General features: G+C 69.9%; 51 protein-coding genes and 1 tRNA gene (1 of these 52 running past the window's edge). 19 read left to right on the plus strand and 33 right to left on the minus strand.

The features are described from left to right. Window positions 1-297: 297 nt before the first annotated feature. The 18 genes from tyrS to infC form a co-directional block, all read right to left on the minus strand. Window positions 298-1,566, minus strand: a complete 1,269-nt coding sequence (tyrS, locus tag RC2_RS14325) for a tyrosine--tRNA ligase (protein ID WP_072681557.1) — start codon at window positions 1,564-1,566, stop codon at window positions 298-300. Continuing rightward, complete coding sequence (locus RC2_RS14330) at window positions 1,563-2,195, minus strand: DNA-3-methyladenine glycosylase (RefSeq protein ID WP_068152936.1); 633 nt, start codon at window positions 2,193-2,195, stop codon at window positions 1,563-1,565. Before RC2_RS14330 ends, tyrS begins: the two co-directional genes overlap by 4 nt. A gap of 47 nt (window positions 2,196-2,242) precedes the next feature. Beyond that, complete coding sequence (locus RC2_RS14335; protein ID WP_068152939.1) at window positions 2,243-2,464, minus strand: Trm112 family protein; 222 nt, start codon at window positions 2,462-2,464, stop codon at window positions 2,243-2,245. A 34-nt stretch (window positions 2,465-2,498) separates the two neighbouring features. Then, on the minus strand, window positions 2,499-5,480 hold the full coding sequence (locus tag RC2_RS14340; protein WP_068152985.1) for an AMP-binding protein: 2,982 nt from the start codon (window positions 5,478-5,480) through the stop codon (window positions 2,499-2,501). Window positions 5,481-5,602: 122 nt separating this feature from the next. Continuing rightward, complete coding sequence (argH, locus tag RC2_RS14345; RefSeq protein ID WP_068152941.1) at window positions 5,603-7,045, minus strand: argininosuccinate lyase; 1,443 nt, start codon at window positions 7,043-7,045, stop codon at window positions 5,603-5,605. Then, on the minus strand, window positions 7,042-8,268 hold the full coding sequence (locus RC2_RS14350; RefSeq protein ID WP_068152943.1) for an argininosuccinate synthase: 1,227 nt from the start codon (window positions 8,266-8,268) through the stop codon (window positions 7,042-7,044). The genes argH and RC2_RS14350 overlap by 4 nt, the downstream gene beginning before the upstream one ends. Window positions 8,269-8,325: 57 nt before the next feature. Then, window positions 8,326-8,850, minus strand: a complete 525-nt coding sequence (locus RC2_RS14355; protein WP_068152946.1) for an arginine repressor — start codon at window positions 8,848-8,850, stop codon at window positions 8,326-8,328. Next, the gene (argF, locus tag RC2_RS14360; RefSeq protein ID WP_068152949.1) at window positions 8,847-9,776 is read right to left on the minus strand and encodes an ornithine carbamoyltransferase; all 930 of its coding nucleotides are present in this window, start codon (window positions 9,774-9,776) and stop codon (window positions 8,847-8,849) included. The genes RC2_RS14355 and argF overlap by 4 nt, the downstream gene beginning before the upstream one ends. Continuing rightward, window positions 9,773-10,981, minus strand: coding sequence for an acetylornithine transaminase (locus RC2_RS14365; RefSeq protein WP_068152952.1), 1,209 nt, complete (start codon window positions 10,979-10,981; stop codon window positions 9,773-9,775). Before RC2_RS14365 ends, argF begins: the two co-directional genes overlap by 4 nt. Then, a complete protein-coding gene (gene argB / locus RC2_RS14370; protein ID WP_068152954.1) occupies window positions 10,978-11,874 on the minus strand; it encodes an acetylglutamate kinase in 897 nt (298 codons plus the stop codon). The genes RC2_RS14365 and argB overlap by 4 nt, the downstream gene beginning before the upstream one ends. Before the next feature lie 29 nt (window positions 11,875-11,903). Then, window positions 11,904-13,112: a bifunctional glutamate N-acetyltransferase/amino-acid acetyltransferase ArgJ gene (gene argJ, locus RC2_RS14375; RefSeq protein WP_068152957.1), complete on the minus strand. Its 1,209-nt coding sequence runs from the start codon at window positions 13,110-13,112 to the stop codon at window positions 11,904-11,906. Then, entirely contained in the window at window positions 13,109-14,152 is a 1,044-nt protein-coding gene (argC, locus tag RC2_RS14380; RefSeq protein WP_068152960.1) for an N-acetyl-gamma-glutamyl-phosphate reductase, read from the minus strand. Before argC ends, argJ begins: the two co-directional genes overlap by 4 nt. A gap of 45 nt (window positions 14,153-14,197) precedes the next feature. Beyond that, complete coding sequence (gene pheT / locus RC2_RS14385; protein WP_068152964.1) at window positions 14,198-16,720, minus strand: phenylalanine--tRNA ligase subunit beta; 2,523 nt, start codon at window positions 16,718-16,720, stop codon at window positions 14,198-14,200. A gap of 62 nt (window positions 16,721-16,782) precedes the next feature. Further along, window positions 16,783-17,808, minus strand: a complete 1,026-nt coding sequence (gene pheS, locus RC2_RS14390) for a phenylalanine--tRNA ligase subunit alpha (RefSeq protein WP_068152988.1) — start codon at window positions 17,806-17,808, stop codon at window positions 16,783-16,785. A gap of 179 nt (window positions 17,809-17,987) precedes the next feature. After that, complete coding sequence (locus RC2_RS14395; protein ID WP_245811129.1) at window positions 17,988-18,758, minus strand: TrmH family RNA methyltransferase; 771 nt, start codon at window positions 18,756-18,758, stop codon at window positions 17,988-17,990. 62 nt (window positions 18,759-18,820) lie between these two features. Continuing rightward, entirely contained in the window at window positions 18,821-19,207 is a 387-nt protein-coding gene (gene rplT, locus RC2_RS14400) for a 50S ribosomal protein L20 (RefSeq protein ID WP_068152966.1), read from the minus strand. A gap of 51 nt (window positions 19,208-19,258) precedes the next feature. Further along, window positions 19,259-19,453, minus strand: a complete 195-nt coding sequence (rpmI, locus tag RC2_RS14405; protein WP_068101631.1) for a 50S ribosomal protein L35 — start codon at window positions 19,451-19,453, stop codon at window positions 19,259-19,261. A 71-nt stretch (window positions 19,454-19,524) separates the two neighbouring features. Continuing rightward, window positions 19,525-20,172, minus strand: coding sequence for a translation initiation factor IF-3 (infC, locus tag RC2_RS14410; protein WP_068105734.1), 648 nt, complete (start codon window positions 20,170-20,172; stop codon window positions 19,525-19,527). A 386-nt stretch (window positions 20,173-20,558) separates the two neighbouring features. Here infC and RC2_RS14415 point away from each other — a divergent pair, with 386 nt between their 5' ends. After that, entirely contained in the window at window positions 20,559-20,948 is a 390-nt protein-coding gene (locus RC2_RS14415; RefSeq protein ID WP_222678693.1) for a DUF1844 domain-containing protein, read from the plus strand. A gap of 19 nt (window positions 20,949-20,967) precedes the next feature. Here the strand turns inward: RC2_RS14415 and uvrA are convergent, their stop codons facing one another. Then, entirely contained in the window at window positions 20,968-23,883 is a 2,916-nt protein-coding gene (uvrA, locus tag RC2_RS14420; RefSeq protein ID WP_068152970.1) for an excinuclease ABC subunit UvrA, read from the minus strand. Window positions 23,884-24,083: 200 nt separating this feature from the next. On the opposite strand from uvrA, the gene RC2_RS14425 reads away from it, so the two are divergent. The 3 genes from RC2_RS14425 to RC2_RS14435 all read left to right on the plus strand — a co-directional run bounded on the left by RC2_RS14425 (window position 24,084) and on the right by RC2_RS14435 (window position 28,398). Beyond that, window positions 24,084-24,770: an MBL fold metallo-hydrolase gene (locus RC2_RS14425; RefSeq protein WP_068152975.1), complete on the plus strand. Its 687-nt coding sequence runs from the start codon at window positions 24,084-24,086 to the stop codon at window positions 24,768-24,770. Window positions 24,771-24,923: 153 nt separating this feature from the next. Then, window positions 24,924-25,958 carry a DoxX family membrane protein gene (locus RC2_RS14430; RefSeq protein ID WP_072681559.1) on the plus strand — a complete coding sequence of 345 codons (1,035 nt, stop codon included), beginning with the start codon at window positions 24,924-24,926 and terminating at the stop codon, window positions 25,956-25,958. Between the two features lie 187 nt (window positions 25,959-26,145). Then, a complete protein-coding gene (locus RC2_RS14435; protein WP_072681590.1) occupies window positions 26,146-28,398 on the plus strand; it encodes a HelD family protein in 2,253 nt (750 codons plus the stop codon). Between the two features lie 96 nt (window positions 28,399-28,494). Here RC2_RS14435 and RC2_RS14440 read toward each other — a convergent pair whose 3' ends face one another. Beyond that, window positions 28,495-28,947, minus strand: a complete 453-nt coding sequence (locus RC2_RS14440) for a universal stress protein (protein ID WP_068101644.1) — start codon at window positions 28,945-28,947, stop codon at window positions 28,495-28,497. A gap of 226 nt (window positions 28,948-29,173) precedes the next feature. Here RC2_RS14440 and RC2_RS14445 point away from each other — a divergent pair, with 226 nt between their 5' ends. Then, window positions 29,174-32,080: an alpha/beta fold hydrolase gene (locus RC2_RS14445; protein ID WP_068152739.1), complete on the plus strand. Its 2,907-nt coding sequence runs from the start codon at window positions 29,174-29,176 to the stop codon at window positions 32,078-32,080. Then, window positions 32,077-32,976, plus strand: a complete 900-nt coding sequence (locus tag RC2_RS14450) for an ABC transporter permease (RefSeq protein WP_068152741.1) — start codon at window positions 32,077-32,079, stop codon at window positions 32,974-32,976. The genes RC2_RS14445 and RC2_RS14450 overlap by 4 nt, the downstream gene beginning before the upstream one ends. Window positions 32,977-33,002: 26 nt before the next feature. Here RC2_RS14450 and uvrB read toward each other — a convergent pair whose 3' ends face one another. Further along, the gene (gene uvrB, locus RC2_RS14455; protein ID WP_068152744.1) at window positions 33,003-35,165 is read right to left on the minus strand and encodes an excinuclease ABC subunit UvrB; all 2,163 of its coding nucleotides are present in this window, start codon (window positions 35,163-35,165) and stop codon (window positions 33,003-33,005) included. 92 nt (window positions 35,166-35,257) lie between these two features. Between uvrB and RC2_RS14460 the strand changes: the two genes are divergently transcribed. Beyond that, on the plus strand, window positions 35,258-36,781 hold the full coding sequence (locus tag RC2_RS14460; RefSeq protein ID WP_068152748.1) for an ATP-dependent DNA ligase: 1,524 nt from the start codon (window positions 35,258-35,260) through the stop codon (window positions 36,779-36,781). A 25-nt stretch (window positions 36,782-36,806) separates the two neighbouring features. Next, window positions 36,807-37,328: a ribonuclease FAU-1 family protein gene (locus RC2_RS14465; protein WP_068152749.1), complete on the plus strand. Its 522-nt coding sequence runs from the start codon at window positions 36,807-36,809 to the stop codon at window positions 37,326-37,328. A 3-nt stretch (window positions 37,329-37,331) separates the two neighbouring features. Here the strand turns inward: RC2_RS14465 and coaE are convergent, their stop codons facing one another. Next, the gene (gene coaE, locus RC2_RS14470; protein WP_068152753.1) at window positions 37,332-38,549 is read right to left on the minus strand and encodes a dephospho-CoA kinase; all 1,218 of its coding nucleotides are present in this window, start codon (window positions 38,547-38,549) and stop codon (window positions 37,332-37,334) included. A 197-nt stretch (window positions 38,550-38,746) separates the two neighbouring features. Here coaE and RC2_RS18720 point away from each other — a divergent pair, with 197 nt between their 5' ends. Further along, the gene (locus RC2_RS18720) at window positions 38,747-38,971 is read left to right on the plus strand and encodes a hypothetical protein (RefSeq protein WP_139277412.1); all 225 of its coding nucleotides are present in this window, start codon (window positions 38,747-38,749) and stop codon (window positions 38,969-38,971) included. A gap of 172 nt (window positions 38,972-39,143) precedes the next feature. Here RC2_RS18720 and rpsA read toward each other — a convergent pair whose 3' ends face one another. Continuing rightward, window positions 39,144-40,616 carry a 30S ribosomal protein S1 gene (gene rpsA, locus RC2_RS14475; protein ID WP_068152752.1) on the minus strand — a complete coding sequence of 491 codons (1,473 nt, stop codon included), beginning with the start codon at window positions 40,614-40,616 and terminating at the stop codon, window positions 39,144-39,146. Between the two features lie 234 nt (window positions 40,617-40,850). Here rpsA and RC2_RS14480 point away from each other — a divergent pair, with 234 nt between their 5' ends. Continuing rightward, window positions 40,851-41,738, plus strand: coding sequence for a class I SAM-dependent methyltransferase (locus RC2_RS14480; RefSeq protein WP_072681592.1), 888 nt, complete (start codon window positions 40,851-40,853; stop codon window positions 41,736-41,738). 3 nt (window positions 41,739-41,741) lie between these two features. Here the strand turns inward: RC2_RS14480 and RC2_RS14485 are convergent, their stop codons facing one another. After that, window positions 41,742-42,845 carry an isocitrate/isopropylmalate dehydrogenase family protein gene (locus tag RC2_RS14485; protein ID WP_068153268.1) on the minus strand — a complete coding sequence of 368 codons (1,104 nt, stop codon included), beginning with the start codon at window positions 42,843-42,845 and terminating at the stop codon, window positions 41,742-41,744. 20 nt (window positions 42,846-42,865) lie between these two features. Between RC2_RS14485 and RC2_RS14490 the strand changes: the two genes are divergently transcribed. Further along, window positions 42,866-43,408: a 2'-5' RNA ligase family protein gene (locus tag RC2_RS14490; RefSeq protein ID WP_068153264.1), complete on the plus strand. Its 543-nt coding sequence runs from the start codon at window positions 42,866-42,868 to the stop codon at window positions 43,406-43,408. Here RC2_RS14490 and RC2_RS19315 read toward each other — a convergent pair. Further along, on the minus strand, window positions 43,396-43,521 hold the full coding sequence (locus RC2_RS19315; protein ID WP_281250878.1) for a hypothetical protein: 126 nt from the start codon (window positions 43,519-43,521) through the stop codon (window positions 43,396-43,398). The two genes, RC2_RS14490 and RC2_RS19315, sit on opposite strands and share 13 nt — an antisense overlap. An 82-nt stretch (window positions 43,522-43,603) precedes the next feature. On the opposite strand from RC2_RS19315, the gene RC2_RS14495 reads away from it, so the two are divergent. After that, entirely contained in the window at window positions 43,604-44,602 is a 999-nt protein-coding gene (locus RC2_RS14495) for a GlxA family transcriptional regulator (protein WP_068153261.1), read from the plus strand. Window positions 44,603-44,699: 97 nt separating this feature from the next. Continuing rightward, on the plus strand, window positions 44,700-45,071 hold the full coding sequence (gene trxA / locus RC2_RS14500; RefSeq protein WP_068153258.1) for a thioredoxin: 372 nt from the start codon (window positions 44,700-44,702) through the stop codon (window positions 45,069-45,071). A gap of 136 nt (window positions 45,072-45,207) precedes the next feature. On the opposite strand, the gene polA is transcribed toward trxA, so the two are convergent. After that, window positions 45,208-47,946, minus strand: coding sequence for a DNA polymerase I (gene polA / locus RC2_RS14505; RefSeq protein WP_068153256.1), 2,739 nt, complete (start codon window positions 47,944-47,946; stop codon window positions 45,208-45,210). 245 nt (window positions 47,947-48,191) lie between these two features. Here polA and RC2_RS14510 point away from each other — a divergent pair, with 245 nt between their 5' ends. Genes RC2_RS14510 through RC2_RS14525 form a run of 4 tightly spaced genes read left to right on the plus strand, consistent with a single transcriptional unit; the run spans window position 48,192 to window position 52,344 of the window. Continuing rightward, window positions 48,192-49,538: a branched-chain amino acid ABC transporter permease gene (locus RC2_RS14510; protein ID WP_072681594.1), complete on the plus strand. Its 1,347-nt coding sequence runs from the start codon at window positions 48,192-48,194 to the stop codon at window positions 49,536-49,538. Window position 49,539: 1 nt separating this feature from the next. Further along, entirely contained in the window at window positions 49,540-50,532 is a 993-nt protein-coding gene (locus tag RC2_RS14515) for a branched-chain amino acid ABC transporter permease (protein WP_068152548.1), read from the plus strand. Next, window positions 50,522-51,538, plus strand: a complete 1,017-nt coding sequence (locus RC2_RS14520; RefSeq protein WP_068152549.1) for an ABC transporter ATP-binding protein — start codon at window positions 50,522-50,524, stop codon at window positions 51,536-51,538. The genes RC2_RS14515 and RC2_RS14520 overlap by 11 nt, the downstream gene beginning before the upstream one ends. Further along, window positions 51,535-52,344, plus strand: coding sequence for an ABC transporter ATP-binding protein (locus RC2_RS14525; protein ID WP_068152553.1), 810 nt, complete (start codon window positions 51,535-51,537; stop codon window positions 52,342-52,344). The genes RC2_RS14520 and RC2_RS14525 overlap by 4 nt, the downstream gene beginning before the upstream one ends. A gap of 77 nt (window positions 52,345-52,421) precedes the next feature. Here the strand turns inward: RC2_RS14525 and RC2_RS14530 are convergent, their stop codons facing one another. Next, on the minus strand, window positions 52,422-53,759 hold the full coding sequence (locus tag RC2_RS14530) for an ABC transporter substrate-binding protein (RefSeq protein WP_068152556.1): 1,338 nt from the start codon (window positions 53,757-53,759) through the stop codon (window positions 52,422-52,424). A 194-nt stretch (window positions 53,760-53,953) separates the two neighbouring features. Beyond that, window positions 53,954-54,556, minus strand: a complete 603-nt coding sequence (locus tag RC2_RS14535) for an ANTAR domain-containing response regulator (protein ID WP_068152559.1) — start codon at window positions 54,554-54,556, stop codon at window positions 53,954-53,956. A 121-nt stretch (window positions 54,557-54,677) separates the two neighbouring features. Between RC2_RS14535 and RC2_RS14540 the strand changes: the two genes are divergently transcribed. Next, window positions 54,678-54,754 (plus strand) — tRNA-Leu (locus tag RC2_RS14540). A 10-nt stretch (window positions 54,755-54,764) separates the two neighbouring features. Here RC2_RS14540 and RC2_RS14545 read toward each other — a convergent pair. From RC2_RS14545 to RC2_RS14555, 3 genes are read right to left on the minus strand one after another with little or no spacing between them, the layout of a single operon-like run. Next, window positions 54,765-55,148, minus strand: a complete 384-nt coding sequence (locus RC2_RS14545) for a hypothetical protein (RefSeq protein WP_068152561.1) — start codon at window positions 55,146-55,148, stop codon at window positions 54,765-54,767. Beyond that, the gene (locus RC2_RS14550; RefSeq protein ID WP_082895735.1) at window positions 55,145-55,591 is read right to left on the minus strand and encodes an ImmA/IrrE family metallo-endopeptidase; all 447 of its coding nucleotides are present in this window, start codon (window positions 55,589-55,591) and stop codon (window positions 55,145-55,147) included. The genes RC2_RS14545 and RC2_RS14550 overlap by 4 nt, the downstream gene beginning before the upstream one ends. Window positions 55,592-55,631: 40 nt before the next feature. After that, window positions 55,632-56,057 carry a helix-turn-helix domain-containing protein gene (locus RC2_RS14555; protein ID WP_068152564.1) on the minus strand — a complete coding sequence of 142 codons (426 nt, stop codon included), beginning with the start codon at window positions 56,055-56,057 and terminating at the stop codon, window positions 55,632-55,634. A 132-nt stretch (window positions 56,058-56,189) separates the two neighbouring features. Between RC2_RS14555 and RC2_RS14560 the strand changes: the two genes are divergently transcribed. After that, window positions 56,190-56,450: a helix-turn-helix domain-containing protein gene (locus RC2_RS14560; protein ID WP_068152566.1), complete on the plus strand. Its 261-nt coding sequence runs from the start codon at window positions 56,190-56,192 to the stop codon at window positions 56,448-56,450. On the opposite strand, the gene RC2_RS14565 is transcribed toward RC2_RS14560, so the two are convergent. Continuing rightward, window positions 56,425-57,294 carry an acyl-CoA thioesterase gene (locus tag RC2_RS14565; protein WP_068152631.1) on the minus strand — a complete coding sequence of 290 codons (870 nt, stop codon included), beginning with the start codon at window positions 57,292-57,294 and terminating at the stop codon, window positions 56,425-56,427. The genes RC2_RS14560 and RC2_RS14565 overlap by 26 nt on opposite strands. A 45-nt stretch (window positions 57,295-57,339) precedes the next feature. Beyond that, window positions 57,340-57,671, minus strand: partial view of a pyruvate kinase gene (gene pyk, locus RC2_RS14570; RefSeq protein WP_068152569.1) — the 3' portion only. Its footprint extends 1,087 nt past the window's final position; 332 of the gene's 1,419 nt are visible here — the last part of the coding sequence; its start codon lies beyond the right edge, outside the window; the stop codon is at window positions 57,340-57,342.

A 57,671-nucleotide genomic window follows, 5' to 3' on the forward strand; every position in this document is an offset into this window, starting at 1 on the left:
AACGTGAACCGGATCCGGGGCAACCGTTCCAGACTAACCGTAGTCTCGTCGGAGGGTCAAGGACCCTCGTTCCGGACTCGATCAGGGTGTCAGAACCGGCTCGGCGGCGGCCTGTCGGCTCGCACTCCGTGTCCGTCTCGCTCTGACTCGACAAAAGTTACGCGCCGGATAACGGCGCGTCAAATCCGCTGGTCGACACACCGCCGGCGCCGGGTCGTCGCAGGTCGGGGGCCCCGGCTCCGGTGCACGCAGGCACCCGGCACCGACTCCCCGATCTGTGACCCCGGCCACCGCGGGTCACGTGGCGCGGCGCACCCCCGCCATGTTCTTCTTTCCCCGGCGGAGCACGAGCCACTCGCCGTGCAGGAAGTCGGTCGCCTCGGGTCGCCAGTCCTCGTCGGCGATCTTCCGGTTGTTCACCGACGCACCACCCTCCTTGAGGACCCGACGGGCGGCACCCTTGCTCTCGCACAGTCCGGACGAGACCAGTAGGTCGACGATCGTGGGCTGCTCCCCCGCCTCGACCTCGACCACCCCGGCCTCGCGGAGCGCCGCGCCGAGTGTCCCCGGATCGAGGTCGTCGAGGTCGCCGCGGCCGAAGAGCGCGCGGCTGGCCAACTCGACCGCAGCGGTGTTCTCTGCACCGTGCACCAGCGTCGTCATCTCGGCGGCCAGGCGTCGCTGGGCTTCCCGCGCCTGCGGTCGTTCGGCCGTCGCGGTCTCGAGTTCGGCCAGCTCGTCGCGGTCCAGGAACGTGAACCACCGCAGGTACCGCATCACGTCGGCGTCGGCGGTGTTCACGAAGTACTGGTACCAGGCGTACGGCGACGTCATCTCCGGGTCGAGCCAGAGGCTGCCGCCGCCGGTGGACTTACCGAACTTCGTCCCGTCGGCGGCCGTGACCAGGGGCACCGTCATCGCGTGGACGGCCGCCCCGTCCACGCGGCGATTCAGGTCCACGCCCGCGACGATGTTCCCCCATTGATCGGAGCCCCCCACCTGGAGCACACAGCCCAACTCCCGGCGCAGATGCAGGAAGTCGTTGGCCTGGAGCAGCATGTAGCTGAACTCGGTGTAGGACATCCCGTCCGACTCGAGGCGCTTCTTCACCGTCTCGCGCGCGAGCATGACGTTCACCGAGAAGTGCTTGCCGAGGTCGCGCAGGAAGTCGATCGCCGTGAGCTTGCCGGTCCACTCCAGGTTGTTCGCCACGATCGCGTCGGCGGGCGAGCCGGTGTCGAGGTCGACGAACCTCGACAGCTGCCCCCGGATGCGATCGGCCCACTCCGCGACGGTGTCGGCCGCGTTCATCGTCCGCTCCCCGACGTCCCGCGGATCGCCGATCAACCCGGTGGCACCGCCGGCGAGAACCACCGGCCGGTGTCCGGCGCGCTGGAAGCGAGCGAGGACGAGCAGCGGCACGAGATGCCCGGCGTGCAGGCTCGGTCCGGTCGGATCGAAGCCCGCGTACAGCGTGATGGGTTCGCGCGTCGCCTCGGTCAATGCCTCGATGTCGGTCGACTGGGCGATCAGCCCACGCCAGGACAGTTCCTCGATGATGCTCACGGGCGTCGATCCTTCCGTATCGGCGTCGCGTCGACCACATCCGCTCCGCTGGGCGCGCGCGGACTCCGCCGGTACGCGGACACCGCCGGATCGCCCGGGATCCAGAAGCGCCACGGGACGTCGGCGGCCGCGCTGACACCGACCCGCGGACCGTCGACGGAGGCCACGGGCTCACCGAGGTCGAACCGCACCGGGGAGTCGGGCGAGGACAGATCCAGACCGTTGTGCTCGAGGGTCAGGCCGAGGGCGGAGCCGAGATTCCCCGGCCCTCGTGCCCGCCCGGGTCCGCGAGCCGACCCGCGCCGCACCGCCACCGTGCCGTCACCGTCGACCACCTCCGCGGCACGAAGAAGCACGGCCCCGGCGACACCGTCGGACGCACACACGATGTTCGCGCACCGATGCATCCCGTAGCTGAGGTAGACGTACAGGCGCCCGGCCGGACCGAACATCACCGAGTTGCGCGGCGTGGGTCCGCGGAAGGAGTGCGCCGCCGGATCCGGCCACGGTCCGGCCGGGTCACCCCCGTACGCCTCGACTTCCACGATGCGCACGGCGACGTCACCGTGGCGGAGGACGCCGCCGAGAATGCGGCGGGCGGCGGTGACCGGATCGGATCGGCCGAGCACGAACGCAAGGTCGGTGCTCGACGCATCGTCCCGATCGGCCTCCGAGGTCAGACCACGGCCTCCGGCTCGACGGCGCGCGCGAGGATGTCCGCGTGCCGAGCGTCGTCGGCATCGCGGGAGTCGTCGACGAGCAGCACCGGGATGCCGTTCTCGATCGGGTAGATGCGGCGCAGCCGCGGGTTGTAGAGCAGCTCGTCCTGGATCAGGAGCAGCGGACCCTTGTCCTGCGGACACGCCAGAATGCTGTGCAGGCGGGCGTCGACACTCATCGGAACTCCTGTGGTTTCGGGGATCGCTGCCACCCTACGATCCTGCACGCCCGACGGACGAGCCGCCCGCCGTCGAGTAGCGGTCCGCCGCGACCGATTTGGTCAGGCGGCGGTACTCCCCCGATCCGTCCGCGTACCAGGTGCGGGGGCCCGGTGTCGGCATTCCCGCCGCGCGCAGGGCCTCGTCGACGGGCCGGAACGCGGCGCTCACCGGAATCTCGGCCACCACGTGGACGAGGTCCGGCCGGTGCGACGCGGGCAGAGCGGCCAGTGCCTCGCCGACGGCCCGCGCGCCGAGACTCGCTCCCGGACGCAGCGTCACCGCGCAGACCGCCCACTGCTCGCCGGGGTCACCCACGCCGTACGTCACGGCGAGGTCGACCTGGTCGAGACCGGACACCGCGTCGACCACGGGCTGGGGGAAGACAGGACCGTGCGCGGTCAGCACCACCGATCTCTTGTTGCCGAGCAGCCAGAAGTCACCGCCCTCGTCCCGGCGGAACATGAGCTCGGTGGGGGTCCAGACGTCGCCCGCCTCGAACACTCCGCGCATGTAGGAGCCGCTGACGTCGTCGAGCCCGGGGCGCCCCAACAGGACGCCGGGCTCGTCGTCCGCGCATTCGCGGACGAACCCGTGGTCGTCGGTGACGAATCGCGCGGTGACGGGGTCGTAGGCCGCCAGAGCCACCCGTCCACTGCCCGGCAGGGGACGGCCCTTCGACCCGATCTTGATGCCCGCGACGTTGGCCAACACCACATCGCCCTCGGTGGAGGCGTAGAACTCGAGAACTCGTGCAGGAGCCAGGCGATCGACCGTGCGTCGCCACAGGCCCACCGGCATACCGGACCCGATGAACAACCTGATCGGATGCAACCGCGGCTCGGGGAGGTCGGGGTGATCCAGCAGGTCCCGCATCATGGCCCAGGTGTAGGACACCACGGTCACGCCGTAGCGCTGCACCTCGTCCGCGAACCGTTCCGGCGCCAGCCCGCGCGAGAGCGCGATGCGCGATCCACCGGCGAGTGCGCCGCCCACCGCGACCAGCAACCCGGCCGAATGATGCAGCGGGGCAAGGCAGTAGACGGTGTCACTACGGGAGAGACCCGCCGAGCCGGCCGTGCCGAACGCCGACAGCGCCCACCGATAGTTGGTGACGAACTTCGGCGTCAGCGTCTCCCCGGATCCGCTGAACAGGACGAAGCCGAGCTCGCGCGCCCGACCGGGATCGGGGACGTACCACCCGGGGAGGTCGATGCTGCTCGGATCGACCTGCTCGAGATCGACCACGGCTTCGGACGTCGGGACGGACAGGGCACGACTCTCGCCTCCGCCCAGCACCAGCACCTCGAAGCCGAGGTCGATGGCCGACTCCAGATTCTCCGGATCGACGATCACCATCTCGGCGCGGCCGAGGCGCAGCGCAGTGGCGACGTCCGGCGACGGCTGCACCAGCACGGCGACGGCGCCGATCCGAGAGAGGGCGGCGACGGCCGCGAGCGCACTCGGCCGGGTCTCCATCAGCACCCCGATGTGCATGGCCGGCCGGATCCCGTGTGCGATCAGGCCGCGCACGACGTTGTCGATGCGCTCGTTCACCGCGGCGTACGAGTACACGCGATCGTCGAAGACGAAGCACTCCGCCGACGGCGCGCGGCGGTTCTGCTCGGCCAGCAGACGACCCATCGACACCGGGGAGTGCGGCTGGAGTTGGCCGAGCCGAGCCAGTTTCGGCAGGGTGCGCACGGCCTCCGTGGAGATCTCCCGGGACCCGCGGACCGCTCCGGCGGCGGCGGAGACCGCGCCGCGGCCGATCCCGACCCCTACTTCCGCGATGGTCGCCGCGGTGTGGACCAGCCTCGCGCTGACCGACACCCCGCTCTCCGACGGCGGATGGTCGTCGTACGACATCGCGCGGACCTCCAGGGGTCGCGGTCCGTTGCCCTCGCGCCAGTCGATCCACGAGGACGTGATCGGCCACGTCTGCGTGGCTGCCGTGCTACCGACGACGAGTCCGAAGTGGCCGGCGCGCAGGTCCGCCTCGAACACCTGCGCGCGCGGCGCGGCCCGGCGGATGCCCCGCACCGCGAGAGGCTGACCGATGTCGTCCACCTCGCCCACGAAGGCCAGGATCGGCACGGTCAGCTCGCTCAGCGAGACGACCTTGCCCCGAATCGAGAACCCTCCGGTCATCATGCGGTTGTGGACGACGAATTGGGTCAGCAGTTCGGCCACCGCCGGGCCGGACCAGGCCACCCACCCGTCCATGGCAAGGAATCGGCGCTGAGATTCGCGGGGCAGCAACGCATCTCGGTCGTGGAGCTGCAGCAGGAAGTCGATCCGGCTCTTCACGGTCTTGGCCGGGTCCAACAACTGGAATCCGGTGCGCGCCATCCAGTCGGTCACCGCGAGTCGTGTGAACACGTGCTCGGCGAGGAATTCGGCGCCGCGCGTGGCCACCCCCGCCGGAATGCCCAGTGGGAGTGCGGCGAGCGTGTCGACGGGACTGCCGAAGGTGATGATGCTGGCGATGTTGCGGCTGGAGCGGTAGGCCGCGGCCTGATAGCAGAACATCCCACCCTGCGAGTAACCGGCGAGGTGCACGTCGCGACCGGTCTCGCGGGCGATGAGGTCGACGATCTCGCTGATGGCCACGATGTGGTCGGTCAGAGTGCGGTTCCAGCCACCCTCCTCGGTCGCGGGCGAGCCGAAGTCGACCACCCACGGATCCATCCCCGCGGCGTGGAGCAGGCCCACTCCCCCCTGGTCGCGGGTCACGTCGTAGACGTCCGCCGCCATCATCATCGGGGGCACGAAGACCACCGGCGGGCCGGACGGACTCTCGTCGGCGAAGTAGCGCCGCAGCCGGTACATCGAATCGCGGGCGACCACGGTGAACGGCGACGGGACGGCGTCCGTCTCCAGTCCGCCGAGACGGAGCACCTCCAGGCCGTTCTGCGCGGTGGCGACGACACGCCGCAGCGACGTCGTCACGGACCCGGTGTCGAAACCCAGCACCTGCACTCCTCAGTCACCGAACCACTCACCCACCGAACCGATCACGACCCGCGACGGTGGGCCGTCACGGGCGAATCACAGCGTCTCACACGGGCACGACGTCCCCACCGGACTCCGCCGGATCAGGCGTCGGGCCACTCCCGCAACCGGGCTGCACGCGCCCGAACACCAGCCAATTGCTCCGCGACCCGGACCGGCGCCGTGCCACCACGGCTGTCTCGCGACGCGATCGATCCGTCGACGGTGAGCACGCTCCGCACCTCGGGACCGAGGGCCGGGTCGATCGCGGCGAACTGCTCGTCGGTGAGCTGGTCGAGCTCGACGCCGGACTCCTCCGCCACCCGCACGCAGGCACCGGCGACCTCGTGGGCGTGCCGGAACGGAACCCCCTGACGCACCAGCCATTCGGCGATGTCCGTTGCCAGCGTGAAGCCGGCCGGCGCGAGATCCCGGAGGCGGTCGGTGTGGAATTCCAGGGTGCCGATCAGACCGGTCAACGCCGGCAACAGCAGGTCCAACTGGAGCACGGAGTCGATCACCGGCTCCTTGTCCTCCTGCAGGTCCCGGTTGTAGGCCAGGGGCTGGGCCTTGAGCGTGGCCAGCAGGCCGGCGAGATTTCCGATCAGTCGACCGGTCTTGCCGCGCGTCAGTTCGGCGACGTCGGGGTTCTTCTTCTGCGGCATGATCGAACTCCCCGTCGACCAGTCGTCCGCGAGCGTGACGTAGCCGTACTCGGGCGTGCTCCAGGAGACGATCTCCTCGGCGAGTCTCGACAGGTCCACCGCCGTCATCGCGAGGACGAACGCGGCCTCCGCGGCGAAGTCGCGGGAGCTGGTCGCATCGATCGAGTTCTCGGCCGACTCGTCGAAGCCCAGTTCGGCGGCGATCTTCTCCGGAGACAGACCGAGCGAGGACCCGGCCAGGGCACCGGATCCGTACGGAGACACCGCCGCTCGACGGTCGAAGTCACGGAACCGCTCGACGTCGCGAAGCAGCGGGTGGGCGTGCGCGAGCAGGTGGTGAGCCAACAGGACCGGCTGCGCCGCCTGCGAATGCGTCTTGCCGGGCATCACCGCATCGGGGTGCGCCGCGGCCTGTCCGGCCAGCGCGTCGACGACGTCCAACACACCGAGCGACACGCGGCGGACGGCGTCGCGGAGCCACATGCGGAACAGCGTGGCCACCTGGTCGTTGCGCGAGCGCCCCGCCCGCAGCCGGCCACCCAGCTCCGGGCCGACGCGGTCGATCAGCCCCCGCTCGAGCGCGCCGTGCACGTCCTCGTCGGACTCGGCCGGCCCGAAGGCGCCGGAGTCCACGTCGGCGGCCAGCGCGTCCAGTCCGGCGAGCATCGCCTCGAGGTCCGGCGCGGTCAGCAGACCGGCTGAATTCAGCACCCGCGCATGAGCTTTCGACGCCCGCACGTCGTACGGCGCCAACACCCAGTCGAAGTGGGTGGACTTGCTCAGGGCGGCCATGGCCGCCGCGGGCCCGGACCCGAACCGGCCGCCCCACAGGGCGCCCGTGTTGGTGCCGTGCCCGACGGCGCCGGTCGGCTGGTCCGTCACAGGTCCGACTGTCCCTGCGCGCCGACGGCGCCGCGGTCACGACGCGCCGCGATCTTCGACGACAGACCGTGCAACTGCACGAATCCCTTGGCGGACGACTGATCGAAGGTGTCGCCGGCGTCGTACGTCGCGAGGTTGAAGTCGTAGAGCGACTCACCCGAGCGGCGTCCGTTCACCACGATGGACCCGGCGTGCAGGGCCAGGCGGATCTCGCCCGAGACGTGCTGCTGGGTGTGCTGCACGAAGGTGTCCAGCGCGCCCTTGAGCGGGGAGAACCACAGACCGTCGTAGACCTGCTCGGCCCACTTCTGATCGGTGTGGCGCTTGTAGCGGCCCAGTTCGCGCTCGAGCGTGACGTGCTCGAGCTCCTCGTGCGCCCGGATGAGCACCATGGCGCCGGGGGCCTCGTAGACCTCACGGCTCTTGATGCCCACCAGGCGATCCTCGACCACGTCGAGGCGGCCCACGCCCTGCTTGCCGGCGCGCGTGTTGAGCTCCTGGATGGCCTGCAGCACCGACACCGGGCGGCCGTCGATGGCCACGGGACGGCCCTTGTCGAAGGTGATGACCAGCTCGTCGGGCGCGGTGAAGTTGGCCGTCGGGTCCTCGGTGTAGTCGTAGACGTCCTTGGTCGGCGCGTTCCACAGGTCCTCGAGGAAGCCGGTCTCCACCGCGCGCCCCCACACGTTCTGGTCGATCGAGAACGGGGACTTCTTGGTGACGTTGATCGGGATCGCGTTCTCCTCCGCGAACGCGATGGCCTTCTCCCGGGTCCAGGCGTAGTCGCGCACCGGCGCCAGCACGTCGAGTTCCGGCGCGAGGGTGTTGAAGCCGACCTCGAAGCGCACCTGGTCGTTACCCTTGCCGGTGCAGCCGTGCGCGACGACGGTGCCACCGTGGGCCCGCGCGTTGTCGACGAGGTGCTTGACGATCAGCGGGCGGCTGATCGCCGAGACCAGCGGGTAGCGGTCCATGTAGAGGGCGTTCGACTGGATGGTCGGCAGGCAGTACTCCTCCGCGAACTCGTCGCGGGCGTCGACCACCACGGATTCGACGGCGCCGCAGTCCAGGGCTCGCTGGCGGACGACGTCCATGTCCTCACCGCCCTGGCCCAGATCGATCGCGACGGCGACGACCTCCTTGCCGGTCTCGCGGCCGATCCAGCTGATGGCGACGGAGGTGTCGAGTCCACCGGAGTAGGCGAGGATGACGCGTTCGGCCATGAGGTTGAGCTCCTTGTGTGTCGTGGTTCGGTGCGCGTGTTCCGTGGTCGCGGAACGTCAGTGCGCGAGATGTTCGATGCGGTCCGCGAGGTCGCGTCCGGTGAGTGGTTCGCGGGCGATCACGAAGATCGTGTCATCCCCCGCGACGGTCCCGACGACGTCGGGCAGCGACGCGCGGTCCAGCGCGCTGGCGAGATAGTGCGCGGCGCCGGGCGGCGTCCGCAGCACGGCGAGGTTGGCGCTGGCGTCGGTGGACACCAGCAGCTCGCCGAGCAGGCGCGACACCCGTCCCGTTCCCCCGGACACGCCGCGAACGGGACTGCCGTCCTCGGGTACCAGGTAGACCCCCGGACCGCCGTCGGCCCCGCGCAGTTTGACGGCGCCGAGCTCGTCGAGATCGCGCGAGAGCGTGGCCTGCGTGGCCTCGATGCCCTCGGCGGCGAGCAGGTGCTGCAACTCGGGCTGCGACCGCACCTGGTGCTCGCCCAGCAGCGCGACGATGCGCGCCTGACGGCCGGCGCGCGTGGACGCGGTGACCGGGCCACGGGACTCGGGTTCGGGCGCCGCGGCGGGGGACGTCACCGCGCCTGCTCCAGCAGCCACACCAGCACCGCCTTCTGCGCGTGCAGGCGGTTCTCGGCCTCGTCCCAGACGCCGCTGTGCGGCCCGTCGAGCACGGTGTCGGTGATCTCCTCCCCGCGGTGCGCGGGGAGACAATGCAGGACGAGCACGTCGGACGCGGCCCGCGCGAGCAGGTCCTCGTTCACCTGGAACGGCCGCAGCGGACCGACGCGATCGAGCCCGTCGTTCTCCTGACCCATCGACGTCCAGGTGTCGGTGACCAGGACGTCCGCGTCGGTGGCGGCCGCGATCGGATCGGACGTGACCGTCACCGACCCGCCCGTCTCGGCGGCGCGCGTGGTGGCCGCCCCGAGGACGTCGGCGTCCGGCAGAAAGCCCTCCGGGGCCGCGACGGTGACGTGCATGCCCGCCGTGACACCGCCGAGCATCAGCGAATGCGCCATGTTGTTGGCGCCGTCACCGAAGTAGGACAGCCGCAGCCCGGCCAGATCGCCCTTGCGTTCGGCGATGGTCTGCAGGTCGGCCAGTACCTGGCAGGGGTGGAACTCGTCGGACAGGGCGTTGACGATGGGCACGGAGGCACCCGTCGCCATCTGCTCGAGCCGCTTCTGCCCGAAGGTGCGCCAGACGACGGCGTCGACGTATCGAGACAAGACACGCCCGGTGTCCTGCAGGGTCTCCTCCCGGCCGAGCTGGGTGCTGCGTCCGTCGACGACCACGGCGTGGCCGCCGAGCTGCGCCACGCCCATCTCGAAGGAGAATCGGGTCCGGGTGGAGTTCTTCTCGAAGATGACGCCGACGCCGCGCGGCCCCTCCAGCGGCCGTCGGGAAAACGGGTTCTTCTTCAGTTCTGCTGCGAGAGCGAGGATCTCGGCCTGCTCGGCCGGACTCAGGTCGTCGTCACGCAGGAAGTGTCGGAGCGTCACTGCGCTGCCTCCTTCGATGCGGCGGCCCCGTCGAGGACCGCCGGGAGTGCGGCCACCAGCGAGGCGGCCTGGTCGTCGGTGAGAATCAGCGGCGGCGCCAGCCGGACGACGTCGGGCTGAGCCGCGTTGACGAGGAACCCTGCGTCGCGCGCGAGCCGTTCGACCTCGGGTGCGACCGGCTCGGTGAGCACCACGCCGAGCAGCAGACCCGCGCCGCGGACGTGATCCACCAGGGGGTGCCCGAGGTTCTCGATGTCGTGGGCGAGGGACTTGCCCACCCGGTCGGCCCGGGCCAGCAGATCGTCCTCGTCGATCGTCCGCAGCACGGCGAGCGCCGCGGCGGCGCAGACGGGGTTGCCCCCGAACGTCGTCCCGTGCTTGCCCGGCGTGAGCAGTTCGGCCGCGCGGCCGATTCCGATGGTGGCGCCGATGGGCAGTCCGCCGCCGAGGCCCTTGGCCAGGGTGATCACGTCGGGCACGATGCCGTCGCGCTGATGCGCGTAGAACCAGCCGGTCCGGCCGATACCGGTCTGGACCTCGTCGAGGACGAGCAGCGCACCCCGTGCGGCGGTGATCTCCCGCGCGGCGGCCAGGTACCCGTCCGGGGGAACGACGACGCCGCCCTCGCCCATGATCGGTTCGAGGAACACGGCGGCGGTGGTCTCGTCGACGGCGGCGTCGAGCGCGGCGACGTCCCCGTAGGGCACGTGCGTGACTCCGCCCGGCAGCGGCTCGAACGGCGTGCGCTTGTCCGGCTGACCGGTGAGCGCCAGTGCGCCCATGGTGCGGCCGTGGAAGGCCTTCTCCGCGGCGACGATGCCGGGGCGGCCGGTGAGCCGCGCCATCTTGAACGCGGCCTCGTTCGCCTCCGTGCCCGAGTTGCAGAAGAACACGCGCGCATCGGTGCCCGGCGCGTGACCGAGGTGGTGGAGGAGCTGCTCGGCAAGGGCGACGGAGGGCTCGGACGCGTAGAGGTTGGAGGTGTGCCCGAGGGTCGAGAGCTGCGTCGTCACCGCCTCGACGACGGCCGGGTGCGCGTGGCCGAGGATGTTGACCGCGATGCCCGCGAGGAAGTCGACGTAGTCCTTGCCGTCCGCGTCGGTCACCACGGCGCCCGCGCCGCGCACCAGGGCGACGCGGGGCAGGCCGTAGTTGTTCATCAGCGCGTCCGCGAAGCGGTGCTGGAGCTGCTCGGTGGCGGTCACGGGACCACCCGCGTCGTGTCGGACACCATGGTTCCGATCCCTTCTCCGGTGAACAGTTCGAGCAGGACCGAGTGCTCGGTCCGGCCGTCGACGACGTGCGCGCTCGGCACGCCACCGCGCACGGCACGAAGACAGGCCTCCATCTTGGGCACCATGCCGGCGTCGAGGGTCGGCAGCAGCTGCTCCACCGAGGCGGTGTCGATCTCGGAGACGAGCGAGCTGCGGTCCGGCCAGCGGGTGTAGAGGCCCTCCACGTCGGTCAGCATCACCAACTTCTCCGCGCCCAGCGCCTCGGCGAGAGCAGCCGCGGCGGTGTCCGCGTTGATGTTGTGCACCACGCCGTCCGCATCGGGAGCGATGGTGGAGACCACCGGGATCCGTCCGGCATCGATGAGATCGTGCACCGCGTCGGGGTTCACGCTCGTGACGTCGCCGACCAACCCGATGTCCGTCGCCACGCCGTCCACCTGCACGGTCCGCCGCGTCGCGGTGAACAGTCCGGCGTCCTCACCGGAGATGCCGACCGCGTACGGTCCGTGCGCGTTGATCAGACCGACCAACTCGCGGCCGACCTGGCCGAACAGCACCATGCGAACGACGTCCATGACCTCGGGCGTCGTCACGCGGAAGCCGCCGCGGAACTCGCCGGCGAGTCCGAGCCGGGTGAGCATCGCCGAAATCTGCGGGCCACCACCGTGCACCACGACGGGATGCACGCCCACCGTGCGCAGGAACGCCATGTCCGCGGCGAAGGCGGCCTTGAGGGTGTCGTCGACCATCGCGTTGCCGCCGTACTTGACCACCACGATCCGCCCGGACCACCGCTGCAGCCACGGCAGGGCGCCGGCGAGCACGCGCGCCGTCTCGGCGGCCCCGAGCGACCCCGGCTGCACACTGACTCCGGCCGACCCCGTCGATCCCGTCACGACGAGTACGCCGAGTTCTCTTCGACGTACCCGTGCGAGAGGTCCGTCGTGCGAATGGACGCGGCTGCGTCGCCGACACCGAGGTGGACGTCGACGGCGATGTCGGTCGCCGAGAGGTCGACCTCGCGCGCGCCGGGTGCACCCATCCCGTCGACGCAGACCGGCCGACCCTGGAACGAGACCGAGATGCGGTCGGGCTCCATGTCCACCGGCGCCGTCCCCACGGCCGCGAGCACCCGGCCCCAGTTCGGGTCCGAGCCGAAGAGCGCCGTCTTGACCAGCGAATCGCGGGCGATCACCCGAGCCGCGACGACGGCGTCGTCCTCGCTGCGGGCGCCCCGCACGGTGACGGTGACGCGCTTGGTCACCCCCTCCGCGTCCGCCATGAGCTGGTCGGCGAGGTCGTCGCACACCGCGAGCACGGCGGCGTCGAGGTCCTCCTGCGTCGCCGACACCCCGCTGGCACCCGAGGCGAGCAGCAGCACGGTGTCGTTGGTGGACGTGGCGCCGTCGACGTCGAGTCGGTCGAACGACCGCGACGACGCGTGCCGGAGAGCGGCGTCGAGCTGCTCGGGCGTGGCGACGACGTCGGTGGTCACCACGCACAGCATCGTCGCCAGCGACGGAGCCAGCATGCCGGCGCCCTTGGCCATGCCGCCGACGTTCCAGCCGTCGGCATGGTGGAGAGCGGCCTGCTTGGGGACGGTGTCCGTCGTCATGATCGCGTGCGCCGCGTCGGTGCCGCCGGAGATACCGCCGGCGAGCTCGTGCACGATCTCGGTGACGCCGGCGAGCAGGGCGTCCATCGGGAGCCGATCCCCGATGAGGCCGGTGGAGCAGACCGCGATCTCCCCCGCCCCGGTCTCGGTGCCCCAGTCGCTGAGCACGTCGGCGAGGTGCTCGGCAGTGCGATGGGTGTCCTGGAACCCCGGTGCCCCGGTACAGGCGTTGGCGCCGCCGGAGTTGAGGACCACCGCGCGCAGCGCGCCGGACGAGAGCACCCGCTGCGACCACAGCACGGGCGCGGCCTTGACCTTGTTGGTGGTGAACACCCCCGCCGCCGCATGATCCGGGCCTTCGTTGAGCACGAGCGCGAGGTCGGGCTTGCCGTTGGCCTTGATCCCGGCCGCGATGCCGGCGGCGCGGAACCCGGCCGCACAGGTCACACCCTGGGTGCGGACCAGGACTCCGGGCTGTGCGGTCACGGCGCCACTCCCACGGTCGAGAGCCCGTCGGTCTCGGGGAGGCCGAGGGCGAGGTTCATGGACTGCACGGCGCCACCGGCCGTGCCCTTGGTGAGGTTGTCGATCGCGGCGAAGGCGATCAGTCGGCCGGCGTCCGCGTCGACGACCACCTGGAGTTGCACGGCGTTGGACCCGATCACCGACCCGGTCTGCGGCAACGACCCCTCCGGCAGCAGGTGCAGGAACGGTTCGCCGGCGCAGAACTCCTCGTACACCGCGCGGGCCTGCTCGGCGGTCGCGGTGGTGGGGGCGGAGCACGTGGCGAGGATCCCGCGCGGCATGGGGGCCAGCACCGGGGTGAACGAGACAGCCACCTCGGCACCCGCGATGGCCCCGAGGTTCTGGGCGATCTCGGGGGTGTGCCGGTGCGCGCCGGCCACGCCGTACGGCCGGACCGAGCCCATGACCTCCGAGCCGATCAGGTCGACCCGAGCGGACTTGCCCGCACCCGACGTGCCGCTGACGGCGACGACGGTGACGTCGGGCGAGACGATGCCGGCGGCCACCGCCGGCGCCATCGCGAGCGTCGACGCCGTCGGGTAGCACCCCGGCACCGCGATGCGGGTCGCAGTGGACAGCGTGGCCCGCGCGCCGGGGAGCTCGGGGAGGCCGTAGGGCCAGTGACCGGCGTACTCGCCGCCGTACCAGCGGTCCCAGGCAGCGGCGTCGGTGAGACGGAAGTCGGCCCCGCAGTCGACGACCAGGGTCGACTCGGGCAGCGCTGCGGCGATCTCCGCGGACTTGCCGTGCGGCAGGGCGAGGAAGACCACGTCGTGTCCGGCCAACCGCTCCGACGAGGTGTCGCTCAGCTCGCGATCGGCGAGCGGGACCAGGTGCGGGTGATGCTGTCCGAGCAGCGTGCCGGCGTTCCCGCCGGCGGTGAGCGCGCCGAGCGTCAGGCTCCCGTCGCGATAGCCAGGGTGCCCGAGCAGCAGCCGGAGGATCTCTCCCCCGGCGTAGCCGCTCGCTCCGGCGACGGCGATCGTCCGTGCGGTGGTCATGTGATGATTATGCACCACCATGCAAGCTCATCCGAAACGGGGCGGCTACCGCAGCTGCGCGCCGACGGCCGACGCCGCTGCCGCGACAGCCGCGTCGCGCGCGGCACTGGCCTCGTCCTCGGTGAGCGTGCGGTCCGGTGCCCGGAACCGCAACGCGAACGCCAGGGACTTGCGCTCGGCCCCCACCTGATCACCGGTGAAGACGTCGAACAGCCGGATGTCCTCCAACAACTCGCCCGCTCCGTCGACCAACGCCCGCTCCACGTCCGCGGCCGCCACTGCGCGATCGACGACCACCGCGACGTCCTGCAGCACCGCAGGGAACGGCGAGACCGTCGGAGACGGCAGCACCTCCCGGACCTCGATCGCATCCAAATTCACCTCGACGGCGCAGGTTCGCGGCGGCAGACCCGCCCGCTCGACCACCCCGGGGTGCAACTCCCCCGCATAACCGACCACGACGCCGTCGACCACCAGTTCCGCGCACCGCCCCGGATGCCACGGAAGGTGCTGCGCCGCCCGCAGTTCGAGGTCCACCCCGCACGCGTCGGCCACCGTCCGCGCGGCCGCGAACGCGTCCGCGGCCTCGGCCGGTCGCCCGGGACCCCACGGACCCGACGCGGTCACCGCACCGGTCAGCACGACGCCGACGTGGACGGGCTGGACGGGCAACGACTGGGTCAGCGCGGCGATCTCCTCCTCCGTCGGCCGACGGTCCACCGCCAGCGCCTCGACGGGACGGGTTCCCTCACCCGGCAGCACGACCTGGGCGATCGAGAAGAGCGCCAGGTCGCGTTGGCCGCGAGAGACGTTGCGCTGCAATGTTTCCAGCAAGCCGGGGAGCAGCGTCGTGGCCAGCGCGGGACGATCCGACTCGAGCGGATTGAGCACCGTGGTGGTCACCCGCCGGGTGTCGTCGGACGGCAGACCCCACACGTCGAAGACACCCGCGGGCAGGAACACCGGATTCAGGATCTCGACGTGCCCGGTGTAGGCCAACGCCCGGCCGATCGCCCGACGACGCCGCTGCACGGGTGTCAGCCCACGCCCGGCGGGGGCCGCGGGAAGCTCGGACGGGATGTTCTCGAGGCCCTCCAGCCGCAGCACTTCCTCGACCAGATCCGCCGCCTGCGTCAGATCCGGTCGCCAGGTCGGTGGCGTCACCACCAGGACGCCGCGCCCGGCCTCGGACACCTCGACCTGCGTCTCGCATCCGATCTGCGACAGGCGGCGGACCGAGGTGCCCGCGGGGTAGTGAACCCCGGCGACCCGATCCGGACGATCCAGTTCCATCCGCACCGGCGGGAAGGACTCGGCCGCTCCGACGTCGGTCAACGTCGACTCCACCCGGCCACCGGCGATCGACACCAGCAGCGACGCCGCCCGATCGAGCGCCCGCACCGGAAGCGCGGAATCGACGACCCGCTCGTACCGTCGACTCGCCTCGCTGGGCAGCTTGTGCCGTCGAGCCGTGCGGAAGACCGCGAGCGGGCTCCAGATCGCCGCCTCGAGCACCACGTCGGTGGTCGCGTCCGAGACCTCGGTGGACGCACCGCCCATGACGCCCGCGAGCGAGACGACACCCGACTCGTCGGCGATGACGACGTCCTCCGGGTCGAGAGTCCGCTCGACGTCGTCCAGGGTGCGGAGCGTCTCCCCCGCCGCGGCACGGCGTACCACCAGCGCCCCACGCAACGCCGCCGCGTCGAACGCGTGCAGTGGCTGACCCAGCTCGAGCATGACGTAGTTGGTGACGTCGACCGCCGCGGAGATCGGCCGGACCCCCGCGAGCAGGAGCCGCCGCTGCAGCCACCACGGCGACCGTGCGCCCGCATCGATGCCGACCACGCGGCGGGCGGCGAATCGGGTCGCGCCGGACTCCGCACGCAGATCGACCTCCCACGCGGGACCGTCCGCGGCGGCCGCCGGCACCACCGGGTGCCGGGCGTCCGCCGGGTCGGCGTAGTCGAGGTCGAAACCGCAGGCGAGTTCCCGCGCGAGACCGCGCACGCTGAGGGCGTAACCGCGGTCCGGTGTGACGTTGACGTCGAAGACCGTGTCGTCCGTGCCCAGCACCGCACGAGCGTCGGCCCCCGGTGCGACGACGGCATCACTGCCGGGAACGCGCGTGTCGGCGGGCAGCGTGAGGATGCCGGAATGGTCGGAGCCGATACCCAGCTCGGAGACCGAGCAGATCATGCCGTCGGACGTCCGGCCGTACGTCTGCCGCGCCGCGATGGCGAACCCGCCGGGCAGCACGCACCCGGGCAGCGCCGCGACCACCAGATCGCCGACGGCGAAGTTGCGCGCACCGCAGACGATGCCCCGCGGCTCCGCCTCGCCGACCTCGACCAGACAGAACCGGATCGGCTTCTTGAACTCGGTGAGCTCCTCGATGGACTCCACCCGACCGATCACCAACGGACCCGTGATCTCGGGCAGCGGCAGCACGTCCTCGATCTCGAAGCCCACCCGGACGAACCCGGCGTCGAGTTCGTCGGCGGACACCTGCCATCCGGGAGCGGCCTTGGAGACCACCTCGGTCAACCAGGACTGGGGAACGCGCACGGCGGGGGCTCGCTTTCGTGACTCGGGTGAAGCGTGGATCGGAAGCGTACGGACCGAGAGGGTCAGCCCTGCACGCCGAACGGCAGACCGAAGCGGACGTCGCCTTCGACGATGTCGCGCATGTCCGGGATGTCGTTGCGGAACTGCAGGGTGCGCTCCAGGCCCATGCCGAACGCGAAACCGCTGTAGACCTCGGGATCGACTCCGCACGCCCGCAGGACGTTGGGGTTGACCATGCCGCAGCCGCCCCACTCGACCCAGCCGGCCCCGCCCTTCTTGCGCGGGAACCAGACGTCCACCTCCGCGGACGGCTCGGTGAACGGGAAGTAGTTGGGCCGCATGCGCGTTCGCGTCTCCGGGCCGAAGAGGGCGCGGGCGAACGCGTCGAGAGTGCCGCGCAGATGCGCCATGGTCAGCCCCTTGTCCACCGCGAGCCCCTCCACCTGGTGGAAGACGGGCGTGTGGGTGGCGTCGAGTTCATCGGTCCGGAAGGTACGGCCGGGGCACACCACGTAGATCGGCAGCTCGCGTTCGAGCATCGACCGCACCTGCACGGGCGAGGTGTGGGTCCGGAGAACCTGACGGGATCCCTCCGGGGCGACGTGGAAGGTGTCCTGCATGGTCCGAGCCGGGTGGTCGGGCAGGAAGTTCAGGGCGTCGAAGTTGAAGTGCTCGGCTTCCACCTCCGGGCCGTCGGCCACCTCCCATCCCATCGCGACGAACACGTCCGACACCTGGTCCGCGATGACGGTGATGGGGTGGCGCGCTCCGGTGGGGCGACGGACCGACGGGAGAGTGACGTCGATGGCCTCGGCCACCAGAGCGGCGGCGTCGCGTTCGGCGGCGAGCACCTCGCGGCGCGCGTCGTGCGCCTCCTTGACGCGGTCCCGCGCCAGTTTGACCTTCTTGCCGGCGTCCGCGCGATCCGACTTCGGCAGCTGGCCGAGGGCTCGCTGGGCCAACGCCAGCGGCGCCTTGGCGCCGATGTGCGCGGTCTTCGCCTCGGTCAGTGCATCGAGGTCACCCGCCGCGGCGAACGCGGCCCGCGCCTCGGCGACCGCGCCGTCGAGCGCATCGTCCGTCAGCAGCCGGGCGTCGTCTCGAGCCGCGTCTCGACCCGCGCCCTGGTCCGCGCTCTCGTCCCGCTCCACGTCGACTGTCTCCGTTCGTCTCGACCGCCGTCGGACGGCGATCGCTGTGCGGCCCGCCCGAGCAGGTTCCGTCGGGGGGAAATCCTAGGCGATGGGTCGGACCGGACCGGAATCCGTCACGGTCGTCCGCGGCGATGGACGCGAGCGCTGGCGTAGAGACACAGCGTGGCGGCCGTCGCCAGGTTCAGACTCTCGGCGCGGCCGTGGATCGGGATCGACACTCGGTAATCGGCGGCCGAGGCCACCTCGGCGGACAGCCCATGGGCCTCGTTGCCGAAGAGCCACGCGGTGGGACCGGTGAGCAGGTCGTCGGCGTCGTCGAGGTCCACCTCGCCGTCGACGGTAGTCGCCACGATCGTGAGACCGGCGCCGCGCACGGTGTCCAGCACCGCCTCGACCGACCGTTCCCGCGCGACGGGGAGATGGAACAGGCTGCCCGCGGACGCTCGCACGGCCTTGCCGTTCTCGGGGTCCACACTGTCTCCGGCGAACACGGCGGCGTCGGCCCCCGCCGCGTCCGCCACCCGCAGGAGGGTGCCGGCGTTGCCCGGCTCGGCGATCTCGACGGGAACCGCCACCAGCCGATGCCCCGCGGCCACGGCGTCGGCCACGCCCACGACAACCGATCGTGCGACCGCGATCAGCCCGGGCGGGGTCACCGTGTCGGACAATGCGGCGGCAGCGCGGTCGGTGATCAGGTCGACGGGCACGCCGGCAGCGCGAGCGGACGCGATCGGTCCCCCGTCGCGCTCGAACCAGCGCTGCGTCGCGAACAGCCGCTGGGCCACACCCGCGGCGACCGCCTCGACGACGGCGTTCTCACCCTCGGCGAGAAACGTTCCCGATCGTCGGCGCTCGGCACCGCGATGGAGCTTCACAGCCGACACGACCCGCGGTGTCCGCTCGGTGAGCGGAGCCGCGGGTCGCGTGGAGCTGTCGGGGAAGCCGGTCAGGCTGCCTCTCCCGGCTGGTTCACATCGGCGGGCAGCGCGGCCTTGGCGATCTCGACCAGGCCGGTGAACGCCGCTGCGTCGGACACGGCGAGCTCGGCGAGGATCTTGCGATCGACCTCGACACCCGCGATCTTCAGGCCCTGGACGAAGCGGTTGTAGGTGATGTCGTTGGCGCGGGCCGCCGCGTTGATACGCGTGATCCACAGCTTGCGGAAGTCACCCTTGCGCGCCCGGCGGTCCCGGTAGGCGTAGGTGAGCGAGTGGAGCTGCTGCTCCTTCGCCTTGGTGTACAGACGCGAGCGCTGTCCGCGGTAACCGCTGGACGCCTCGAGAATCGAACGGCGCTTCTTCTGGGCGTTGACCGCCCTCTTGACGCGTGCCACTGGTGAATCCTTGTCGATCTGGGGCCGTGGGACGGCCCGGGTGGGAGGGTGTCAGAGACCGAGCAGCCGCTTGACGCGGGGAACGTCGTTCGCGCTCACGACGGCCTTGCCGTCCAGACGGCGGGTGACACGCGAGGACTTGTGCTCGAGCAGGTGGCGACGACCGGCCTTCTGGCGCAGAATCTTTCCGCTACCCGACACCTTGAATCGCTTCGACGTACCACTGTGCGTCTTCGACTTGGGCATGAATCCTCAGTTCTGTGTTGCGTCGACCGACATCCGAGCGTGTGGGTCGACCGTGTACGGACCGGGGCGCGCTACGCGCCCGGTGTGGGTGAAGCGGGAGGGGCAGCGGGAGCTGCCGGACGTGCCTGCGACTGCTCGGCGGCCTTCGCGCGAGTCTTGGCGCCCTTGTGCGGAGCCAGAACCATCGTCATGTTGCGGCCGTCCTGCTTCGCGGACGTCTCGACGAACCCGAATTCCGCGACGTCTGCACCCAGACGCTGCAGCAGGCGGTAACCCAGCTCCGGGCGCGACTGTTCGCGTCCGCGGAACATGATGGTGACCTTCACCTTCGAGCCGGCCTCGAGGAAGCGGACCACGTGGCCCTTCTTCGTCTCGTAGTCGTGATCGTCGATCTTGGGGCGGAGCTTCTGCTCCTTGATGACCGTGAGCTGCTGGTTCTTGCGCGACTCACGAGCCTTCTGCGCTGCCTCGTACTTGAACTTGCCGTAGTCCATGATCTTGCAGACCGGCGGACGGGCATCGGGGGCGACCTCGACCAGATCGAGATCGGCCTCCAGAGCCAGGCGTAGCGCATCTTCAACACGCACGATCCCCACCTGTTCTCCACCCGGTCCGACAAGTCGGACCTCGGGAACGCGGATGCGATCGTTGATGCGAGTCTCAGTGCTGATGGGGCCTCCTCGGTAGTGCGGTGACGGACTGTGCCGGACCGGCGCCAGTGCGCCTCGCCTTCCGTCGACACCCCGAGCCGGTGAGATATTCCCGAGCACTGCTCGGGCCCATCGACGCGAAAGACCCCGTGGCCACGATCTCTCGTGGACAGCGGGGTCCGGTACCGACCGGCCCACCCGAGCTCACGCTCGACGACGTCGACACGGAATCGACGTCGCACACCGAAGTGCAACGGACCGGACCACTGAACGGCGAACCGAACAGAGGTGGGAGACGGACTCCACTTGCGGCCTCCGGGCGAACTGGTCACCTGAAGGCGGTCGTACGGCAACGATAGCACCCGGAGGACTCTCGTCCGAATCGCGTCGGCGCCCCGCACGCGGGGCCGTTCCCTCCCCCGACCCGGCTCGGCGCCGCGTGAGAAGGTGAGGACATGAGCGACGCGGCCGACAACGGCACTTCCTCCGCCCCCTCCTCCGAGCCCTCCGACGCCGGACCCACGACGGTCCGAGAGCTCGCCGACGTTCCGGCCGTCGAGGTCATCAGCCGCTCCGCGGTGATGCTCATGAGTTCCGCGGCGGAGAAGCTCGGCCTCTCCGACGAGGATCCCGAGAACAGCCCCCATCTCGACCTGGACGAGGCCCGACGCGTCATCACCGCCCTCGCCGGACTGGTGACCGCGTCGGTGGAGTTCCTCGGCCCGCACGCCGGCCCCATCCGAGAAGGCTTGCAGGCGCTGCAGCGCGCGTTCCGCGAGCAGTCCGCGCACCCCGACGCGCCGGGCGCCGGGCCCGGCGAGAAGTACACCGGGCCCGTTCACTGACCACTGCGGAGGGGCGGGGTCAGACCCCGACGGGCTTGCGCTTCCGGCGGGTCCGCGGGGCGGGCGACGCCGGCGGCGCCTGGTCCAGGACCTCGCGCAGGAACTTCCCGGTGTAGCTCTCCGGCGTCGCCGCGATGTCCTCGGGCGTGCCCTCGGCGACCATCGTCCCGCCGCCGGACCCGCCCTCGGGTCCCATGTCGATGACCCAGTCGGACGTCTTCACGACGTCGAGATTGTGCTCGATGACGATGACCGTGTTGCCCTTGTCGACGAGCCCGTTGATCACCAGCAGCAGCTTGCGGATGTCCTCGAAGTGCAGCCCGGTGGTGGGCTCGTCGAGGATGTAGACCGTGCGGCCCATCGACCGCTTCTGCAGTTCCGCGGCCAGCTTCACGCGCTGGGCCTCGCCGCCGGACAGGGTGGTGGCCGGCTGACCGAGACGGACGTAGCCCAGGCCCACTTCGTTCAGAGTCTTGAGGTAGCGGTGGATCGAGGTGATCGGCTCGAAGAAGTCCGCCGCCTCCTCGATGGGCATGTTCAGCACCTCGGCGATGGTCTTGCCCTTGTAGTGGACCTCGAGGGTCTCCCGGTTGTAGCGCGCCCCGTGGCACACCTCGCACGGGACGTACACGTCGGGCAGGAAGTTCATCTCGATCTTGAGGGTGCCGTCTCCGGAGCAGGCCTCGCACCGACCGCCCTTGACGTTGAACGAGAATCGTCCCGGCTGGTATCCGCGCACCTTGGCCTCGGTGGTCGCCGCGAACAGGGTCCGAATCTTGTCGAAGACGCCGGTGTACGTGGCCGCGTTCGACCGCGGCGTGCGACCGATCGGTGACTGATCGACGCGGACCAGCTTGTCCAGCTGGTCGAGGCCGTTGATGCGGGTGTGCCGACCGGGCACCTGACGGGCACCGTTGAGCTTGTTGGCCATGACGGTGGCCAGGATGTCGTTCACCAACGTCGACTTGCCGGATCCCGACACCCCGGTCACCGAGGTGAGGACGCCGAGCGGGAAGCTCACGTCGATGCCCTGCAGGTTGTGCTCACGCGCACCCACGACGGTCACCTTGCGCTTCGGATCGACGGCGCGTCGCGCCTCGGGAACGGCGATGGCGGACCGACCGGAGAGATACGCGCCGGTCAGGCTCTCCGTGTTCTCGAGCAGTTCCTTGTAGGTGCCGCTGTGGACGACCCGGCCGCCGTGTTCGCCCGCGAGGGGGCCGATGTCGACCACCCAGTCCGAGGTGCGGATGGTGTCCTCGTCGTGCTCGACGACGATGAGCGTGTTGCCGAGGTTGCGCAGACGGGTCAGCGTGTCGATCAGGCGCCGGTTGTCGCGCTGGTGCAGGCCGATGGACGGCTCGTCGAGCACGTACAGCACGCCCACCAGGCCGCTGCCGATCTGCGTGGCCAGCCGGATGCGCTGCGCCTCACCGCCGGACAACGTGCCGGCCGCGCGCGAGAGCGTGAGGTACTCGAGGCCCACGTCGAGCAGGAATCCCAGACGCGCCTGGATTTCCTTGAGGACCTGGCCGGCGATCGCCTCCTCGCGGGTCCCGAGGGTCAGCGAGTTCAGGAACCGGGAGCAGTCGGCGATGGACAGCGCACAGACCTGCGCGATCGAGAGCGCTCCGAAGTCACCGGCCGTGATGCTCACCGACAGGATCTCCGGCCGGAGGCGAGCACCGTCGCACACCGGGCAGGCGACCTCCCGCATGTAGCCCTCGTACCGCTCCTTCATGGCGTCGGACTCGGTCTGATCCATGCGGCGGTGCAGGAAGGGCATGACGCCCTCGAACTCCGCGTAGTAGGACCGCGTGCGCCCGTAGCGGTTCTTGTAGCGCACGTGGACCTGGTGCTCGCTGCCCTCGAGGACCGCACGCTTCACCTTCGCCGGGAGCTTGCGCCACGGGGTGTCGATGTCGAATCCCATCGCGTCGGCCAGGCCGCCGAGCAGTCGACCGAAGTACTCCGACGTCTGCCCCATCGACCACGGGGCGATGGCACCGTCGGCGAGGGACAGGTCCGGATCCGGCACCACGAGGTCCGGATCGACCTCCTTGCGGACTCCCAGTCCCGCGCACTCCGGGCACGCGCCGTAGGGCGAGTTGAAGGAGAACGACCGCGGCTCGAGTTCGTCGATCGACAGCGCGTGGCCGTTGGGACACGCGAGCCGCTCGGAGAAGCGTCGCTCGCGGTCGGCCGCGCCCTCGTCCCGGTCGACGAAGTCGAGCACCACGATGCCGTCGGCCAGGCGGAGCGCCGTCTCGACCGAGTCGGTCAATCGCTGCTTCGACGACGCCTTGACCGTCAGGCGGTCGACGACGACCTCGATGTCGTGCTTGTCCTGCTTCTTCAGCTTCGGCGGGTCGGTCAGCTGATGCACCGTGCCGTCGACACGAATCCTGGAGTAGCCCTGCGTGTTCAGCTGCTCGAACAGGTCGACGAACTCGCCCTTGCGCGTCCGCACCACGGGGGCGAGGACCTGGAACCGCAGGCCCTCCTCCATGTCCAGCACCTGATCGACGATCTGCTGCGGCGTCTGCTTCGCGATGCGCTCACCGCACTGCGGGCAATGAGCGGTGCCGGCGCGGGCGTAGAGCAGACGGAGGTAGTCGTACACCTCGGTGATGGTGCCGACGGTGGAGCGGGGGTTGCGGTTGGTGGACTTCTGATCGATCGACACCGCCGGGGAGAGGCCCTCGATGAAGTCGACGTCCGGCTTGTCCATCTGACCGAGGAACTGGCGCGCATAGGCGGACAGCGACTCGACGTAGCGGCGCTGTCCCTCCGCGAAGATCGTGTCGAACGCGAGCGACGACTTCCCGGATCCGGACAGACCCGTGAAGACGATCAGGCTGTCTCGGGGCAGGTCGACGTCGACGCCCTTCAGGTTGTGCTCACGTGCGCCTTGCACGACCAGGCGATCCGCCACGGTCCGTCCTCTCGTCTCGCACGGCCCGCGGCCGTGCTGTCTGTGCTGTCGCTTACCCGCGTGCGATGCGTCGCGATCGTCCGGAACCGAGTTCGTCGCCGGGCACCGCCCCCGACCATAAGCCGGACCACCGACACGGTCGTCGCTCGTGCGGCTGCGGCCCGCTGTTCGGCGGGCTCGGCGTGGGTAATCTCACCCTCATGACCCCCACCGAGCGAACCGTGTCCGACGACTACACCGGCGACGTGTCCGACGGCACCGCACAGCGGCGAACGCTGTCGCATGCCGCGATCGTGAAGACCTCGGTGGGCCCGATGGACAACAACGCGTATCTGGTCGTGTGTTCCCGGACGGGTTCCGCGCTGCTGATCGACGCGGCGAACGACGCCGACAGACTGCGTTCCGTCGTCGAGACCGCCGTACCGCGGGTGGAGCTGATCGTGACCACCCACCAGCACCCCGACCACTGGCAGGCCCTCGCGGAGATGGTGGACGCCACGGCGTCACCCACCGCGGCACACCCGCTCGACGCGGAGCCGCTTCCCGTCGCCCCCGACACGATGCTGCACGACGGCGACCGAGTGACGGTCGGCGACGTCGACGTCGACGTGATCCACCTCCGCGGGCACACGCCGGGCTCGATCGCCCTGGCGGTGACGGACCCGGCCGACGGCCGCGTCCACCTGTTCACCGGCGACTCGTTGTTCCCGGGCGGTGTGGGCAAGACCGACGGACCCGACAACTTCGCCTCGCTGCTGAACGACGTCGAGACCAAGCTGTTCGCGCGATTCGACGACTCGACCGTCGTGTATCCCGGTCACGGCACGGACACCACGCTCGGTACCGAGCGGCCCCACCTCGCGGAATGGCGCGAGCGCGGCTGGTGACCGTGACCGGTCACATCGGGCGCCGCCCGTCGCGGGGATTGACCCGGGGCCCCCGGGGGTACTGCTACCGGTGATGCGGACCGGTCGCCCCTCACGGCGGCCGGTTCGCGCACCCGTTCCACCGTCCCAGACCGCCGTTCTGCAGGAGGCTCAGTGATTGTCCGCCGGATCGCCCGACCGATGCTTGCATCCATCTTCGTCGCGGGGGGCGTGGACGCACTGCGCAACCCGTCCGGCCGAGCCAAGGCCGCGAAGCCGCTGATCGACAAGAGTCAGGACGTCCTCCCCGACGAGGTCACCCAGAACGTTCCGGACGACCCGGAGACGCTCGTCAAGATCAACGCGGCCATCCAGATCGGCGGCGGTGTCCTGCTCGCGACGGGCAAGGCGCCTCGCATCGCGTCCGCCGTCCTCGCCGGCAGCCTGGTGCCCACGACGCTCGCCGGCCACGCCTTCTGGGAGGAGACCGACCCCGAGGCCAAGGCACTGCAGCGCACCCAGTTCCTCAAGAACGTCAGCCTGCTCGGCGGTCTGCTGATCGCCGCCGTCGACACCGAGGGCAAGCCGTCCGTCGCCTGGCGCAGCAAGCGCGCCGCCCGCAACGCCAAGGTCGCTGTCGCCGGAGCCCTGCCGCTGGTCTCGTCCTCGGACACCTCCGACACGCTGGCGTCAGCGAGCCACAAGGCGAAGGAACTCGCCGGCGTCGCGGCCGAGCGCGTGCAGCCCTACGCCGAGGTCGCCGCACACAAGGGTGCCGAGCAGGCCGCCGTTCTCGCGAACGTCGCCCAGGACCGCGGCGGGAAGCTGGCCGAGCTGGCGAAGGAGCGCAGCTCCAAGTGGGCCGATCTCGCGGCCGCCCGCGCCGCCGACCTCGCCGAGGTCGCCCAGGACAAGGGCAGCAAGTACGCCGACGTGGCCGTCGCCCGCGGTGCGGATCTGGCCGAGCGGGCCCGCAAGGACGGGTCCGACCTGCTGGACGAGTACGGCAAGAAGGCCCGCAAGGCCACCAAGAAGCAGCGCAAGGACGCCCGCAAGCAGCTCGAGCAGGCGCGCAAGGAGTACAAGAAGAAGTACGCCTCGGCCGGCAAGGACGCGCAGAAGCAGCTTCAGTCGTCGTTGAAGGACGCGGAGAAGCGTGCCAAGAACGCCCGTGCGCAGATCGAGAGCACCGTGCACCAGTACGTCTGACCGGACCGGTCGACAGTCTCGACGACGGCCGACGACCTCCTCACGGAGGCGTCGGCCGTTCTCGTGTGCGACGGCCCGTAGACTCTTCTGGCTCTCGTTTCCGCCCTCAGGAGGCCCAGTGCCGGATCCGGCCACCCCCTCGTCCCCCGGTGAACCCGACGGCCCCACCCCCGCCGTCGACCCCGCGCTGGCGGCCGAACAGCGTCACGTCGACGTGCTCTACCGACGCCTCGACGAGCTCCGCGCCTACGCGAAATCCCGCTTGAGCACCGTGCTGCTCGACACCGGCGGGACGCCGCAGGCCCGCAGCGAACGGGAATCGTTCAGCGCGCTGTACACCGAGGATCTGGCGAAGTACGACTCGTCGGAGAACGGGTTGTGCTTCGGCCGCATCGACGTCGACGAGGACGACGCCCCGCGATACATCGGGCGACTCGGCATCCTCGACGAGGACAACGACTTCGAGTCCCTCCTCTACGACTGGCGCGCGCCGCTGGCGCGCCCCTTCTACCTGGCCACTCCGGCCGCCCCGGAGGGCGTGCGGCGGCGTCGACACCTCCGCACGCGAGGCCGCACCGTCACCGGGGTCGCCGACGAGTTCCTCGACCTCGACGCGGCCCGCGACGCGGGCGTCGAGATCGGCAGCGACGGCGTCGCCGGGGAGAGCGCGTTGCTCTCCGCGTTGAACGCGGCGCGGACCGGGCACATGACCGACATCGTCGAGACCATCCAGCGCGAGCAGGACGACATCATCCGGTCCACCCACCGCAGCGTGCTGGTGGTCCAGGGTGGACCGGGCACCGGCAAGACTGCCGTGGCGCTGCATCGCGCCGCCTACCTGCTGTACACGTACCGCCAGCAGCTCGACAAGAGCGGCGTGCTGGTGATCGGCCCGAACTCCACCTTCCTCGACTACATCGGGCAGGTGCTGCCGTCGTTGGGCGAGACGGGAGTGCTGCTGGCCACCGTCGGCACGCTCTTCCCCGGTGTCGACGCGAGCCGGTCCGAGACGGCTCGCGAGGCGGAACTCAAGGGCGACCTCGCGATCGTCGACGTCCTCGTCGCCGCCGTGCGCGACCGTCAGGAGGTGCCGCGGGACCCCGTCGTCGTGCAGTTCGACGGGTATCCCCTGCGCATCGATCGGAAGACCGTGACCCGCGCTCGCGGTCGGGCGCGGTCGTCGCGCAGGCCGCACAACCTCGCGCGCCCGATCTTCGTGTCCACGATGATCGACCTGCTGGCCGACCAGTTCGCCGCGCAGGTGGGCGGCGACGTGCTCGGTGGGGCGAACCTGCTCAGTCGCGACGATCTCGCCGACACCCGCGACGAGATGCGCGCGGACCCCGACATCCAGCGCGAACTGGCGCGCCTCTGGCCCGAGCTGACCGCTCAGCAGGCGTTGGCCGATCTCCTCGCGTCTCCGGAGCGCCTCCGGACCGCGACACCGACCTGGTCCGACGCGGATCGGCAGGCCGTCGCACGCGCCGACGACGGGCGCTTCGCCCCGTCCGACGCTCCCCTGCTCGACGAGCTGGCGGAACTACTCGGCATCGACGACGCCGCGGAGCGGGAGCGGGAGCGCCGCCGGTGGCGCGCGGAGATCGAGGACGCGCAGGGGGCGCTGGACATCCTCACCGGCTCGGCGCCGCAGGACCTCGAGGACGAGCTGGACCCCGAGATCCTCATGGCCTACGACCTCGTCGACGCGGACCGGCTGGCGCAACGCCACGAGAACACGCGTCGACTGACCGCGGCCGAGCGCGCCGCGGGCGACCGCACGTGGACCTACGGGCACGTCATCGTCGACGAGGCCCAGGAACTGTCACCGATGGCCTGGCGCATGGTGATGCGACGCATCCCGAACCGGTGGATGACCCTGGTGGGAGACGTCGCCCAGACCGGTGCGCCCGCCGGCACGTCGAACTGGCAGGACGTGCTCGGACCCTACGTCGCGCGCCGCTGGAAGCTGACCGAGCTGACGGTGAACTACCGCACGCCCGCGGCGATCATGGAGCTCGCGCACCGGGTGCTGGCCGAACTCGACCCCACGGCCACCCCGCCCCGGTCGGTCCGCGAGGGCACCGACGCACCGTGGGCGGACCTCGTGTCGGCCGAGGAGCTCTCGGCCGCGGTCGGACGCCACGTCGCCGCTCATCCGCGCCCGGGCACGTCGGCGGTCCTGGCTCCTGCCGCCCTGGTCGAGTCGCTCCGCGACTGGGCGAGCGACGACGTCACGGTGAGCACCGTGCGCGAGGCGAAGGGGTTGGAGTTCGATTCCGTCGTCCTCGTCGAACCCGCCGGCATTCTCGCCGACTCCGCCCGCGGACTGAACGATCTCTACGTCGCGCTCACCCGCGCCACGCAACGGGTCGGCATCGTGCACTCGACCCCGCTGCCCGACGTTCTGGGCGAAGTTCCCCCGTATTCGGCCCGCCGGTAGGGACGGTAGTGAAGCCGACTGCAGGGCCTCCCTGGTGATCGTTCACCACCCGACGCCGGGAGCGGCGCGGGCGGTGAACGTCTCCGAGCCCGGACCTCAGCGCGTGGTGTGCACGATGAGAACGTCGCATCGCGCCTTGCGCGCGGCGTCGGACGGCACCGATCCCAGCAGCCGACCGGTGAGCGAGTTCAAGCCGCGGTTGCCGACCACCAGCAGGTCCGCCTTGGTCTCGCCGACGAGCTCGAGCAGCGCGTCGACGGGGTTGCCGACGACGGGGCGTTCCTCGATCGACGTGGCGCCGGCGGACGTCGCCCGCTCGCGCGCGGTGCGCAGAATCTCCTGCGTGGGAGCGGATCCCGTGATCTGGTACGCGTCCTCACCGAGGACGTCGGCATCGTGGCCGGACGCCTTGGAGTCCGCCGGGTAGTAGGCGCATGCGATGAACAAGGTGGCGTCGGCGTCCCCCGCCAGCGCCGCCGCCTTCTCCACGGCCCGCAAGGACGAATCGGAACCGTCGGTTCCGACGACGACGGTGCGGTAAGCGCTCATGCATTCCTCCAGTGGGTCGATCGACAGGACGTTGTCGAGACGAAAGGTCCGAGATCGGACGGTGGTCGAGTGTCGGATGAACCTTAGTCGCAGGCCGAATGCCCCGACACGGCTTCGGGTAAGCCACTACGTTCCGTGGCGGTCGCCCTCCGCTCCGCGGGTCGCTCGGCAGGCGAACGGTCGGCCACGACGGCAGCCGACGGCCCGCTCGCCTACATTCGATGCCATGCCCCGTCCCCGCGTCCGACTGTCCGGACGTTCTCCCCTCGTGCGCCCCGTCGTGATCGGACTCGTCGTCCTGGTGGTCCTGGCGATCGTGGGCATCGTGGCTCTCCGTGCCACCGCGTCCGACACGACGGCCGTGCGCACCGAGGAGATCGTCCGCGAGGTGCCGGAGGGACCGGGATCGTCGTCCACCGTGCAACTCGACGCCACGGTCTACCTCCCGGACGTGTCCGAGCCCGTCCCGGCGGTGATCCTCGCCCACGGTTTCGGCGGTGACAAGACTTCGGTGGACGGTCAGGCGCGGGACCTCGCGTCCCGTGGAGTGGTGGTCCTGGCGTACAGCGCCCGCGGTTTCGGCGCCAGCACCGGGCGGATCGGACTCAACGATCCGGACCGCGAGGTGGCCGACGCGCGGGCGCTGATCGACTACCTCGCCACCCGACCGGAGGTGCAACTCGACTCCCCCGGCGACCCCCGGGTGGGCGTGGCCGGTGGGTCCTACGGCGGCGCGCTGGCGTTGATGGCGGCGGGCACCGATTCGCGGATCGATGCGGATGCCGCGTCGATCACGTGGAACGACCTGAACCAGAGCCTGTTCCCCAACTACTCGGCCGCGGTGGGAACGGGAGCACCCACCACGACGCCCGCTCCGTCCGAGAACGGTGACGCAGGCGTGCTCAAGCGTGGGTGGGCGGGCATCTTCTTCGGCGCCGGCGCACTCCCGGCCGGTGCCGGCGGCGGTGGCGACACCTCGGGTCCGAGCGCGGGGGGCGCGGGCGCATCCGCACCGGCCCTCGACCCGTCCGATCCCGCGGCCGCGTGCGGCCGATTCGCCCTGAACGTCTGCGCCGCCTATGCCACGTCCGCCGTGGGCGGACAACCGTCCGCCGAGACCACCGAGCTGCTGCGCCAACGGTCGCCGTCGTCGGTCGCGGCGTCCATCACCGCGCCGACCCTGTTGGTGCAGGGCCAGCGCGACAGCCTCTTCGGCCTCGAACAGGCCGACGCCACGGCGCGCCAGATCGCCGACGCCGGCGGCTCCGTCCAGGTGCGGTGGTTCGACGGCGGCCACGACGCCGGCGGGACCGGGCCCGTCGCGGATGCCGCCGTCGCGGATTTCCTCCTCGACCACCTGAGCGGTGACCCCCACCCGGCGGATCCGTCGTTCACGTACACGCTCGCCGGGGACCCGACGGATCAGGGCGACCGCGCGCGGGACCTCGTCGCGGCGCGCTATCCCGGACTGTCCGGCGAGGCGGGCACCGAGCGCACGGACTTCGCCCTCACCTCCGCCACCGGCACCCCGACGCAGATCGTCGCCCGGCCACCGGGCGCGTCCCCGTCCGCGGTGTCGTCGTTCCCCGGCGTGGGATCGCTCTCCGGTCTCCCCGGCGGGGCGTCGGACGCGCTGGGCCCGCTGCTCGCCGGCGACCTGCCCGGTCAGACAGCATCGTTCGTGACCGAGCCGCTCGAGCGGTCCTACACCGTCACCGGATCGACCACCGTCGACGTCACGGTCGGGCCGACCACCGCCGAGAGCGGAACGGTCCTGTTCGCCAAGCTCTACGACGTGTCCGACGACGGGCGGCGGACGCTCCCGTCCGGCCTCGTCTCGGCCGTCCGGGTGGCTCCGTCGGCGGCCCCGACGACGGTGACGGTGTCGCTGCCGGCGATCACCCACCAGGTCGCCGCCGGCCACCGCATCGAGGTGGCGTTCGCCACCACCGATCAGAACTACGCCGTCCCGCTCGAGCCCGCCGCGATCTCCGTCGCCCTGACGGACGGCCGACTGGCGCTCCCGACGGTGCCCGCCGAGAACACGACGTCGTCGTTCCCGGTGGTCCCGGTCGTCGGGATCGCGGCGCTCGCGGCCCTGGTGGCGGCGCTGGCCGTGGCCGCGACCGTCCGCGCGCGCCGACGGACGGCGGCGGACGTCGATCCCGAGCTCAGCGACGTTCCCCTCGTGATCACGGATCTGGCCAAGAACTACGCCAACGGGTTCCGAGCCGTCGACGGTGTCTCGTTCCGCGTGGAGACCGGCCAGGTCCTGGGACTGCTGGGTCCGAACGGTGCGGGCAAGACGACGACCCTGCGCATGCTGATGGGGCTGATCACCCCGTCGGCGGGCTCGATCCGCGTGTTCGGTCACGCCGTGACGCCGGGTGCGCCCGTCCTGTCGCGGCTCGGATCGTTCGTCGAGGGCTCGGGCTTCCTCCCGCACCTGTCGGGCCGGGACAACCTGGAGCTGTACTGGCGTGCCACGGGCCGCCCCCTCGCCGACGCGCACCTCGAGGAGGCGCTCGACATCGCGGACCTCGGCCGGTCCGTCGACCGCAAGGTCAAGTCCTACAGCCAGGGCATGCGGCAGCGTCTGGCCATCGCCCAGGCGATGCTGGGCCTGCCGGACCTCATGGTGCTGGACGAACCGACCAACGGTCTCGACCCGCCGCAGATCCGCACGATGCGCGACGTTCTCATCCGGTACGCACGGACGGGTCGCACGGTCCTGGTCAGTAGCCATCTGCTGGCCGAGGTCGAACAGACCTGCACGCACGTCGTCGTGATGAACAAGGGCGTCGTGGTCAGCGCCGGGACGGTCGAGGACCTGATCGGTGCGAGCGGTCCGGTGGAGTTCCGGGTCGACCGGCCGTCCGAGGCCGCAGAGATGCTGCGGACACTCGACGGGGTGGGCGAGGTGCTCGTCGACGAGGACACCGGAGCCGTCAAGGCGCAGCTGGGCACCACGGATCCCGCCGTGGCCGTCCGGACTTTGGTGACGGGTGGTGTCGCGGTGTCGTCGGCATCCCGGTCCACTCGCCTCGAGGACGTCTTCCTCGAACTCGTCCACGACGACACGGCGTCCGGTGATCGACCGGAGCCGACGACGACGTCAGGAGCACGCGCGTGAGCAGCACCGCAGCCGATCCGTCCGGATCGGCCGACCCTCGGGCCGAGCCGTCCGACGACGGACGGGTCGCGGGTTTCGACGCGGGTCGAACGCTGTCGGTCCGCACGGAGCTGACCCGCCAGTTCACCCGCCGCCGGACCCAGGTGGCCCTGGGATTCCTGGCTCTGCTGCCGGTGATCCTGGCCGTGGCGTTCGCGGTCGGCGGGTCGGAGTCCGACAGTGCCAGCGGCAGCCTGATCGAGCTGGGCACGCGGAGCGGCGTGAACTTCACCGTGTTCGCGCTGTTCGTCTCGGTGGGGTTCCTGCTGATCGTCGTGGTCGCCTTGTTCTTCGGCGACGCGGTGGCCAGCGAAGCATCGTGGTCGTCGCTGCGCTACCTGCTGGCCGTGCCCATCGCGCGTGGACGTCTGTTGCGACAGAAGGCGATCGTGTCCGCGATTCTCTCCGTCGCTGCGCTGGCCACGCTGGTCGGCGTGTCGCTCGTGCTCGGCAGCGCGCTCTACGGGTTCGGCGCGTTGGTCTCCCCGTTCGGGGACTCGCTGGCGTTCGGGACCTCTCTGGGGCGGCTCGCGATCGGCGTGGTGTTCATCGCGATCAACCTGACCTGGGTGGCCGGCCTCGCGATGGCTCTGTCCGTCTCGACCGACGCTCCGCTCGGCGCGGTGGGCGGCACCGTCATGGTGTCGATCGTGGCGCAGATCCTGGACCAGATCACCGCCCTGGGCTCGCTGCGGAACGCCCTGCCGGGGCACTACTCGACCTCGTGGACGAGCGTGCTCTCCCCCACACTGTCGTGGAACGACCTACTCGACGGCGCGTTCTCCTCCCTGGCCTACGCCACGCTCTTCGGCATCGTCGCGTGGCGGCGCTTCGCCACCAAGGACATCACCAGCTGAGCCGGCCGTCGCCGGACCGTCGTACGTCACGACAGTCCGGCGGCGTCCATCCCGCGGAGTTCCTTCTTGAGGTCCTGGATCTCGTCGCGCAGTCGCCCGGCCAGCTCGAACTGGAGCTCGCGCGCCGCGTTCATCATCTGGTCGGTGAGCTGCTTGACCAGGTCCGCCAACTCCGCTCGAGGCATCGTGGACACGTCGCGTCCCTCGACCACACCGCTGCTGCCGGCCCGGCCGGCCTCGCCGGGCGCCCGGCGGCCGCGACTGGAGTTGCGCCCGGACCCGCCGATGTCGACGACGTTGTCGGTGTCCTCCGCCTCCTCGTACACCTGGTCGAGGATGTCCGCGATCTTCTTGCGCAGCGGCTGCGGATCGACGCCCATCTCCTCGTTGTAGGCGACCTGCTTGGCGCGGCGCCGCTCCGTTTCCTCGATCGCGTACTGCATCGAGTCGGTGATGGTGTCCGCGTACATGTGCACCTGGCCGGAGACGTTGCGGGCCGCGCGGCCGATGGTCTGGATGAGGCTGGTGCCGCTGCGCAGGAAGCCCTCCTTGTCGGCGTCGAGGATGGCGACCAGCGACACCTCGGGCAGGTCGAGGCCCTCGCGAAGCAGGTTGATGCCGATGAGCACGTCGTACTCCCCGAGCCGCAGCTGGCGGAGCAACTCGACCCGTCGCAGCGTGTCGATGTCCGAGTGGAGGTACCGCACCCGAATCCCCAGCTCGAGGAGGTAGTCCGTCAGGTCCTCGGCCATCTTCTTGGTCAGGGTGGTGACCAGGACGCGCTCGTCCTTCTCGGTGCGCTCTCGGATCTCGTGCACCAGATCGTCGATCTGCCCCTTGGTGGGCTTGACCACGATCTCGGGATCGACCAGACCCGTCGGCCGGATGACCTGCTCGACGAACTCGCCGCCGCTCTGACCGAGCTCGTACTTGCCCGGGGTCGCGGAGAGGTACACGGTCTGACCGATGCGTTGAGTGAACTCCTCCCATGTCAGCGGACGGTTGTCCGTGGCCGACGGCAGGCGGAAGCCGAACTCGACGAGGTTGCGCTTGCGGGACATGTCGCCCTCGTACATGGCGCCGATCTGCGGCACCGTGACGTGCGATTCGTCGATGACGAGAAGAAAGTCCTCCGGGAAGTAGTCGATCAGCGTCGCGGGCGCGGTGCCGGCGGGACGGCCGTCGATGTGCCGCGAGTAGTTCTCGATGCCCGAACAGAAACCGACCTGCTTGATCATCTCCAGGTCGTACTGCGTGCGCATGCGCAGCCGCTGCGCCTCGAGCAGCTTGCCCTTGTTCTCGAGGTCGGCCAGCCGCTCCTCGAGTTCCGCCTCGATGTCGCGGACCGCGCGCTCCATGCGCTCGGGACCCGCCACGTAGTGCGTGGCGGGGAAGATGCGCACGCTGTCGACTTCCCGGACGACGTCGCCGGTGAGCGGATGGAGGTAGTACAGCGCCTCGATCTCGTCCCCGAAGAACTCGATCCGCACCGCCAGTTCCTCGTACGACGGAATGATCTCGACGGTGTCGCCGCGTACCCGGAAGGATCCGCGGGTGAAAGCAAGATCGTTCCGGGTGTACTGCACGTCGACGAGCAACCGCAGGAACTGATCGCGCGGGACGTCCTGGCCCACCTTCAGATACACCGACCGGTCGACGTAGGACTGCGGAGTGCCGAGACCGTAGATGCAGGACACCGACGCGACCACCACCACGTCCCGCCGCGAGAGCAGGTTGGCCGTGGCGGAGTGCCGGAGGCGCTCCACGTCGTCGTTGATCGAGGAGTCCTTCTCGATGTAGGTGTCGGTCTGCGCGATGTACGCCTCGGGCTGGTAGTAGTCGTAGTACGAGACGAAGTACTCGACGGCGTTGTTGGGCAACATCTCTCGGAGTTCGTTGGCCAACTGGGCGGCGAGGGTCTTGTTCGGCGCCATCAGCAGCGTCGGACGCTGGACCTGCTCGATCAACCACGCCGTGGTGGCGGACTTGCCGGTGCCGGTCGCGCCGAGGAGAACGACGTCCTTCTCCCCGCCCCGGATCCGGCGGGCGAGCTCCTCGATCGCCGCCGGCTGGTCGCCGGCCGGGGAATACTCGCTGACGACCTCGAAGGGCCGGGTACTGCGCTCGATCTCGCTCACGGGCCGGTGCTCGGAGTGCGCGAGAACCGGTTGTTCAGCCGCAAATGCCATGACACCAGAGTAGGCCCGACCACCGACAGGAACCGGGCCCGGAACCGACCGGAGCGGACACCGGTGTCGGTCCCCGAGTCCAGAATGGCCTCATGGACCTCGCGCGCATCGTCGACACCTCGGCCACCGTCGCCGCCACGCGTTCACGCAAGGCGAAAGTCGCCGCCCTCGCCGACCTGATCCGCGAGTGCGCCGCGGACGAGGTGGGACTGGTGGTGCGCTACGCCTCGGGAATGCTGCGCCAACGGCGGACCGGTCTCGGCTGGCGGGGCCTCGCCCGACTGCCCCGTCCTGCGGAGGCCTCGACGTTGTCCGTCTCGGAGGTCGACGGCGTGTTCGAGCGCCTGTCCGAGCTCTCGGGACCGGGATCGCAGCGAGCGCGAGCGGAGGAGACGGAACGGCTCTTCGGCCGTGCGACCGCGGCCGAGCAGACCTGGCTGCGCGGATTGGTCACCGGTGAGCTGCGGCAAGGCGCCCTGGACGCGCTCGTGCAGGAGGCAGTGGCCGCGGCGACGGCTCTTCCCCTGGCCGCGGTGCGGCGCGCCGCGATGCTGTCCGGTTCCACACCCACCGCCGCGGAGGCCGCGGTGTCCGGCGGCGAGGACGCCCTCGCGTCGATCGGCCTCGCCGTGGGGCGACCCGTCTCGCCGATGCTCGCCTCCAGCGCCCCCACCGTGACCGACGGGGTCGCCAAGGCGGCCGGGTCCGCGGGCGGGCCGGTGGCCCTCGACACCAAGCTCGACGGGATCCGCATCCAGGTGCACCGCACCGGCCACGAGGTGTCCGTCGCGACGCGCAGTCTCGACGACATCACCGACCGGCTCCCCGAGGTGGTGGAGTACGTCCGCTCGTTGTCGGTGAGCTCGGTGGTGCTCGACGGTGAGGCACTCGCGCTGGGCGACGACGGCCGACCCCGCCCGTTCCAGGACACCGCCTCGCGCACCGCGCAGGCCACCGGGGTGGCGGTGACGCCGTACTTCTTCGACGTCCTGCACGTCGACGGCGACGATCTCCTGGACCGTCCGTGGGCCGACCGGATCGCCGTGCTCGACCGTCTCGTCGACGCCGAGCATCGTGTCCCGCGCCTCACCACGGCCGACGCCGCCGAGGCGGAACGGTTCGCCGCCTCGGCCGTCGCCGCGGGTCACGAGGGTGTGGTGATCAAGAACCCCGCGGCGCCGTACGAGGCCGGTCGACGCGGGGCGGCGTGGGTCAAGGTCAAACCCGTCTTCACCGTCGACCTCGTGGTGCTCGCCGTCGAGTGGGGGTCGGGGCGCCGCACGGGCCTGCTGTCCAATCTCCACCTCGGCGCCGTCGATCCTGCCGGCGGCTTCGTGATGCTCGGCAAGACGTTCAAGGGCATGACGGACGAGATGCTGGCGTGGCAGACCGAGCGCTTCCTGGCCCTCGAAACGCACCGATCCGGGCACGTCGTGCACGTGCACCCCGTCCAGGTGGTCGAGATCGCCATCGACGGCCTGCAACGCTCCACCCGCTACCCCGGCGGGATCGCGCTGCGCTTCGCCCGCGTGGTGCGCTACCGCGACGACAAGACCGCCGAGCAGGCCGACACGGTGGAGAGTGTGAAGGCGCTCTTCGGTCCACCACCCTCGTGAGTCGCCGCGCCGGTACGGTCCACGCATGACGTCCGCGAAGCAGGTGCACGTGCATCCGCCCAAGGTCGAAGTGTTCGACACGCTCGCGCGCACCAACACCGATCCCAAGGGGTTCGTCCGTCCCGTCGACGTGTACGAGGCGCATCCGTGGGGGCTGTACATGGCCCGCCCCGCCGATCATCGACAGTTCCACTACGTCGAGTCGTGGCTCCTGCCCGACCTCGGTCTGCGCGCGACCGTCTTCCACTTCGTCCCCGAGCACCGGCGCGATCAGGACCGCTACGTCGACGTCGGTGAGTACGTCGTCGACGGCTCGGTGTGGCGCTCGACCGACCACTATCTGGACATCGTCGTCCGCACCGGTCGCGGACAGGACCTGCTCGACGTCGACGAATTGTTCGGCGCGGTGCGCGCCGGTCTGCTGCCCGACGACGTGGCCGAAGCGGCCGTGGCCCGCGCCGCGGACGCACTCGACGGGATCGCCGCGGCCGGACACGATCTCGACGCCTGGCTCAGTGGCCGGGGTATGCCCGTCACCTGGCGCTGACGGTCACTCCGGCTGCCAGCCGGTGGACTCGGCCCAGTCCAGGACGCGGGGGTAGATGCCCTCGAAGTACGGCCCCTTCGCGGCCGCGTACGCCGCGACGGCCTCGGCCGGGTCACTCGTCCCGTCCACCTCGCGCGCGGCCCGTTCCTTCACCGCGAGGTACTCCGCGCGGGCCTCGGGATCGGCCCGCAACCGGTCTCGGAACATGAGGGAGAAGCGTTGTCCGGGCCAGCCGTCGACCCGCAGGTGGACGAAGGCCGGTCGTCCGGGGTCGGCACTGCCGTGCATCCGCTTCTCCCACAGGGCGGAGTCGGCTTCACCGGGCACCGAAGACGGGTGCGGATCGTCCGTGGTGGCCCGCTCCAGGACGGGAAAGGCCGCGCCGATCAACGGGTCTCGCAGCGCGTCGGCGTCCGCGAACGAGCGGACCGTGATCTGGACGTCGAGCACGTCCTTGGCCGGGAAGTCGGGAACGGACGTCGACCCGACGTGATCGATCCGCACGGCGCGTTCACCGCACGCGGCGCGAAGTCGGCCGATCAACCGTTCCGCCTGTGCGCCCCAGGTCGGGTCTGCTGCCGCGATCGCGACCGGCCGACGAGCGACGACTCCGTCACGGACGTTCCGCTCGAACGGCACCAAGCGCGAGCCCCACAGCGTCCGAACGGCATCGACCAGATCGGCCGCGGTACCGGAATTGTCCAACCACACGTCGGCGACGGCACGGCGCTGATCGTCGGTGGCCTGCGACCGGATGCGCGAGCGCGCGTCGGCCTCGTCCACCCCGCGCGAGGAGACCAGCCGGCGGATGCGCTCCTCCTCGTCGAGGTGCACGACGATCACGAGTGGGAACCAGGGCGCCGCTCCCGTTTCGACCAACAGCGGAATGTCCTCGACGACGATCGCGTCGGGCGCGGCCTCCGCCAGCAACTCGGCTCGTCGCGCGCCGACGAGGGGGTGCACGATGCCGTTCAGCGCGAGCCGCGACTCGTCGTCGGCGAAGGCGATGGCGCCCAACGCCGGTCGGTTCAGCGAGCCGTCGTCGGCCAGGATGCGATCACCGAATCGTTCGGTCAGCGCGGCCAGTCCCGGGGTGCCCGGTTCGACCACCTCACGCGCGATCGCGTCGGCGTCGATCACGACGGCACCGAGGTCGGCGAGTGCTCGCGCGGCGGTGGATTTGCCCGCGCCCATTCCTCCGGTCAATCCGATTCTGATCACGGGGTCCAGTGTGGCCGAGCCCTCGGTCGGACGCACCGGACACGCCGCGAATCACCGTCGTCAATACCGGGCGTTTCCCGACCTGTCGGTTATCTTCGAGGCGCACGACCGGTCTCGGCGCTTGCTTCGCGCGACGAGCCGGACCAGGCCGACACCGGCCGAGACGACGACACGACGCGACAGGCGGGGACACGGGCATGAACACGATCGCAGGCGATAGGCGGGGGCAGCCGGGGCGGCATCGTCTGGGCATGCCGGACGGCGTCCACTGCATTCTCATTCCCGAGGTCGCCGACGCCCTCGCCGAGCACCGTCGCAACTGGTTCACGTCCCTGCTCAGCCCGGCGCGCCACAGCTTCGCGTCGATGCGCAAGCGCGGCAGCGCCCTCGGCACCGGATGGAGCCCCGCCACCGCCGGCTGATCCCCCACCCGTCGTCACGACCCGGTCCTTCACCGAAGAGCCGGGTCGTTCGCGTTCGGCCGGCTCGTCCGCCACAAAGCCCCCCGGACACGGGCCAGGCCCCGAACCGCAGTGCGGTTCGGGGCCTGGTCGTGGTGACTACCGGCGAATCACGATCCGCCGGGTCGGCGAATCATGCTCCGCCGGACAGCTTCTCGCGAAGAGCGGCGAGCTGCGCATCGCTGGCGAGCGAGCCGCCGGTGGACTCCGACGCGGCTGCGGCGGGCGCACCCTGCGTGGATCCGGTCTCCGAGGAGTAGCCGGCGGCAGCGTTGGCTGCCTCCTGCGCCTCGTCGGCGGCGGTCTTCTCCATCTGAGCGGTGTGCATCTTGTGGCGACGCTCGGCCTCGGCGTACCGGCCTTCCCACTCCTCACGCTGCTTGTCGTATCCCTCGAGCCACTCGTTGGTCTCGGGATCGAAGCCCTCGGGGAAGACGTAGTTGCCCTGCTCGTCGTACGAGTCGGCCATGCCGTACTTGGACGGATCGAACTCGGCGCTGTAGTCCTCGTTGGCCTGCTTCAGCGACAGCGAGATGCGGCGACGCTCGAGGTCGATGTCGATGACCTTGACCAGCGCGTCGTCGCCGACGGTGACGACCTGGTCCGGGACCTCCACGTGGCGCTCGGCCAGCTCGGAGATGTGCACCAGGCCCTCGATGCCCTCTTCGACGCGGACGAAGGCGCCGAACGGAACGAGCTTGGTGACCTTGCCCGGCACGATCTGACCGATCGCGTGGGTGCGGGCGAACTGACGCCACGGGTCTTCCTGCGTCGCCTTGAGCGAGAGGGAGACACGCTCGCGGTCGAGATCGACGTCGAGAACCTCGACGGTGACCTCGGTGCCGACCTCGACGACCTCGGACGGGTGGTCGATGTGCTTCCAGGACAGCTCCGAGACGTGGACCAGACCGTCGACGCCGCCGAGATCGACGAACGCACCGAAGTTGACGATCGAGGACACGACGCCCTTGCGGACCTGGCCCTTCTGCAGCTGGTGCAGGAACTCGCTGCGGACCTCGGACTGGGTCTGCTCGAGCCAGGCACGACGCGACAGGACCACGTTGTTGCGGTTCTTGTCGAGCTCGATGATCTTGGCCTCGATCTCCTTGCCGACGTACGGCTGCAGATCGCGGACACGACGCATCTCGACGAGCGATGCGGGGAGGAAGCCGCGGAGGCCGATGTCGAGGATGAGGCCACCCTTGACGACCTCGATGACGGTGCCCTTGACGGCCTCGTCCTTCTCCTTGAGCTCCTCGATGGTGCCCCAGGCACGCTCGTACTGAGCGCGCTTCTTCGACAGGATCAGTCGACCCTCCTTGTCCTCCTTGGTGAGGACGAGAGCTTCGACCTCATCGCCCACGGAGACGACCTCGTTGGGGTCGACGTCGTGCTTGATGGAGAGCTCGCGGGAGGGGATGACGCCTTCGGTCTTGTAACCGATGTCGAGCAGGACCTCGTCGCGATCGACCTTGACGATGGTGCCCTCGACGATGTCGCCATCGTTGAAGTACTTGATCGTCGCGTCGATGGCGGCGAGGAAATCCTCGGCGGAGCCGATGTCGTTGACGGCTACCTGCGGCGAGGTGACGGTGGATGAGGCCATGTGGTGAGGTGCTCCGGACGGGTTGGTGTCGGTGGATGGACGTTCGGTCGGACAGACCCTCGTTTGCCGGGACACGTGGCGACCGCTGCCGTAGATTCGGTAGCGAACCGGTGCTCGGATCCGAGAGTCGCGATCGCCCGGCCCCTCGCACGTGACGTGCGGAGGGCAGACATTCGCGTTCCGAAGACTACTCGGTGCCGCACACGCCCGGCAAACCCGGTTACCGTGTCCCGCGTGGCCGCCGACTCCCCCGCTCCGTCGCCCCCCGCCCCGGACCGGCCCGTCCCATCCTCACCCGGCCGACGGCGCGTCGATTCCGCCTCCAGCGAGCGCGCCTCTCGGTCCTGGTGGGACGTCGACGCCGCCGACTATCACCGGACGCACGGCGCATTCCTGGGGGTCGACAGCCCGACGGGCGAGTTCGTGTGGTGCCCGGAGGGTCTGCACGAAGGCGACGTCCACCTGCTCGGGGACGTCCACGATCGAGACGTGCTCGAAATCGGGTGCGGCTCCGCCCCCTGCTCCCGATGGTTGGCCCACCGGGGAGCGCGCGCGGTCGGACTCGACATCTCGGCCGGCATGCTCGCTCACGGCGCCGCGGCGATCGACCGCGCTCGGGCGAGCGAGCCCGACTCCCCCGTGCCCGCCCTGCTCCAGGCGTCGGCGGAGGCGCTCCCGTTCGCGGACGCGTCGTTCGACGTCGTGTGCTCCGCGTTCGGGGCCGTGCCCTTCGTGGCGGACTCCGCTCGGGTCATGCGTGAAGCCGCCCGCGTCCTGCGGCCCGGTGGTCGATGGGTGTTCTCCGTCAACCACCCGATGCGCTGGATCTTCCCCGACGATCCCGGCCCCGACGGACTCACCGCCACGATTCCGTACTTCGATCGGACTCCGTACGCCGAGTTCGATCCGGACGGCACCGCGACGTACGTCGAGCACCACCGCACGGTCGGCGACCGGGTCCGCGAGATCGTCGCCGCGGGGCTGACCCTGGTCGACATCGTGGAGCCGGACTGGCCGGAGTGGCTGGACCGCGAGTGGGGTCAGTGGTCCCCGCTGCGGGGACGCGTGTTCCCCGGGACCGCGATCTTCTGTTGCGCGAAGCCCGATTCGGCGGCCGAGTGACGGTCAGACTCCGCGCATCGCGTGCGCGGTGACCGTCTCGACGAACTCCGACGTCGACGCCTGTCCGCCGATGTCCGCGGTCGCGACGCCCGACGCGACGGTGTGCTCGACCGCGCCGCGGATGCGGTCGGCCACCCGCGTGAGGTGACTCGGACCGCCGGTCGCGGCGGCATGGTCCAGCATCGCGGCGGCCGAGAGGATCAACGCGGTCGGGTTGGCCCGATTGCGGCCGGCGATGTCCGGGGCGGCGCCGTGCGCGGCCTGCGCCATCACCTTCTCCGCGGATGCGTTGATCGACGCGGCCATGCCGAGCGATCCGGACAACTCACCGGCGAGGTCGGACAGGATGTCGCCGAACATGTTCTCCGCCACGATGACGTCGAAGTCCTCGCCGTGTCGCACGAGCTTGGCGGCGAGGGCGTCGACGTGCTCGTAGGTCACGTCGACATCCGGGTGCCGCTCGCCCACGTCCGCACAGACGTCGCGGAAGAGGCCCGTCGTCAGGCGGAGGACGTTGGTCTTGTGCACGACGGTCACCCGTCGACGACGCTGCTCGGCGAGGGCGAAGGCGCTCTCGGCGATGCGCTCGGCCGCCCGCCGGGTGAAAACACCCACGGCCAGGGCAACGTCCGGCGTCGGCATGAACTCTCCCGACCCGACGGCCATGTTGCGGTCCGCGTAGAAGCCCTCGGTGTTCTCCCGCACCACGACGAGGTCCATCCGCGGGGACACGGCGCGGACGCCGGGCAGGGCGCGTGCCGGGCGGATGTTGGCGTACAGGTCGAAGTGCTTGCGGATGCGGCCGCCGGGCGTGAGATCCCCACGACGCTCGGGCGGGTACGACGCGCTGTCGTGCGGCCCGAGGATCCACATGTCCAGGTCCTCGAGGGCGGCGATGGTGGCGGCCGGCACCGCGTCACCGTGCTCGTCGAGAGCGTCCCGGCCGAACGGGAGCCGGGCCCAGTCCGGTCCCGTCGTCCCGACGCCCTCGAACGCGGCGTCGACGATCCGTACGACACCCGGAACGATCTCCCGGCCGATGCCGTCCCCGACCAGGACCCCGATGCGCGGTCCGTGGCCCGCCCCCGTGTTCGCTGCGCTCGTCATGGTCGCCATCATTGCTCACCATGGTGCAGTCGCTCGAACTCCTCCTGGACCCCGACAGCGACGCGGCGATCCGGCGCGACTGGGCCTACCTGGCCGAGTTGGGTCTGCCCAGTCAGGCGCGGCACACGGGGGCGTCGAATCGCCCGCATGTCACCGTCGCCGTGGCGACGGCGTTCGACGTCGGCACCGAAGACCGGCTCGGGGAGCTCGTGACCACCGACGACGCCGTACCGGGGACCCTGCGCCTCGGCGGCCTGGTGGTGTTCGGCGGGGCCCGGGTGACGCTGGCCCGTGCGGTGGTGCCGTCGGCCGAGCTGATGGAGTTCCACGCCCTGGTGCACGAGAAGCTGGGTGATTCTCCCGGGGTGCCCCCGCATCTGATGCCCGGCCGGTGGACGCCACACGTCACGCTCGCGATGCGGGGCAAGCCGCACGAGATCGGTTCGGCGGCAACGGCCTTGAGCCCCGGCCTGCGTGATCTGGATGCCACCGTCGCGGGCGTGCGCCGGTGGGACGGCGACGCGAAGCAGGAGTGGATGCTCGGCGAGGCTCAGAACCGGTAGTCGCCGTGGCGGGTCACCTCACGGTGGGTGTCGGGCACCCGATCGGCCAGCGCCAGCGCGGCCAGGATGCCGTAGACGACCAGGACACCGAGGAGAAGCATCAGAAATGTCATACGAGAGATGTTCCGACGCAGCACTTCTCGCTACCAGTGGCAGAAAAGACATGTTTCGTCGTTTTTCTGCCATACTGATGCGGTGCTGACGAAGGTGGTCGTTCCGCTCCTGCCGTTGACCGAGGCGTTCGAACTCGGCGTCGCGTGCGAGGTCTTCGGCTTCGACCGGTCCGACGAGGGACTGCCCGTCTACGACTTCTCCCTCATCGCCGCCGTTCCCGACCCGATCCGCACGCGGTTCGGCTACGACATCGAGGTGCCCTACGAGCTCGATCGGCTCGACGACGCCGATCTGATCGTCGTGTCCGCCGGCGGCACCGCGACGACACCGGACGGCTCGTACGTCTGCGGCACGGGCGACGGGTACGACCTCGAGCCACTCGCGGAGAAACTGCGCGCCGCCGTGGCGAGAGGTGCGCGCGTCGCGAGCCTGTGCACCGGCGCGTTCGTCCTCGGCGCGGCGGGGCTCCTGGACGGACGTCGGTGCACCACGCACTGGCGCCACGCGGCGCGGCTGGCCGAACGCTTTCCCGCGGCGACGGTCGACTCGAACGTCCTCTACGTCCAGGACGACAACGTCTACACCAGCGCGGGCACCGCTGCCGGGATCGACCTCTGCCTGCACATCGTGCGGTCGGCGCAGGGCTCCGCCGTGGCCAATGGCATCGCACGGCGCATGGTGGTGCCACCGCACCGCGACGGTGGACAGGCGCAGTACGTCGCGGTGCCCGTGCCCGAGTGCGACTCGGACACCCTCGCCCCACTCATCGACTGGATCGCCGAGAATCTCCGAGAGGATCTCACCGTCGACGTCCTGGCGGCGCGGGTGTCGATGTCGCCCCGGACCTTCGCCCGCCGATTCCAGGCGGAGACCGGCACGACCCCCGCGCGCTGGATCAGCGATCAGCGCGTGCTCGAGGCGCAGCGGCTGCTCGAGGCCACCGACCTCTCCGTGGAGGCCGTCGCGGACAGCGTCGGCTTCGGTTCCGCGGCGGTCCTGCGTCAGCACTTCCTGCGACTACGACGCACCACACCGCAGTCGTATCGGCGCACCTTCCGAGCGGCGCCCGTCTCGGTCTGACCCGCGCGCGGGACACGACCGCGGGAATGACACCGGCGATCGGTCTGTTGCACCGCACGAAGCCCACCGATCCCGACCCCGACGAGGAGCATCACCAGTGGCTACGCAGACGCTGACCCAGCAGAACTTCGACGAGACCGTGACCGGGAACGACGTGGTCCTCGTCGACTTCTGGGCCGACTGGTGCGGACCGTGCAAGCAGTTCGCTCCCACCTTCGAGAAGTCGTCGGAGAACCACCCGGACGTGGTGTTCGGCAAGGTCGACACCGAGGCCGAGCAGGGGCTGGCCGCGGCCGCCAATATCCGGTCCATCCCGACCCTCATGGCGTTCCGCGAGGGCGTTCTGGTGTTCGCGCAGCCGGGCGCGCTGCCGCAATCCGCGCTCGAGGACCTCGTCGGCCAGGTCAAGGCCCTCGACATGGACGAGGTCCGCAAGCAGATCGCCGACCAGCAGGCCGCGGCGGAATAACACCGGCGGAACACGACCGACTAAGCACCGACGCAGCACGACGACGGCGCGGAACCGCGATGGGTTCCGCGCCGTCGTCGTGTCGGTGCGCCGTGTCGTCTCAGTGCGCGGCGTCGTCTCAGTGCGCCGCGTCGTCTCAGTGCGCCGCGTCGTCCCACGTCCGCCCGAAGCCGACCGACACGTCGAGAGGCACCGAGAGGTCGATCGCCCCGGCCATCTTCGCGCGCACGAGTTCCTCGACCTGCTCGCGTTCGGACTCGACGACCTCGAGGACCAACTCGTCGTGCACCTGCAGCAGCATGCGTGAGGTGAGTCCGGCCTGCGCCAGGCCGCGCTGCACGTCGATCATGGCGACCTTGATGATGTCCGCAGCCGTGCCCTGGATGGGCGCATTGAGCGCGGCACGTTCCGCCACTTCGCGGCGCTGGCGATTGTCGCTGGTGAGGTCCGGCAAGTAACGACGACGTCCGAACAGGGTGGACGTGTACCCCACCTTGCGCGCGGCCTCCACCACCTCGTGCAGGTAGTCGCGCACCCCGCCGAAGCGGGAGAAGTACGCGTCCATCTGCTCCTTGGCCTCGTCGGTCGAGATCTTCAGCTGCTGCGACAGGCCGTAGGCACTGAGGCCGTACGCCAGTCCGTAGGACATCGCCTTCACCCGGCGACGCAGTTCCGGGGTGACCTCGTCGATGGGGACGCCGAACGCGCGGGAGCCGACGAAGCTGTGCAGGTCCTCGCCGGTGTTGAACGCCTCGATCAGGCCCTCGTCGCCCGAGACGTGCGCCATGATGCGCATCTCGATCTGGCTGTAGTCGGCGGTGAGAACGGAGTCGAACCCCTCCCCGACGACGAAGCCCTCGCGGATGCGGCGGCCGGCGGAGGTCTTGACCGGGATGTTCTGCAGGTTCGGCTCGGTGGAGGACAGCCGACCGGTGGCCGCGATGGTCTGGTTGAAGGTGGTGTGAATCCGCCCGTCGCTGCTGACCGACTTGAGCAGTCCGTCGACGGTGACCTTCAGGCGTGTCGCGTCCCGGTGGTCGAGCAGATGCCGCAGGAAGGGATGTTCGGTCTTCTCGAACATCGTCTGCAACGCCTCGGCGTCGGTGGTGTACCCCGTCTTGGTGCGCTTGGTCTTGGGCATGTCGAGCTCGTCGAACAGCACCACCTGCAGCTGCTTGGGGGACCCCAGGTTGATCTGTTTGCCGATCACCGCGTACGCGGCCTCGGCCGCCGTGGTCACCTCACCGGCGAACTGGCTCTGCAGATCGTGCAGGTGGTCGAGATCGATCGCGATGCCGGTGTTCTCGACGGTGGCCAACACCTCGAGGAGCGGCAGCTCCATGTCGGCGAGCAGCGGACGCGACTCGATCGCGTCCAGTTCGGCGTCGAGGGCGTCGGCGAGATCGGCGACCGCGCGCGCCTTCAGGATCTCACCCTCGGCGACGGCGGCCTGCGTCTCGTCCGCGTCGTCCAGCAGGGACAACTGCGAGTCGCCGCCGTCCTCCACCCGCAACTCGCGCTTGAGGTAGCGCAACGACAGGTCGTCGAGGGCGAAACTGCGCTGGCCGGGACGGACCAGGTACGCCGCCAGGGCGGTGTCGCTGGACAGGCCCGCGACGGTCCACCCGCGCCCGCGCAGTGCGTGCAACGCCCACTTGGCCTCGTGGAACGCCTTGGGACGCTCGGCGTCGGCGAGCCACTGTCCGAGCGCGGCCTCGTCGGCCTCGTCGAGGGCGACCGTCTCCACGTAGGCGCCCTCGCCGTCCGCCGCGGCGAAGGCCACCGCGGTCGCGTCGCCGTCGAACGGCGACCGCGACCCCACCACGGACAGTCCGGTGCGGCCGTGCGCGGTGTGCGTCTGCAGCCACTCCCCGAGTTCGCCCGGCACGAGCGCCCGCCCGCGCACCTCGAAGCCTTCCTCCGCTTCCGGCTCGGTGGACGTCAGGGTGTCGAACAGGCGGTCGCGCAGCACGCGGAACTCGAGGTCGTCGAACAGGGCGTGAACCCGCTCGCGGTCCCACGGCTGCAGCTGCAGCTGGTCCGGGGTGTACGGCAGCGGGACGTCGCGGACCATCTCGGTGAGCTGGCGGTTGAGCACCACGCTGGAGAGGTTCGCGCGCAGCGCGTCGCCGACCTTCCCGCGGACGGTGTCGACGCCGTCGACGAGGGCGTCGAGACTGCCGAACTGGCTGATCCACTTGGTGGCGGTCTTCTCCCCCACCCCGGGGATGCCGGGCAGGTTGTCGCTGGGATCGCCACGCAGGGCCGCGAAGTCCGGGTACTGCTGCGGCGTCAGGCCGTACTTGGCCTGCACCTCCTCCGGGGTGAAGCGCGTGAGGTCGGAGACACCCTTGCGGGGATACAGCACGGTGACGTGCTCGTTCACCAGTTGGATGGAGTCCCGGTCACCCGTGACGACCAGCACTCGGTAGCCCGCCTCCACTGCCTGCGTGGTCAGCGTGGCGATGATGTCGTCCGCCTCGTACCCCGGTTCGGCCATGACGGGGATGCCCAGCGCCCCGAGGACGTCCTTGGTGATGTCGATCTGTCCGGCGAACTCGTCCGGCGTCTTGATGCGGTTGGCCTTGTACTCGGCGTACATATCCGCGCGGAAGGTCTGCCGGGACACGTCGAACGCCGCGCCGACGTGCGTGGGGCTCTCGTCCCGCAGCAGGTTGATCAACATCGCGGTGAAGCCGTACACCGCGTTGGTGGTCTGTCCGCTGGTGGTGCGGAAGTTCTCGGCCGGCAGCGCGTAGAACGCGCGGTACGCGACCGAGTGACCGTCGATCAACATCAGCAGTGGCGACGCCGCGGCCGCCGACTTCCCACTCGTGGACGACGGGGCGGACGAGGTGCTGGCAGCGGGACTCACGCAGCCCAGTCTAGGGACGACCACCGACACCTCGGGGCGGCCCGCACCCGACCCGCGGCCCGCCCGACGGTGGAGGCATCGAAACAAGACCGCAACACCGAAGAAATCGAAGCGGCCCTGTCGGAAACCTCGATCGCTATAGAGTCCGACTCTTGCAGACAGTCGCCGAACACCTCGGCGCCATTCGATCGTCCGAGAGGACCCACCGCGTGCCCCCCTCGAGTCCTCGGCGACCCGGCTCGGCACTGGCTACCGCCACTGCCGTTCGCGCGTTCGTCGTCGTACTCCTGAGCCTGATCACCGCAGCCACGTTCGCCGGCTCGGCACTCGCTCAGGAGCCCACCCCTCCACCGGCCCCGGCCCCCGCCACGTCGTCGGACAGCCCCGGCGCCACTCCGGCCGCGCCACCCGCCGACGCCGTGAACGTCAGCGGCAGTCTCAACAACGCCGGTGACCGGCTCGTCGGCGTGGACGTCGTCGCCGTCGACGGGTCCGGCGCCGAGGTGGCCCGCACCACGTCGGAAACCGGTGGGCGGTGGACACTTCCGGTCTCCCCCGGTGACTACACGTTTCGCATCGACCCCGAGACGTTGCCGGACGGCGTGTCCGTCCAGGGCGACGTGCAACGCACCGTCGTGGAGGGCCGCGCCAACACGGTCATCTTCAGCTTCGGCGAGGCGCGCACGGCAACCGTGGTGCCGTTCTACGAACAGTTCCTGCGCACCACGATCGACGGTCTCCGCTTCGGTCTGGTGATCGCGCTCGCCGCGATCGGGCTCAGCCTGATCTTCGGAACGACGGGACTGACGAACTTCGCCCACGGCGAGCTGGTCACCCTCGGCGCGGTCGCGGCGTGGATCTTCAACGTCACGTTCGGCATCCAGTTGATCCCGGCCACGATCCTCGCCGTGATCGTGGGCGTCGCCGTCGGCTGGCTGAACAACGTCGGCCTGTGGAAACCGTTGCGCCGACGCAAGACCGGCCTGATCGGTCAGCTCGTGGTCTCCATCGGTCTCGCCATCGCCCTCCGCTACCTGATCCTCATCTTCTTCTCCGATCGCTCCGAGCCGTTCGCCGACTACCAGGCGCAGCAGCAGCGCGAGTGGGGTCCCTTCGCCATCACCGACGTCAACCTCGCCTGCATCGTGATCAGCGTCGTGGTGCTCGTCCTGGTCGCCCTCATGCTGCAGAAGACGCGCATCGGCAAGGCCATGCGCGCCGTGGCCGACAACCGCGACCTCGCCGCGTCGTCGGGCATCAACGTCGAGCGCGTCGTCACCTTCGTCTGGTGCATGGGCGGCGGCCTCGCCGCGCTCGGCGGCGTGCTGTTCGGACTCTCCGAGCTCGGCGGCCGCGTCCAGTGGGAGATGGGCTTCAAGCTCCTCCTGCTGATGTTCGCCGGCATCACCCTGGGCGGGCTCGGTACCGCCTACGGCGCTCTGCTCGGGTGCGTGATCGTCGGCCTGCTCGTGCAGTGGTCGACGCTGGTCATCAACCCCGACCTGAAATACATCGGAGGACTGCTCGTCTTGATCGTCATCCTCATCGTCCGGCCGCAAGGCATCCTGGGCTCGCGGCAAAGGATCGGCTGACATGGACATCATCGGAGCTCTCCAGGTCTCCCTGGCCCAACTCGTCGGACCGTCGGCGATCTTCTACGCGTTGCTCGCCATCGGTCTGAACCTGCACTTCGGCTACGCCGGTCTGCTCAACTTCGGTCAGATCGGGTTCGCCCTCCTCGGCGGCTACGGCGTCGGCATCATGACCATCACCTACCAGCAGCCGCTCTGGCTCGGCATCATCGTCGGCCTCGCCGCCGCGGGCCTGCTCGCGCTGGTCCTCGGCATTCCCACGCTGCGCCTGCGTGCCGACTATCTCGCCATCGTCACCATCGCCGCGTCGGAGATCCTGCGGCTGGTCTTCCGATCCACGGCGTCGGACGGCGTCACCGGCTCCACCAACGGCCTCTTCGGCTTCGCCGATCCGTTCACGCGTCTGAGCCCCTTCGACTCGGCGAAGCAGTACGACTTCGTCGGCGTGAAGTTCTACGGCGACGATCTGTGGGCCATGGTGGTCGGCTGGTCGCTGGTCCTGGTGCTGTGCGGCTTCGTCTACCTGCTCACCCACAGCCCGTGGGGGCGCGTGCTCAAGGCCGTGCGCGAGGACGAGGACGCCGCGCGGTCGCTGGGCAAGAACATCTTCGTCTACAAGATGCAGGCGCTGGTGCTCGGCGGCATGATCGGCGGCCTCGGCGGCGTGTTCAACGCCCTCCAGACCAAGTCCATCAACCCGGACTTCTACTCCACGGCGCAGACGTTCTTCGCCTTCGGCGCCCTCATCCTCGGCGGCGCAGCGACGGTCTTCGGACCGGTCGTCGGAGCCATGCTGTTCTGGTTCCTGCTCTCGATCCCCGACGTCCTGCTCCGGCAGGCGGCCGCGGGGCCCGATCCGTTGATCCCCATGACCGAACAACAGGTCGGCGCAACCCGATTCGTCCTCCTCGGCATCCTCATCGCGGTGCTGATGATCTTCCGCCCGCAGGGACTGCTGGGCAACAAGCGGGAGGTACAGCTCGATGCCAAGTAGTCAGACCGTGGCGGCGCGCAAGCCGCTGAGCGCCGACGCACGCCGGTCGCTGTTCGCCGACGTCGCGAACACCCCCGGTGTCGCCAAACCCGATCCGACCCTGGTGGTCGACGGCGTCTCGCGCACCTTCGGCGGCCTCAAGGCCGTCGACGTCGCCCACCTCGAGATCCAGCGCGGGTGCATCACCGGTCTCATCGGGCCCAACGGCGCCGGCAAGACCACCCTGTTCAACCTGCTGACGGGCTTCGACCGTCCGGACACCGGCACCTGGTCGATGGACGGCAAGTCGTTGGGCCGCATGACTCCTCACCAGGTGGCACGTCACGGCGTGGTGCGGACCTTCCAGCTGACGAAGGCCCTGTCCAAGCTCACGGTGCTCGACAACGTGCGACTCGGGGCCACCGGACAGAAGGGCGAACGCATCGTCAACACGCTGATGCCGTGGACCTGGAAGGCGCAGGAGCGCGAGGTGACCGAGCGGGCGAACGATCTCCTCGCCCGTTTCAAGCTCGACGCCAAGCGCGACGATCTCGCCGGGTCCCTGTCCGGCGGGCAGCGGAAGCTGCTCGAGATGGCGCGCGCGCTCATGACCGACCCGGCCGTCGTCATGCTCGACGAGCCGATGGCCGGCGTGAATCCCGCTCTGACGCAGAGCCTTCTGGGGCACATCAAGTCGTTGCGCGACGACGGCATGACGGTGGTCTTCGTCGAGCACGACATGGACGTCATCCGCGACATCAGCGACTGGGTCGTGGTGATGGCCCAGGGCAGCGTCATCGCGGAATCGGCACCGGAGAACCTGGCCGACAACGAGGCCGTCGTCGACGCCTATCTCGGCAGCCACCACGACCAGGCACTCGAGTTCGACGAGAACGGAAACCCCGTGGGCGCCACCGCCGAGCTGGCCGAGGCGCTCGAGCAGGCCGAGGCCGAGACGCTCGAAGCGGGCGGCGACCTCTCCGAGGCCGAACCGGAGATCGATCTCAACAGGAAGACCACGTCATGACCGATCCCGCTGCGTCGCAGCTGACTCCGGCCGAACACGCCGCCACGCCGGAGGAACACCGGCGGCTCGCGACCGACGCCCTCGTGCGCGCCGACGATCTGGTCGCCGGCTACATCCCGGGCGTGAACATCCTGCGCGAGTGCAACTTCTATCTCAACGACGGCGAGATCGTGGGCATCATCGGCCCCAACGGCGCCGGCAAGTCGACGTTGCTGAAAGCACTCTTCGGCCTCATTCCCATCCGGAGCGGATCGGTCACTCTGCGCGGGGACAACATCACCTCCGCCGAGGCGCACGTCCTGGTGACGAAGGGTGTCGGGTACGTGCCGCAGACCCAGAACGTCTTCCCCTCGCTGACCATCGAGGAGAACCTCGAGATGGGGATCTATCTGCGGCCCAAGCAGTTCCAGGACCGCTTCGACTTCGTGAGCGAACTGTTCCCGCTGCTCGGTGAACGGCGCAAGGTCAAGGCCGGCGCACTGTCCGGCGGTGAGCGACAGATGGTGGCGATGGGTCGGGCTCTCATGATGGACCCGTCGGTGCTGCTGCTGGACGAGCCCTCCGCGGGTCTGTCGCCCATGTTCCAGGACGAGGTCTTCATCCGCTGCAAGAAGATCAACGCCGCGGGCGTGTCCATCATCATGGTCGAGCAGAACGCACGCCGCTGCCTGCAGATCTGCGACCGCGGCTACGTACTCGACCAGGGCCGCAACGCCTACACCGACACGGGCACCAACCTGATGACCGACCCCAAGGTCATCGAGCTCTATCTCGGCACCCTCGCGGGGAGCAAGGAGAAGAAGTAGCTTCACCCGCACACCCCGCACACAAGGAACGGGCCCCGACTCCATGGAGTCGGGGCCCGTTCTCGGGTGGAGCGGTGTCAGCCGCCGACGACGATGTAGTCCTCGGTGGTCAACGTGTTGTCCGGTCCGAAGACCAGCTTGCCGTAGGACCCGACGCCCGGCTCACCGGAATCGGTGAACGCGAGCTCACCGGTGACACCGTCGTAGTCGATGTCGGTGCCGGCCTTCACCAGCGGCAGGCACTCCTGGTAGGACGTGCACTTCTGCCCGTCCTTGGTGACCGAGTTGATGTTGGCCGCGATGTCGGTGCCCGCGGTCGACTTCGCCTGCTCCGCAGCGAGAGCGGAGACGATGACGGCGTCGTAGGACTCACCGGAGTAGTTGAAGTCCACCAGAGCCGGGTTGATTCCCTTGAGGCGGTTCTGGAAGTCGGCTCCGGTGTCGGTGAGCGGAGTGGTGCCCTTCATCGTGTCCAGCAGGCCCGGTCCGACGGACTCGCCGAGCGCGTTGCCCATGTTGCCGTCGACGCCGTAGACGGCCATGCCGTCGGACGGTCCGATCCCGATCTCGTGCATGCGGGTGATGATCTTGGCCGACTCCTCGAAACCGATGAGCGCCACCGCATCCGGGTCGAAGTTCTTCACCTGGTCGATCTCGGCGTTGAACGACTGCGCATTGGGGTCGTAGATGATCGTCTGGATCTGGTCCGAGGCGATGCCGGCCTCCTCCAGGTTCGCCTGCGTGTTGCGGGCGAGGCCGGTGCCGTAGGGATCGTTCAGCGCCAGGATGGACACACGCTGGCCGCCGTCCTCGGCGATCAGCTGCGACAGTGCCTGTGCCTGCAGCACGTCCGTGGGGGCGGTGCGGAAGTACTGGCCCTTGTCCGGGTAGCAGACGAACTGATCGGAGGTGTTGGCCGGCGAGAACTGCACGACGCCCGCACTCGAGATCTTGTCGATCACCTTGAGCGACACCGACGACGACGCGGCACCGACGATGACGGACACACCGGCGGCGAGTTCGCGGTCGACGGTGGTGTTGGCGGTGTCGGTGGTGGTGTCGCCCGAGTCACCGGGGATCAACTCGACGGGCTGGTCGAGGACACCGCCCGCGCCGTTGACGTCGTTGACGGCCAGCTGGACGCCCGCGACCTCCGGCGGTCCGAGGAACGCGAGGCTCCCGGTCTCCGGCAGCAGCGTGCCGATCTTGAGCGGGGTGGTGACGGGGGTCGCGCCGGCGGTGGCCTGCTCGGGTGTGCAGTCCGTGTCGACCGTCTGCTCCGCGGATGCGGACGCGCCGCCGGAAGCGCTGGTGTCGCCGCCGGAGCTCGAATCGTCGCTCGAAGAACAGCCGAACAGGGCGAGCGACGCCGCGCTCACCACCGCAGCCGTCCGAACGATGGTTCGTTTTGCCATCTGGGGTCTCCTCGAAATTGGGCGCACGGAATCGAAAGCCGTGACGCTCGTGAAGGTGAACTTAGCCCTCGGGGCGCCCCGGCGACCGGCCGATCGAGGCCTGTGACCCTACTGTGACGTGGGCACGGCCAGATTTGACGTCGACGTAACGTGGCACCGCGCGGGCGTCCGCCGACGCACCTCGACGGACGTGATCACGCGGTGTCGGAGGCCGGCCCGAGCGTCTCGACGACGATGCCCGCCACGGCCTTCATGGTGGTGCGTCGATCCATCGCGGCCCGCTGAATCCACTTGAACGCCTCGGGTTCCGAGAGGGACTGCGACGTCATCAGCAAGCCCTTCGCCCGATCGACGAGTTTGCGCGTGTCGAGTCGATCCCTCAGATCGGCGACCTCGCCCTCGAGTGCCCTGATTTCCGCGAACCGACTGGTGGCCAGCTCCACGGCCGGCACCAGATCGGTCTTGGAGAACGGCTTGATCAGGTACGCCATCGCGCCCGCATCGCGAGCCCGTTCCACCAGTTCGCGCTGACCGAACGCCGTCAGGATCACCACCGGTGCCACTCGTTCCGCAGCGATCTCCGAGGCGGCGTCGATACCGTCGCGCCTCGGCATCTTGATGTCCATGATCACCAGATCCGGCCGCGTCTCGCGCGCGAGGTCCACCGCCCGCTGACCGTCCGCGGCCTCGCCGACCACCTCGTACCCCTCCTCGCGCAGCATCTCGACGAGGTCCAGCCGAATGAGCGACTCGTCCTCCGCGACGACCACCCGACGAGCCCGTGACTCTGCACTCATCGCCCACCTCCTCGGGTTCGCCGACCGCCGCGTCGCGCTCGGGCACTGCGAGGGTACCGGTGCGGCCCGGCGCGCCTCGATCTTCTACACTCGAACACCGCACCGCCTCCGCGGCGCACACGCCCTCGTATCCCAATTGGCAGAGGAAACGGATTCAAAACCCGTGCAGTGTGAGTTCGAGTCTCACCGAGGGCACCACGATCCACCGTCACCCCAGCGTCCGCACGTCGAGCGAGAAGGTGAACCCCGGGTCGCCGTCGCGCATCGCGATCCGAAGCACGTGACGCCCGGTCGTCCGGCAGCGCAACGCAATCGGGAACGCCACGGCCTGCTGTTCCCCGTCGAGACTCCCCGAGACCGGTAGCACGGCGGTGTGCACGGGCTCGTCGCTCACGGTGTCCGACACCGACACTCGCATCTCCCCCGGCACCCCGACGTCGTCGGGTCCGCGTTGCAGGAGCACCACCAGATAGGCCTCCAGGGTGTGCGTCAGATCCGGCAGCACGCACCAGTCCCAGACCGCGCCGAGGACGTCGAGCTTGTCGTCGGCCCGGCGGGCGTAGTCGGCCAGGAAGGCCCCGGTCACGATCATGGTGCGTCACTCCCGTTCTCGCCGTTCGCCTCGACCGCGGCCGCGACGACACGCCGTTCGAGCTCGGTCAGGGCGGTCAGCCGTGCCTGCACGGCGGTCACGTCCACCCAGAGGTGCTCGGCGAGCTCCGTCAGGGATTCGGTGCCGCACCACCGAACGGCGTCGACCAAGGCGTCGAGCGACACCAACCGCCGCGCCGCGATGTCCTCGACCACCCGTTCCTCGCGGCGCCGGCCGCGCGCATCCCCGATCGGACGACCCCGTTCGAGATGGACCAGCTCGTGTGCCAGCGTGGCGCGACGGCCCGCCTGCCCCAGCTCGCGGTGGAGCCAGATCCGGCGGCCGACCAGCGCGCCGTCCAACCCCGGCGCCAACGCGTGTCTGGTCACGACCTCCACGGTCGGGTCGTCGGCGATCTCGCGCCACGGGTCGTAGGGCTGCACGACGCCAGTGTGCCGGGACCGTCCGACAGCGGGACCCGGGTCAGCTCCCCGCGCGGCGTGCGGCGTGCAGTTCGCTCACGGGTGGCGGCGCGTCGTCCTCTCGACGCGCGTCGTCCTGCGGGGCATCGTGATCGCTCGCCGCGGCGCGGGCGAGACGGCGGCCGATGGCCGTCAGCAGTTCGTCGTCGGTGAGGGCGGACGCGCTGGCCGCCAACTCGACCGTCGCGTCGACCTCACCGGCCTCGAGGTACCCCGCGACCACCAGTGCCTCGACCGGATTGCGACCGAAGTGACGCGCCACGGCGATCACTCGATCCGCACTCGGCGTGTTCTTTCCCAATTTCCAGCGCGACACCGATGCCGGATCCACCCCTGCGGCCCGCGCGATCTCCACCTGTGATGCCTTGTCGGTGACGCGGTTCAGGTATTCCCACCACGTCTCCCCACCCCCGGACGTCTCCACCATGGCGCGAACACTACTGACACGGACGCAACTCCTCTCGGAGTGTCGCCGATTGCCCGACCGCTATTGCGTGTGTACCTTCCCTGTCGTGCCCGCAACACCTGCGGCACGATCGATGACTCGGGGGGATTGTCGATGGCTGTCGTCAAGCTGGACAGAGCAGGTCTGGAACGTCTGCGTCGCTACGCGGACATCACCACGGACGGCGAACTCGCCGCCCGCATCGGGGTCGATCCGGCCACCGTCTCGCGCATTCTCAGCGGCAAGTGCGCGCCCGGCACCAAGTTCATCGCCGGCGTGCTGACCGAATTCGGGTCGGAGGCGTTCGGCGAGGTCTTCGTGGTCGCCGACGACTCGGCCGACGAGCGGGTCAGCGCGACGGGAAGTGGCGGATGAGCCCTTCCTGCACCACCGTCGCCACCAGATCGCCGTTCCGCGAGAAGAATCGACCGGTGGCCAGGCCACGAGATCCCGCCGCGACCGGGGATTCCGTGGCGTACAGCAGCCAATCGTCGAAGACGAACGGACGGTGGAACCAGATGGAGTGGTTGACCGTCGCGGCGACGATGCGATCGAAGCCCCACGACAACCCGTGCGTGGTGATGATCGAATCCAGCACGGTGGTGTCGGACGCGTACCCGAGCGTGGCGACGTGCAGCGTCGGGTCCTCCGGAAGCGGCCCGTCGGCCTTCATCCAGACACGGTTGTGGTTCAGGCGTTCGCCGGTGCCCTTCATGACCCAGGCGGGATCGTTGGCGTAGCGCATGTCGATGGGCTTGAGCGCCTCGACGAACATCTGCAGTCGATCCTCGTAGCCGTCGAAATGGTTGCCCAACGGCGGCAGTTCCTCGGGGTACGCGACCTCGGGCACGCTCACGCTGTGCTCGAGGCCGCCGCGGGAATCCTGGAAGGCGGCCAGCATGACGAACAACTCGTCGTCGTCCTGCAGGGCGGTGACCTGTCGGTTCGCGAACGCACGCCCGTCCCGGTGGCGGTCGACGCGGTACTCGATGTCGCGCTTGACGTCGCCGCCGCGGATGAAGTGTGCGTTGATCGCGTGGACGGGCCGCCGGCCGTCGACGGTGCGACCGGCGGCCACCAACGCCTGCCCGATCAGCTGACCGCCGAACGTCCGACTGCCCACCTCCGCCGGATGACGGCCGACGAAGGTGTCCTCACCGGTCTGCCTCAGGTCCAGAATGTCGAGCAGAACGCTCAGATCACGCGAACGTTCCTGCACGGCAGTGCGGTCCCCACCGCCTGCCGTCTCCCCCCGGTCGACCACTCAGCGGTCCTCTTCTCCGATTCGGTGCACGTGGATCAAGTTGGTGGAGCCTACCGTGCCGGGAGGCGCTCCGGCGACGATGACCACCTGGTCACCACGGTTGTACCGGTCGAGTTGGAGCAGGGCCTTGTCGACCTCCACGACCATTCCGTCGGTGGTCTCGACGAACGGCACCAGGAAGGTCTCGGTGCCCCACGTCAGCGCCAACTGACTCCGCACCTCCGGGATCGAGGTGAACGCCAGCAGCGGCAGGCGCGAGTGCAGGCGTGCCATGCGGCGGACAGTGTCGCCGGACTGCGTGAACGCCACCAGTGCCCGGGCGTCGAGGCGCT

The sequence above is a fragment of the Rhodococcoides corynebacterioides NBRC 14404 genome (assembly GCF_001894765.1).
GTDB lineage: Bacteria > Actinomycetota > Actinomycetes > Mycobacteriales > Mycobacteriaceae > Rhodococcoides > Rhodococcoides corynebacterioides.

What these genes read in the sequence shown, in the direction of transcription:
- RC2_RS19315 (WP_281250878.1), bottom strand. Translation starts at nt 43,521, where the DNA reads ATGACATTTCTGATGCTTCTCCTCGGTGTCCTGGTCGTCTACGGCATC.
- uvrB (WP_068152744.1), bottom strand. Translation starts at nt 35,165, where the DNA reads ATGGCATTTGCGGCTGAACAACCGGTTCTCGCGCACTCCGAGCACCGG.
- RC2_RS14515 (WP_068152548.1), top strand. Translation starts at nt 49,540, where the DNA reads ATGGACATCATCGGAGCTCTCCAGGTCTCCCTGGCCCAACTCGTCGGA.
- RC2_RS14485 (WP_068153268.1), bottom strand. Translation starts at nt 42,845, where the DNA reads ATGACGAGCGCAGCGAACACGGGGGCGGGCCACGGACCGCGCATCGGG.
- RC2_RS14465 (WP_068152749.1), top strand. Translation starts at nt 36,807, where the DNA reads ATGACGTCCGCGAAGCAGGTGCACGTGCATCCGCCCAAGGTCGAAGTG.
- RC2_RS14545 (WP_068152561.1), bottom strand. Translation starts at nt 55,148, where the DNA reads ATGATCGTGACCGGGGCCTTCCTGGCCGACTACGCCCGCCGGGCCGAC.
- RC2_RS14440 (WP_068101644.1), bottom strand. Translation starts at nt 28,947, where the DNA reads ATGAGCGCTTACCGCACCGTCGTCGTCGGAACCGACGGTTCCGATTCG.
- RC2_RS14535 (WP_068152559.1), bottom strand. Translation starts at nt 54,556, where the DNA reads ATGAGTGCAGAGTCACGGGCTCGTCGGGTGGTCGTCGCGGAGGACGAG.
- RC2_RS18720 (WP_139277412.1), top strand. Translation starts at nt 38,747, where the DNA reads ATGAACACGATCGCAGGCGATAGGCGGGGGCAGCCGGGGCGGCATCGT.
- RC2_RS14555 (WP_068152564.1), bottom strand. Translation starts at nt 56,057, where the DNA reads ATGGTGGAGACGTCCGGGGGTGGGGAGACGTGGTGGGAATACCTGAAC.
- RC2_RS14520 (WP_068152549.1), top strand. Translation starts at nt 50,522, where the DNA reads ATGCCAAGTAGTCAGACCGTGGCGGCGCGCAAGCCGCTGAGCGCCGAC.
- RC2_RS14415 (WP_222678693.1), top strand. Translation starts at nt 20,559, where the DNA reads ATGAGCGACGCGGCCGACAACGGCACTTCCTCCGCCCCCTCCTCCGAG.
- RC2_RS14335 (WP_068152939.1), bottom strand. Translation starts at nt 2,464, where the DNA reads ATGAGTGTCGACGCCCGCCTGCACAGCATTCTGGCGTGTCCGCAGGAC.
- RC2_RS14560 (WP_068152566.1), top strand. Translation starts at nt 56,190, where the DNA reads ATGGCTGTCGTCAAGCTGGACAGAGCAGGTCTGGAACGTCTGCGTCGC.
- RC2_RS14460 (WP_068152748.1), top strand. Translation starts at nt 35,258, where the DNA reads ATGGACCTCGCGCGCATCGTCGACACCTCGGCCACCGTCGCCGCCACG.
- argC (WP_068152960.1), bottom strand. Translation starts at nt 14,152, where the DNA reads ATGACCACCGCACGGACGATCGCCGTCGCCGGAGCGAGCGGCTACGCC.
- RC2_RS14530 (WP_068152556.1), bottom strand. Translation starts at nt 53,759, where the DNA reads ATGGCAAAACGAACCATCGTTCGGACGGCTGCGGTGGTGAGCGCGGCG.
- RC2_RS14350 (WP_068152943.1), bottom strand. Translation starts at nt 8,268, where the DNA reads ATGGCCGAACGCGTCATCCTCGCCTACTCCGGTGGACTCGACACCTCC.
- RC2_RS14490 (WP_068153264.1), top strand. Translation starts at nt 42,866, where the DNA reads ATGGTGCAGTCGCTCGAACTCCTCCTGGACCCCGACAGCGACGCGGCG.
- RC2_RS14425 (WP_068152975.1), top strand. Translation starts at nt 24,084, where the DNA reads ATGACCCCCACCGAGCGAACCGTGTCCGACGACTACACCGGCGACGTG.
- rpsA (WP_068152752.1), bottom strand. Translation starts at nt 40,616, where the DNA reads ATGGCCTCATCCACCGTCACCTCGCCGCAGGTAGCCGTCAACGACATC.
- RC2_RS14525 (WP_068152553.1), top strand. Translation starts at nt 51,535, where the DNA reads ATGACCGATCCCGCTGCGTCGCAGCTGACTCCGGCCGAACACGCCGCC.
- rpmI (WP_068101631.1), bottom strand. Translation starts at nt 19,453, where the DNA reads ATGCCCAAGTCGAAGACGCACAGTGGTACGTCGAAGCGATTCAAGGTG.
- RC2_RS14445 (WP_068152739.1), top strand. Translation starts at nt 29,174, where the DNA reads ATGCCCCGTCCCCGCGTCCGACTGTCCGGACGTTCTCCCCTCGTGCGC.